Below are 56,082 nucleotides of genomic sequence, written 5' to 3'. Positions count from 1 at the left end.
TGCTCCGCGAGCCGTCGTCCCGGCGCGGGGACGGCCACGGTTACGCCGTCGACTGGTGGCCCGCGACGCTGCCGTCGCACCGCGAGGTCGTCGCCGTCAACTACCTGCCCCACCTGCTCTACCAGTGGAACCGCGCGGGGGTGTATCCAGCGCACCTCGTGGCCCTGACCCAGGCGAACGGCCCCGTCGGGGAGGCGACCGCGCTCGTCCTGGCCTACTTCCTGGCCGCCGAGCGCCAGGAGGCGGTGCGGTCGCTGCTGTTGATGGCCGCCAGGGAAGACCTGGACGGTGAGGCGGTCGGCCGTCAGCTCGGATACCTGGTCCGGCGCACCTGGTTCGAGACCCGTCCGTTGCTGAAGGTTCTCACCGAGGCCGCCCACCAGGGCGCGCACGAGCAGGTCTGGGAGATCCTCAGGGTCATGACGCCGATGCTGCTGCCGGACGAGGGGGAACGGCCGACCGTCGTCCACTCCGAACTGGTGGCCTTCACCGCCGACCTGGCGGTTCGGACCGGCGCCAAGGGCGAGATCCCGGCCGTCACGGCCCACGCGGCGCGAGGTGGCAGAAGCCGCTTCGTCCGCGAGTGCGCCCGGCTCCGCGACCTGCTCGGCTGAGAGCGCCAGGTGAGGTACGGCTGGCGCGGGCTTCTCGGGTGCGCCTGACGGAGAAGGCCGCGGATGGGATCAGGTGGCACCCGGCGGGCACGGGTCCGTGAATCCGCCCGGCTGAGTCCCATGCGCCTGACTGAGAAGGCCCCGGATGGGATACCCGTGCCCACTGAGAGGACACGGCCAGGTGTCGTACGGCGGGCACGGGCTTTCTGCGCGTGTCCGCCGGGGTGGGAGGTCAGGTGATGTACGGCGGGAGGAGGCGGGTGGCGGTGGCGCTTACTTCGGCGACCTCGGCGACGCTCAGTTTCGTCGGTTGGCTGGTGATCCAGCCACGCACCTGGGAGGCACGCAACAGCGGCACGCCCGACGCCTTCGCCACCCGCACCAGTGGCATGTCGGCTCCGTGGACGGCCACCACGGGGATGACGGTGACGGGGCGGCCGAGGCTCCGGGTTAGGGTCTCGGACACCCGGCCCGCCTCGTAGACCACGGACCTGACGATCTGCGCGCCGGAGGCGCCGCCGACCCTGACCGACCTTCCGCGTCTGACCAGGCGCTTTCCCCGGTGCCAGTTCTTGCTGTCCACCACGAACACGCCCGTCGTCCCGATCACCAGGTGGTCGACGTTGGCCCTGCCGCTGGGGAGCGCGCGGTCGTGCAGCACGGTGTATCCGCGCCGCCCGAGCGGGCGCAGCATTCTGGCGGTGCGCCGCTCCCCGATCGCTCCCTTTCTCCAGGTTCGTACGGCCTCATGCTGACGCCAGCGGTAGACCGTGTCGACGACCCCGACCACGATCGCCACCACCAGGGCCGCCAGCCAGCCCCACAGCCAGCCCACCACGATCGCGCTCGCCAGCACGAGCCCCGCCCGCAGTGTCAGCCGCCGGGTCCGCCCCTCGGCGAGTTTCACCCGATACTGCGCGTATGCGGAGGCACCCGCGCCGGCCGTACTGGATGGGCGGAAAAACATGAAACAACCTCCGGGGGAAGAAAAACAACATTGCCCCGGAAATGTATAACGATCATCATCAACAAAAGAAGCCGGTTTTTTGGGTGCCCGTATTCGTATATCCGGAAATATCCGGTAATCAAATTCGGCGGGCGAGGTCGCGGGCCAGGTGGGAGCGGTGCAGGCGGCGGGTTCTCACCAGGCGGGCCAGGTCGGCGCGGGTGTCGTGCATGAGTTGCACGTGGAAGTAGTTCACGTGCTCCAGCACCGCGAACACCCACAGCGCCAGCCCCGGCCACATCCGGGTCCCGGAAGCGCCACCCGCGAGACTCGCCCCGACCACGACGGCTCCGCCCGCCAGCAGGGCGAGGTTGACGCGGGCCAGGACGCGGTACGCGCCCATCCCACGGGGAACCGGCGACCGCGAGGTCAGTTGGGCGAACTTCAGCCACCAGTACGCACCGCCCTCGGCCAGCACGACCAGGACCAGCAGAAGCCCGGTCAGGTTGGCTGGGCTCGGGGGCACTCCCAGCACGCCGACCAGCACCCAGGAGATGAGGGGGATGTTGACCCACTCCAGGATCGCGAGGGTGCGCACCCGCCTCAGCACCGGAACCGTTGGGGAAGCCATAGGACGATTCTCCAGGGCCCGCCCGAAGCCCCGGAGCGCTCCATAATCGGGGCGCTCCGGGGAAAGTGGGCTACGACGTCCGGGAGCCAGAGCGTACGGTTCGCCGCTGGAGGTCCTCGACGAACTTCTCCCACACGGCCACGTTCTCCATGGCCACCTGGCAGACCAGGTTGACGCAGTGCTCGGGGACGACGCCGACCAGCCACTCCGACGACTGGGTGAGCGAGGCGCTGACGCTGAGCAGGCGAAGGAGGTGCCTGCCGCGTTCCGCGGACCTGAGGGAGGGGTCCTTCATCAGGGTGTTCAGGGGCGACCTGCGGCCGTGGGCACGCTCGGGGCCGGGGGCCGAAGGCAGGGGTGACCTGCTCGGGGAGGGCCTGGTCTGCACGCCCGTCCAGTCGTCGGGCGTGACGTCGAACTCCTCGGCCGTCCGCGGGCGCAGTGTCCGGGGAAGGGGGTCCTCTCCACGCCGCAGCCGGTCACGGACGTCCCGTACGGTGCCGGGTGAGATGCCCGCCTGCTGCGCGATCTTCCGCAGGGAGGCGTGTGGCTCCTTGACGATCAGTTCGGCGGCGCGGATCCGGCCCGCGGAGCCGTCCAGCGGACGCGTCCTGCCGTCACGGCCCAGCCGCGCCGTAGGCTGCGCGTCCTGCGGGAGTACGGCGCGGCGGATGTCGGCCACCTTCCGCGCGGACAGCCCGGAGATCTTGGCGATCGCCCTGTCCGACCAGTGCGGGTGTGAGCGGAGGATCCTGGCGGCCGCGGCGACCCGGTCCGCGGTGGAGAGCGGGAGGCCGTGCACGGTGTTCTCCTTGACGGCGACCACGAAGGCGTCGTGCTCGTCACCGTCGAAGAACCGCACGCGGATGTTCTCCTCCCCGCGTGCCATCGCCGCCTGCAGCCGGTGCATCCCGTCGATGACCCGCCTGGTGGCCCGGTGCACGATCACCGGGGGGAGGGTGTCCTCCGTGTCGGAGAGCATACGGATGTGCTGGGCGCTCTCCCCGAGACGCCGTGGGGAGTCCGCGGGAAGGAGCGAGCTGACGGGGACCGTCTCAACCGTGGAAAGTTCGAGGTGGTACCCCTCCCCGTCCTTTGGCCCCCTCGTGTGAGTTCCGACTGACAACGTTGTCTCTCTGGCCCGAACAGTCAATTCTTTTCTCCCTCAGCGAAGGGTGCCCTCTCCCCGTTCCTGAACCAGGTTGTCCAATACGTCGATCATGTGTTCCAACGCCGTGCGCCCCGAAAGAAGGGAACCCCACCGACAGGTGTGACCGAAGTGGCCACCGCCTTTATCGCTTCCCCGTTCCAGAGGACGTCATGACCGAGAAAAGGACGATCCAGCGACGACGTCGCCCCCACGTCGATTCCGGATCGTCCCTGCGTCTCTCATCCCTCGCCCGACCGCCGACGGTCGCGCCCCGGTGCTTCCCCCGCCCCGAAAGCGCGTCCTCAACGTCGAAGTCCACGAAAACCGAACAGGCCGACGCGGCGTTTTCCCTCTTCCCGCCGAATCGACTTCCCCTCGTCCCCCGCCGCCCCGGCTGACAGGCCGGAAAGGACCGTCACGACAGGACGGAACGGAGCACACTCACAACGAATATCGACATGACCGTTACCGCCTCACGCTGGGCCCGCCTCGGCCCGCCGCACATCGCTCTCACTTTCAGCGCCCCTTGACAGCACAGGAAGACCTTCACTCCCCGAAACGCGAAGATCACGCAAACCGGCTGATTCATATTTCCTGGGCAAACATCCCCCAGTTGACATCGGCAAACAATATGTCAGCCGACAAGAGCGCCTGTCAACTATTATTCGATGAGTAATCCTAATCTCACCGGCTTCGGCATCTATGCGGGTTACTTATTCACGCGGCGGAGGGGACACGCCGGGGGCGGTGCCGTACGGAAACGGGGGGATCACGCTCCGGCGGCCAGCGGAAAGAGCGCGGTGGATTGACACCGTCTCAACAATACCGACCGATCACAATAGAAGAGCGAAGGGATCGGGATTTCACGGTGCCGCCCGGCGGGGCGAAGGGCGGACAATACACTCCCGGGAGGGACACCGGGGGCGCAACAGGCCGACCGGCACCTTTCGCCGATGAAAGGCCCGGCCTGTCCGGCTCGGATTCGAGAACGTCTCACATTTCGAGAGGGTGGCGGCGGCCCGTGACGGACACGCCGCCCCCTCTACGACTTCCAGCGGCCGGAAGATCCCGGCCCCCGATGTCCGCCGTCACCTTCCGCGCGCATGGCACACCGGTAATCGGAAATGCCCTGGAAAGGCACCGACCATATGCGGGATGTCGAATGAAAACAGCCTTCCCAACGCACTGTCAACCGGATACGGTCGCGTCGGAACCCGCTCCCCAGGACGGTGAAGGACCGTGGCGCACGGCCACCACCTGGGAGAACGCGGAAGGCATGACTGTGCGACCGCGCCAGATGAGCGGTTGCACACCGGCACCGGAAACAAAAAGAAGGGCCGCCCGGGATGGACGGCCCTTCGGGAAAAGTGTCACAGCGCCCGGCGGGCGTGGGCGCGGACGTCGGCGTCGGGGTCGGACAGTACGGCCCGCAGCACGGCGGCCACCTCCGGCCGACCGCCCCACGGAGCCAAGGCGAGGACGGCGGCCTTGCGCACGTCGAGGTTGGGGTCGGTCACGGCCTCGGCGAGGAGGGGGACGGCGGTCTCTGGGTCGCAGGCGCCCAGGCAGCGGGCCGCGCCAACCCGCACCTGCCAGGCGTCGTCCCCCAGCCCCCGTACGGCCAGGGCCGTCAGCGGGGAACCGGTGGCGCCGGACGATTCGAGGGCGGCGGCCCTGACGAGCGGGTCGGGGTCGTCGGCGAGCGTCTCCAGGGCGGCGGACGGTTTGCCGATGGTGCCCAGACCGGTGGCCACCCGGACGCGGACCTCCCGGGAGGCGTCGCCCGCGGCCTCGGCGACGAGACCGGACTCGTCGAGGGAGACCAGGCCGCGGATGGCCTCGATGCGCACCCGGTGGTCGGGGTCCCCGGTGCCCGCCGCGAAGATCTCCGCGCCGCCCAGGCGCAGGGCGCGCAGCAGGTCAAGCGCGCTCGCCCTGACCACGGCGTCGGCGCTGCCCGCCTGGGTGGTCAGCCCGGCGCCGAGCCCGGGCTCTGCGGGCAGCACCTCGACGAGTTCCCGCAGGCCGTTGGCGGCGGCCCGCCGTACCATGCCGTGGTCGTCTGCCAGGGCGGCGACCAGCGCGTGTCCGGCGCCGTCGGGAACGGTCTCGGTGAGCACCGCGATGGCCGCCCTGCGCACCTTGGGGTCGGGGTCGGCGAGATAGGGGGCGAGCCGTTCGACCGGGGGCTGTTCCTCGGCGAGGCGGTGCAGCTCCAGGATGCGGGGCGAGCGGCCCACGGCGGTCCCGGTGGCGCGGGTCTCCTCGACCGTGCGCACCGGGGCGCTGGTGTGGGCGCCGATGAGCACGGGCTCGGCCTGGACCGGCTGGAACTCCTCGACGGGCACGATGTACGGCTCGACGGGACGCTTGAGAAACTCCATGGCGCCGTCGGGGCGGCGGCGCAGGTTCAGGTGGAACAGCCAGCTCTCGTCGTCGCGTTCCGGCAGGTCGGCGCGGTCGTGGTAGAGGCCCCAGCGGCTCTCGGTGCGCACCAGGGAGGAGCGGGCGGCCATCTCGGCGCAGTCGCGGATGAAGTCCACCTCGACGCAGCGCATCAGTTCGTGCGGGGTGTGCGCGCCCATCGCGGCGATCTCCTGGCGCATCCGCTCGAAGGACTCAAGCGCGATCTCCAGCTTGGCGCCGGTCTTCGGCGGCGCCACGTAGTCGTTGACGAAGCGGCGCAGCTTGTACTCCACCTGGGGCTGCGGCGGCCCTTCGGGGTTGCGCAGCGGCCGGTAGACCAGTTCGTGGGCGGCGGTGACCTGGTCCTCGGGGAGCGTCTCGGGGACGCGGTGGTTGGCGGCGGCATGCGCCCCGGCGAGGTCGCCGAAGACGAAGGCGCCGATCATGTAGTTGTGCGGGACGCACGCCAGGTCCCCCGCGGCGTACAGGCCGGGGACGGTGGTGGCGCCGTTCTCGTCCACCCAGACGCCGGAGGCGGAGTGGCCGCCGCACAGCCCGATCTCGGAGATGTGCATCTCCACGTCGTGGGTCCGGTAGTCGTGACCCCGCCCGGCGTGGAAGGTGCCCCGGGTCGGCCGCTCCGTGGAGTGCAGGATGGTCTCAAGGGCCGAGACGGTCTCGTCCGGCAGGTGGGTGAGCTTGAGATAGATCGGCCCCCGGGCGGAGTCGATCTCGGCGGCGACCTCGGCCATCATCTGGCCCGACCAGTAGTCGGAGTCGACGAACCGTTCGCCCTCGCTGTTGACCTGGTAGCCACCGAACGGGTTCGCCACGTACGCGCAGGCGGGGCCGTTGTAGTCCTTGATCAACGGGTTGATCTGGAAACACTCGATGCCACTCAGTTCGGCCCCCGCGTGGTAGGCCATGGCGTAGCCGTCCCCCGCGTTGGCCGGGTTCTCGTAGGTGCCGTAGAGGTAGCCGCTGGCGGGCAGGCCGAGCCGTCCGCAGGCGCCGGTGGCCAGGATGACCGCCCCGGCCCGCACCACGACGAAGGCGCCGCTGCGGGTGTCGAACCCGGCGATACCGACCGCCCTGCCACCCTCGGTCAGGACGCGCACCGGCATGACGCGGTTCTCGATCCTGACCTTCTCCCTGATGTCGCGGCGGCGGAGCACCCGGTAGAGGACCTTCTTGACGTCCTTGCCCTCGGGCATGGGCAGCACGTAACTGCCCGAGCGGTGCACCCTGCGGACGGCGTACTCGCCGTACTCGTCCTTCTCGAACTTCACGCCGTAGCGTTCGAGCCTGCGGACCATGTCGTGGCCACGGGTCGCGGTCTGGTGGATGGTCCGCTGGTTGACGATGCCGTCGTTGGCCCTGGTGATCTCGGCGACGTAGTCCTCTGGGGTGGCCTTGCCGGGGATGACGGCGTTGTTGACCCCGTCCATGCCCATGGCCAGGGCGCCGCTGTGCCGTACGTGGGCCTTCTCCAGCAGCAGCACGCGGGCGCCGCGCTCGGCGGCGGTGATCGCGGCCATCGTGCCCGCGGTCCCGCCACCTACGACGAGCACCTCGCACTCCAGGTCGAGGCGGTCCTCGACGGGGGGAATGTCCACTACAGCTCCTTCAGGATGCGTTCGCGCAGGGCCTCCCTGGGCCCGCCCCGCGTCTCCAGGACGGTCTTGACGCCGGTACGGCCCAGCACGGCGACGCGGTCGGCCAGCAGCAGCGCCTCGTCCACGTCGTGGGTGACGAAGACGACGGTCGCCGAGGTGTCGCGCAGCACGTCCAGCAGCAGGCGTTGCATGTCGGCCCTGGTCTGGGCGTCCAGGGCGCCGAAGGGCTCGTCCATCAGCACGGCCCGGGGCGCGCCGACCAGGGCGCGGGCGAGTTGCACCCGCTGGCGCATGCCGCCGGACAGCTCCCTGGGCAGCCGCTCGGCGGCCTCGGTCAGGCCGACCCGTTCGATCCACTCGGTGGCGGCCAGCGCGCGCTCGCGCCGGGAGACCTTCCTGATGGCCAGCGGGAGTTCGACGTTACGCCGTACGGTGCGCCACGGCAGCAGGCCGTCGTCCTGGAAGACCATGGCGCGCTCGGCGCCCGGGCCGGTGACCGGTTCCTCCCCGGCCAGGACGCGTCCCTCGCGGGCGGCCAGCAGTCCCGCCAGGGCGCGCAGCAGCGTGGACTTGCCGGAACCGGAGGCCCCGACGACCACCATGACCTCGCCGGGCGCGACGTCGAGGGCGACATCCCGCAGCACTGTCGTGTTCCCGTACCCGAACCCGGCCCCGTCGAGCCGGAACGACAGTCCGGTACGGCCCGCCTCCACACGCTGTCCGGTGAGCGTCATGCGCCACTCCCCTCTCCTCGCGGCAGCCAGCGGGTGACGCGTCTGCCGACCAGTTCGACAACGGAGGAGGTCAGCCACCCGAGGGCGCCGATGGTGACCATCCCGACGATCACCCCGGGGTAGTCGACGATCGTGTAGGCGTGCCAGGTCCGGTAGCCGACCCCGAACTCGCCGGAGATCATCTCCGCGGAGATCACACAGATCCACGCGACGCCCATGCCGACCGACAGGCCGCCGAAGACGCCGGGCAGGGTGCCGGGGAGCACGACGTTCCACAGCACGTGGCGACGGCTCCCGCCGAGTGTCCTGACCGCGTCCTCCCACAGCGTGGGCAGTGCCCGTACGGCGTGCCGGGTGCTGACCATGACGGGGAAGAAGGCGGCGGTGAAGGTGATGAACACGATGCCCTGCTCGTCGGTGGGGAACAGCAGGATCGCGATGGGCACCAGGGCGATGGCGGGGATGGGCCGTACGGCCTCAAGGAGCGGCAGCAGCACGTCGCCCGCGCTACGGGAGCGGGCGATCAGGACGCCGACGGTGATCCCGGCGACCGCGGCGAGCGCGAAGCCGGTGAGGATGCGGATGAGACTCTGCAGCAGGTCGAGGTAGTACAGCCGGGTCGTGAGCTGGGTGGCGAAGCGGGCGGCGACCTCGCCGGGGCCCGGCAGCCGGTCGAACCGCAACCACAGGTGGGCGTCGGTCGCGGTGAGCACCTGCCACAACCCGGCCGCCGCCACCAGACACCCCACCCTGGTCACCCACCGCAGAACCGAACGGCCCTCAACCCGCCGATGCCGTACGGCGAGGCCGCCACTCACCGAGCGGCCTTGGGAGCGCCGATGCCGTACGGCGGAGCCCCCCGTCACAGGGCGGCCTTGAGGGCGGCGTCGTAGGTGACGATCTCGGTCTTCGGGTGGGCCTCGCGGTAGGCCCTGGCGCCGTCCTCGGTGGTGAAGGGCAGGAACTCGGCGTTCTTCTTCCCCTCCGGGTCCCTGAGCCAGACGGACCGGTCGGCGAACCAGCGGGTCCCGGTGGCCGTGTCGGGAACGTAGGCGGCGCGGACCTTCGCCGAGCCCGCCCCGGCGATCTGCCGCAGCAGGCAGGTGGGGGTCGCGGCGGGCCTGGTGGTCTCCTGGCCGGACAGCCACAGCTCGGAGGCGGTCGCCGGGTCGTCGACGGGGACGTCGCAGACGGGGTCGGTGCCGGTGATCTTCGCGGGGTTGGCGGTCGAGGCGAGGTCGGTCTCGTAGGCCGGGCCGTACGCCCTGCGGAGATAGGTGTCGTTGACGAACGTCGTGAGGTCCACGCCGGAGAAGCCGTCGCCGATGCGCCTGAGATAGGGCACGTCGTGCTCGTGGGCGGCCTTGAGCTGCGGCTTGAGGGTGGCGTCGAAGGTCGAGATGCCGCCGGGGCCGTTGTAGAGGTAGACGACCTCGGCGGGCAGCCCGGTCTGGTCGGCCACGGTCAGCGCGGCCTGGAGCGGGTGTTCGTGCAGGTAGGTGGTGGCGTCGAGCTGCGCCTTGAGGAAGGCGTCGACAACCTCGGGGTGCTCCTTGGCGTAGGCCTGGCGCAGCACGACGCCGTGGAAGGTCGGCACGTCGAGGGCGGCGCCGTCGTAGAGCAGGCGTGCCTTGTCCTGGAAGACGAGCAGGCCCGGCCAGGCCACGAACTGGGCGTAGCCCTGGACGCCGCCCGACTCAAGCGCCGAGGCGCCGACCGGGGGTTGCTGGTTGACGGTCTCGACGCCGGTCGTCGGGTCGATGCCCGCCTTCTCCAGCGCCTGGACCAGGGTGCCGTGCCCGGCGGAGCCGACGCTGGCGGAGATCTTCTTCCCCTTCAGGTCGGCCAGCGTCCTGGCGGGCGAGTCCTTGGCGACGACGACCATGTTGAGCGCGCCGCGCAGGTTGTAGCCGGTGACGGAGACCAGTTCGGTGCGGGCCGAAGGGGTCTGCTGGGTGCGGGAGGCGTTGATCAGCAGGGGGTAGTCACCCATCGAGCCAATGTCTATCTTCCCGGCCACCATCTTCGCGGTGATGGGGGCGCCGGTGTCGTGGTCCTGCCACTCGACGGTGTAGCGGTCGCCGAGCCGCTTCTCCAGGTAGCCGAGCGAGCGCAGCAGCGTCCCGGCGGTCACGGTGTTGATCGTCTTCGACTGGTATCCGACGACGAGGCGGATCTTCCCGCCCTCGGAGCCGTCGGGGACACCGGCACCGGCACCGGCGACCGAGCAGCCGGTGAGCAGGAGCGACAGGGCGGCCAGCGCCGCCGTACGGAGGGATCTCATCTCCGGGGCACGTCCTTCAGCGGAGCAGGTAGGGGATGTTGATGGTGACCGCGTCCACGGGACAGCGGGCGGCGCAGGGGCCGCAGTACCAGCACTCGTCGACGTACATGTAGGCCTTGCCGGTCTCGTCGCTGATGGCGAGGGAGTCCAGTGGGCAGGCCTCGACGCAGAGCGTGCAGCCGTCGATGCACAGGGCCTCGTCGATGGTCACCGGGACCTCGACGCGCTGGTTGATCAGGGGCATGTGTCCTCCTCCCGGCCGCGGTGCAGGTGGCCGCGCATGGTCAGGCGGTCCCCGCGGAAGCGGACGTACTCCAGGTCGACGGGGCGTCCGTCCGACAGGTGGGTGAGCCGCTCGATCATGAGCAGGGCGGCTCCGCGCGGGGCGTCGAGCACGGCGGCGGTGTGGGCGTCGGCGTTGACGGCCTCCATGGTCAGCTCCGCCGTACCAAGAGGCTGGCCGGTGATGTGTTCGAGCAGCACGAAGATGTCGTTGCCTTCGAGGTCGGCGTCGAACAGCGGTTCGCCGACGTCGCGGACGAGATAGGTCAGGTCGAGGGAGAGCGGCAGGCCGTTGAGGCTGCGCAGCCGTTCGAGGAAGACGACCTGCTCCCCCGCCGCGAGGCCGAGCCTGCGCGCGACCGCGGCGGGCGGCGCGATGAGGCTCATCGTGCGGACCTCGTTGGTGACCCGGCCGTGTTCGTGGAGGGTCTCGGCGAGGCCGAGCAGGCGGTGCAGGTCGTGGGGATACTTCTCCGCGGCGACCGTGGTGCCGACGCCGGGGCAGCGTTCGACGAGCCCCTCGCCGCGCAGCAGGTCCAGGGCCTCACGGATGGCGTTGCGCGAGGTCCCGAACTCGCGGGCGAGGGCGGCTTCGAGCGGGAGCCGCCCCACGCCGTACCCGCCGTGCACGATCTCCCGCCGCAGCAGGTCGGCCACCTGCCTCGCGCGGTCGGCCCTGCTCCGGGACGCTGCCGCTCTTCCGCGGCGGTCGGACTGTCTCACGGAAAAAGCCTATTAAACGAGTAGGGAAAATGGCATAACGGTCAGATTGCGCCACCCAGGACACCTCCCGACCTGGACTTTCACCGCAAACCGAGCAAGATCTGCCACGCCCGGGGAAGGACTCTCCCGAGGAGGGGAGGCGGAATGTGCCGTCTGTTCGGGATGACCGGTGCGCCGCGACGCACCCGGGCCACGTTCTGGCTGCTCGACGCTCCGGACAGCCTCAGCGTCCAGGGGCACCGCGACCCCGACGGGACCGGGCTCGGCTACTTCGAGGAGGACGGCACGCCGCGGGTGCACAAGGCGCCCATCGCCGCCTACGCCGACCGGCACTTCGCCGAGGAGGCCAGGGACGTGCGGTCAACCACCTTCGTGGCCCACATCAGGTTCGCCTCGACCGGGGGCCTCGACGTCCGCAACACCCACCCCTTCGAGCAGGACGGACGGCTGTTCGCGCACAACGGCGTCGTCGAGGGCCTCGACCTGCTCGACAAGCATTTGGGGGACGCGCTCTCCCTGGTCAAGGGCGAGACCGACTCGGAACGGGTGTTCGCCCTGGTCACCAAGGAGATCAGGGCGAACGGCGGGGACGTGGCCGAGGGGCTTGGCCGGGCCGTACGGTGGGTCGCGGAGAACCTGCCGCTGTACGCGCTCAACATCGTCCTCGCCACCCCCGACGAGCTGTGGGCGCTGCGCTACCCCGACACCCACGAGCTCTACGTGCTCGAACGCACCCCCGGCGGCCACCTCGACCACCGGGGAACGGGCGGGCACATGCGGGTGCGCTCCGACGACCTGTCCACGGTGCCCGCGCTGGTCGTGGCCAGCGAGCGGATGGACGACGACCCCGGCTGGCGGCTACTCGAACCAGGCGAACTCGTGCACAACGGCCCCGACCTGGGCCTCGTCCGCACGATGCTCCTGCCCGACCCGCCCGCGCACCCGCTCACCCTTGCGGACCTGCGCCCCGACGCCGCCGCCTCCCAACGCGCCGGGGTCCGCTGACCCCTACTTCTTCTTCTGTACGGCGGGCAGCAGATAGTCCCTGACGAAGGTCACCTCGTCCACCTCCTGGCCGTCGGCGCTCGGCGAGGTGTCCTGGGTGGTGGCGAAGACGACGTCGAGGGACGGGATGACGTAGAGGAACTGCCCGCCGAAGCCCCAGCCGAAGAAGATGTCCACGCCCCGGATCTTCTGCTTCCACCAGCCCGAGGAGTACGAGTAGGTCCTGTCGGCCTTGAGGACCGTGGTCGCGGCCTGCTGGACGGTCACTTTGGGGACGACCTGCCTGCCGTTCCAGCGTCCGCCGTTGAGGTAGAGCTGGCCGAACTTCGCCATCTCGCGAGGCGTGAGATAGAGGTTGTAGCCACCGGAGTAGATCCCCTGCGGGTCCCTGCCCCAGTGCTCGGGGGTGATGCCGATCTTGCTGAAAAGCCGGGTCTCGGCGTAGCGGCAGGTGTTCATGCCGGTGGCCCGCTGCAGGATGGCCGACAGCAGGTGGGTGTTGTCGCTGCCGTAATTGAAGGTCGTCCCCGGCCGGTGTGCCAGGGGCCGGGCGAGGATGGCCCGGACCCAGTCCGGCTGCTTCTCGATCAGCTTCTCCGACTTGTCCTCCTTCCAGGCGATCCCGGAGGACATGGTGAGGAGGTGCCTGACGGTGATGTTCTTCTTGTCGGCGCCGGGGCCGGTGAAGTAGGTGGCGGGGAGATACTTGCTGATCGGGTCGTTCAGGCTGCCGATGCGCCTCTCGCTGACGGCGATGCCGACGAGGGCCTGGATGACGCCCTTCGACGAGGAGTGGATGTTCCGCGCCCTGTTCACGGCGCCGCCGTGGAAGTAGGACTCGGTGACCAGTTTGCCGTGGCGCATCACGATGACGCTGGTGAGCGAGGAGGTACGCGCTAAATAGGCGACCCCGGCCTTGATCCGCTTCCCGTCCAGGCCCTCGGCTTTCGGGGTGGACACCTTCCAGTCGGCGGAGTCGTTCCGCCGGTCGACGTAGACCGGGTTGTCCTCGTAGAACCCGGCGCCCTTCCGCTGGTAGATCTTTCCGCAGTCCGGCTGGGGGACGTCGGCCAGCGCCGGACCCGCTCCCGACAGACCGCAGGCGGCCACGACGGTGGCCGCACCGGTCAGCAGGGCGATCTTCCGGCTCGTTCCTCGACGCATCGCATGCCTTTCTCGGTTCCTACCGGGATGGTCCCGGCGATCCGGAAACGGACGCGGCGACCTCCTGGTTCACGGCGCGGTTCGCGGCGTGGGCGGCCCGTCGCGGGATCCGCCGAAGCATGATCTCCACGAGCAGCAGGTTCGGCACCCAGCTCAGGAAGGAGTTGGCCAGGTAGGAGCGGTCGAAGGCGGTGACCTCGTCCACGCCGAACGCGACCTGGAGCGGGACGAGGACGAGCGGCCACGTCCTGAGCATCACCGCGGCGTACGTCAGCGCGAACGCCCGCGTCGCCCAGCGGCGGTGCGTGGCGACGTCACCGCGCCTGATCGCCCGGTAGGCCGCAACGGCGAAGGTCGTCCACAGTACGGCCAGCGTCCCGAAGCCGACCGTGCCCACCGGACCCGCCATGTTGGCCGGGGCCATCACCAGCCCCGCCACCCCGGCCACGATCATGGAGACGATCGCGACCCGCCCGCAGACCCGGTGGAACCCGGGAAAGCGGGTGCGCAGCCGTACGACGAACTGGGTGGGTGAGATCAGCAGCGCCAGGGCACCGAAGCAGATGTGCACGTACAGGGCCGCCTGCGCCCAGCCCGGCTGGTCGACGTAGTTGGCCGCGATCCCGACCTCGGTCCGCGCGAGCTGCCGCAGCGTCTCCGTCAGGTACGGCAGCGGCGCGTACACCGCGATTCCCACCGCGGTGAGGACGACCCACCACAGCCCGACTGTCCTTCTCATGAACGCCCCCATCGTCGATCGGCCGTCCGTAAGGGCCGTCCAAGGTTGTCCACAACGTAGGGTCGCCCGGGTACGGCGGTCGCCCCCCTGCCTGGGGAGGGAGCCTCCCTCATCCGAGGGAGACCGGTTGACCTGCTTGCCCTGGTTCGGTGAAGGATGGGGGTATGCGTACTCCTCCAGGCGGCTTTCGCCGTACCCGGCCCACCAGGGCCGACCGCTGGCTGGCGGGTGCGCTGGCCGTCGGGTCCGTTGTCGCGAGCGTGCTGGCCGCCGCCGGACCGCCCTACCGGGAGCCCGACCTTCCCGGGCTCGCCCTGATCACGGTCGCCGCGCTGACCCTGCTGTGGCGGCAGGTCTTCCCGTTGCCGGTGGTCGGCGTCGTCTCGGCGCTGCTGGTGGTCAACGAGGCGGCGGGATACGCGGTGACCGTGGTGCAGTGGCCCGCCTGGATCGCCCTGTTCACCTGCTTCTCCGTGTACCGCGACTGGCCGCGCAGGCTGGTGGCCGCCGTGGCCGCCGGGCTCGCGGTCGTCGGATACCTGGTGCTGGACCGTGGCCAGGTGAGCCTGCTCGAACTGTCGGGGATCACCATGTGCTTCCTGATCGCGACCATCGGGGGCGACGCCGCGCTGAGCCGCCGCGCCTACGCCGCCGCGGCCGAGGCCCGTGCCAGGCCCGTGCCGTGAGCGAGGCCAGGGAGCGGGTCGCGCTCGCCGAACAGGTCCTGCTCCAGGAGCGTGCCCGGCTGGCCGGGGAGCTGCACGACGCGCTCGGCCACGCGGTCAACGTGATGGTCATGCAGGCCGGGGTGGGTAGGCGGGTCTTCGCGGAGAACCCCGCCTTCGGCCACGAGGCGCTCGGGCACATCGAGACGCTCGGCAGGGGCGCGCTCGACGAACTGGACCGCCTGCTGCGCGTCCTCGACCCGGTCCGCGACGGCACGGACCGGGCGGACGTCGATCCCACGACGGCCGACCTCGCCCAGCTCGCCGGGTGGGTCCGTGCCGCGGGGCGGGAGCTCGACCTCGACATCGGCGAGGTGGACCTGCCCGCCAGCGGGGCGCGGGCCGTCTACCGGATCACCCAGGAGGCCGTGACCAACGCGCTGCGGCACACCGCCGAGGGACGCATCAGGATCGACCTGACGCAGACCGGGGACAGGGTGCTGCTTGAGGTGACCAACGAGGGCGACGGCTTCCCCGAGCCGGTGCCGGGACGCGGCCTGGTCAACATGAGGGAACGGGCCCGGCTCGAAGGCGGCGACCTTGAGGCGGGTCCCGTCGCGGGCGGCTTCGGCGTCAGGGCGGTCCTGCCGGTGGCCCGGTCATGATCAGGGTGTTCCTCGCCGACGACGACGCGCTGGTCAGGGGTGGCCTGCGGGCCCTGCTCGGCGCCGAGCGGGACATCGTCGTGGTGGGTGAGGCGGCCAACGGGACGCAGGCCGTACACGGAGTCAGGAAGAGCAGGCCGGACGTCGTGCTGATGGACGTGCGGATGCCCGGCCACGACGGCGTCCGCGCCACCCGGGAGATCACCTCCTGGCCGCAGCCCAGGCCCCGGGTGCTGGTGCTCACCACCTTCGACCTCGACGAGATCGTGGACGACGCCATCGCGGCGGGGGCGGACGGTTTCCTGCTCAAACGGGCGACCCCGGAGCAGGTGGTCGAGGGCATCCGCACGGTCGCGGGTGGGGACGCGCTCGTGGCGCCCTCGGTGACCCGCAGGCTGCTGGAGACGCTGGCCGCCCGGCGCGGCGCGGGCGGCGGGGACGCCACCCGCGCGGCCCGGCTGACCGAACGGGAGGCCGACGTGCTGCGCGCCCTCGCCGAGGGCCTGTCGAACGTCGAGATCGCCCGCTCGATGCACGTCTCCCCGGAGACCGTGAAGACCCACATCAAACACATCCTGGGCAAACTCCAGGTCCGCGACCGCACCCAGGCTGTCGTCTGGGCCTACCGCACCGGCTTCACCGACAGAAAATGAACCTCACGATCCGCGAGCCGGCCGGAACGCGGCACCGGCCAAGGGTCAGAGCGTTCGAAGGCCGCCGGGCCGTACCGGGCGCACCTCGTCGGTCGGCTTCAGACGAGCGATCGAGATACGGGCGATCCTGTCGTCCTCGAACGTGAAGGTGATGGCCGCGATCGGGTGACCCCCGGGGGCTATGACCGCGGCGACGGCGCCGTTGACGAGCATCGGGATGCTCGCGTGGACCCGATCGGCGAAGTGACGGGTCTCCTCCGCCACCGCGTGGTTCCCGACGACCTCGACGGCGCCGCCCTCGGGGAGCAGGGCCGGGTCGGCGGCCCGGACGACCTCGGGCGCCATCAGGGTGATGAGCGTGTCGATGTGCCCTCCACGAGCGGCGGAGAGGAAGGCGTCAACGATCCGCCAGTGGCCCGATGTCCGCGGGGCCTCTTCTGCGGACGCCGGATCTGTCCCTTCGAGGCGTTGCCGCGCACGACTGGCCAGCTTCTTCGCGTTCGTCGGTGTGGTGTCCAGTACGTCGGCGATCTCGCGGAACGGCACGCCGAAGAGGTCATGCAGCACGTAGGCGACCCGCTGGGTGGGAGTGAGCTTGTCGAGCAGCACCATGAGCGCGCGGGAGACCTTGTCGCGGCGCAGGAACTCCTCGTCCACGGCGATCCGATCGCCGGGAAGCATCTCGGCGAAGAGCGGCGTCTCTCCGCGTCGTTCACGTGCTCGCAACTGGTCAAGGCACAGACGTGCGGTCACCGTGGTGAACCACGCCGCAGGCGTCCGAATCCGTGTGTGGTCCGCCGCCTGGAGGCGAACCCAGGCGGTCTGCACGGCGTCCTCGGCGTCCTCGGCGGACCCGAGGATCCGGTGGGCGAGGGAGAGAAGCCGCGCGCGTTCCGCCTCGAACTCTTCGATCAGTTCCACGGGGCGGTCACCTTTCGGACGTGCCGGGCGTCATGAAGGGCGGCCGACCAGGCCAACAAACCGACCCCGCACGGAGGAGACCCACCATGAGCGTGGAAACCGCCCGGTCTCACCTCGACCCCCAGCGGTTCGAAAAGGTGGCGCCCACGGACGTCGAACGTACCGCAGCCCACGTCGGCGACGGCTCAGGGCTCCGGTACGCGTCATGAACGACTTCGTCCTGACAGCGCTGGTGACCGTCACCGTGGCGTGCGTCGCGGCCAACGCCCTCATCGTCGCCGCGGACCTGTTCCGGGCCGGATTCGTCCTCGCGAACTCGGCCGAGGTCGGGTTGCGCCCCGAGCTTCTGCCCTGTCTCGCGGCGCTCAAGGGCGCCGGAGCACTTGGCCTGGTCGTCGGGCTGGCCGGTATCACGCCCCTCGGGCTCGCGGCCGCGATCGGGCTGGTCCTGTTCTACCTGGTCGCGGTCGGGGCACACCTACGGGCATCGGTCCTGCACAACATCGCGTTCCCGCTGCTCTTCCTGGCACTCGCGGCAGGCGCGACAGCTCACTTCGCACTCGCCGCCGCGTAACGGCTCGGAGAGGCGGCGACGCACCGGCTTCGCGACCGGCGGTGATCCCTCACGGGGTACGGCACGCGACCCGGCCTCGTGAAGCCCTCTGAAACGGCACGGCCCGTTCCCACCCGCCCCGAGCCGGGTGGGAACGGGGGCACGTGCCTCCGGGACCGGTACGCGACCGGTCCCGAGTTCAGTGGACCCGGGTGCTCAGAGGTTGGCGCCGGCCGAGAACAGGATGGGCCTGACCTCGACGGCAAGACCGTCGATCTTCGCGTCCGGGATCAGCGCGGCGACCTCGTAGGCGCGGTCCTTGCTCTCGCACTCGACGATGTAGTAGCCGCCGATGCCCAGCTCGCTCACCGTGACCGGGCCGTCCTTGACGGTGGTGGTCCCGTCGGCGACGCTGACCACCGCGCTGTTGGACGGGTCGCCGAGGGCGTGCGTCGAGACGAACTCCCCGGTCTCCTTGATCTTCTCCTGGAACGCCCCGTGACCGCTCATGATCTCGTTGAGTTCGGCCTCGGACAGCTTCTCCATGACCGCGGGGCTGGTGTGCATGATCAGCATGAACTTCGACATATGACTCGCTCCTCCGAATCGAGTTTTCGTGCCTTCCATGGAGAGGTCGGAGCCGGGGCCGGGGTTTTGACATCCTCCGGCCGACGAGTTCGACGACCTCTCCGCGGGGCTCAGCTGTGGTACTCGCCGCCGTTGACGTCGAGGCAGTGTCCGGTGATCGCCCGCGCCAGGTCGGAGGCCAGGAAGATCACGGCGTCGGCGACCTCGTCGGGGTCCTGGAGCCTGCGGCGGTCGATGCTGCTCGTCATCTCGTCGTAGACCGTCTGCGCGGGGACGCCACGGGCGGCGGCGATCTCCTCGACGAACGCCTTCACCGTGTCGATCAGAATCGGCCCCGGGGCGACGGTGTTGACGCGCACCCCCTGCGGACCGAGTTCGGTGGAGAGCATCTGGGCGAGCGCGAGCAGCCCGGCCTTGGCCATCTTGTAGGAGCCGCAACGCTCGATCGAGTGCCGCAGGACCGAGGAGTTGATCATGACGATGGAGCCCCTGCTCTCCACCAGCGTCGGCGCGAGCAGCCGGGCCAGGCGCAACGCCGCGTAGACGTTGATCTCGAACCCCTCGCGGACCTCGTCGAGGCCGACCTCGACCATCGTCAGGTGCTGCGGCGCCGCGAAGGCGTTGTGGATGAGCGTGTCCACCCGCCCGTAGGTCTCGACCGCCGCCCGCACCAGGCTCGCGGTCTCCTCCTCGTCGGTCAGATCGGTCGGTACGGCCAGCGCCCGGCGGCCGAGCTGCTTGACCTCGTCGGCCACCTCCTCAAGCCGGGACGCGGTGCGCGCGGCCAGCACGAGATCGGCCCCGGCACGGGCACACCGTACGGCCAGCTCCCGCCCGAGCCCCGGGCCGACCCCGGCGACCAGGACCACCTTCCCCGGCAACAGTTCAGGGACGTTCACGGTTCCACCTCCGGTCAAGGACCCGGGACAGGGGTCCTTCCTCGACGTTTTCCCGGCCAGAAGACCGGGATTTCCCGACCTAAAGGACCGAGCCTCTCCGGCCCGAAGGCCGGGTTTCCCCACCCGGACAACCTGGCTTTCCCGGCCCTAAGGCCAGATTTCCCCGACCCGGAATCCGGCGTTTCCCAAACCCGCAGGCCGGGCTTTCCCAGCCCGGAATCCGGCCTTTCTCCAGCCCGAAGACCAGCCTTTCTCCGCCCCGGCACCCGGACGGCACCAAAGCGGAAACCCGCCTTTCCCGTTGCCATACAACGGTTCAGACGCCCGCGCCCGCAGAGGAGACGATCGGCCGTACCTCGACGCCCAGTCCCCCGCCCCCGGCGCCCGCGATCATCGCGGCGATGGCGTGCGCGCGTTCCCTGCTCTCGCACTCGACGACGTAGCAGCCGACGAGATGCTCCTCACGCCCGGCCAGGGGGCAGCCGGTGATCCAGACCAGCCCGTCACGGACCTGGACGACGGCGCCGTGCGAGAAGTCCCCAAGCACGACCCTGCCGAGGACCTCCCCACTCGCGCTGATCGCCTCGACGAACCGGTGCCGCGCCTCGTCACGGACCCGTTCCGGCACGCCGTCCCAGACGCCGGGGTTCTCGTAGATCGCCAGCAGGTACTTCACGTCTTCGCTCCAAGCCTTGCCGTGTCCGGTTCGCACCGGTCCCGTAGACATGTCGGAGCGGACATGCCGTTCTTGTCATCCGAAGCCTGCCGACTTCCGGCATCGAGGCATCCGGCCCCCGCCGACCCACCAAACCCGGCAAATCTCTCGAAGAACCTCGAAGGAGGACGTCGAGAAAGCCGAACCGGCTCCGATCTGTCCATGAGAGGTGCCTCCCGGCACCGACATCCGACTGAGCGAGGAGTGGAAGCTCCCATGCATGACGAGACGACGAAGGAGGCACCACCCAGGGCCGGGCGCAGGGAGTGGATCGGGCTCGCGGTGCTGGCCCTGCCCACCCTGCTGGTCGCGCTGGACATCGGCGTCCTGTTCCTCGCGGTGCCCCACCTCAGCGCCGACCTGGGAACCAGCAGCGTCGAGCAGCTCTGGATCGCCGACGTCTACGGCTTCTTCCTGGCCGGGTTCCTGATCACCATGGGCACCCTCGGCGACCGCGTCGGCCGCAGGAGACTGCTGCTCGTCGGCGGGGCCGCCTTCGGCCTGGCCTCGGTGCTCGCCGCCTACTCGGGCAGCCCCGGCATGCTCATCGTCGCCCGCGCCGTGCTCGGCGTCGCGGGCGCGACCCTCATGCCCTCGACCCTGGCCCTGATCAGCAACATGTTCGCCGACGCCAGGCAGCGCGGCCTGGCCATCTCGCTCTGGGCGGCCTGCCAGTTCGGCGGCGCGGCGCTCGGCCCCGTCGTCGGCGGCATCCTGCTCGAACGCTTCTGGTGGGGGTCGGTCTTCCTGCTCGGCGTCCCGGTCATGGCGTTGCTGCTGGTGCTGGCCCCGCCGCTGCTGCCGGAGTACCGCAACCCGCAGGCCGGGCGCCTCGACCTGGTCAGCGTCGCCCTGTCGCTGGCGACCGTGCTGCCCCTCGTCTACGGCGTCAAGGAGCTGGCCGTCGGTGACGGCACCGCGCCCGCCGTACCGCTCGCCGCACTGGCCGTCGGCCTGCTCCTCGGGTTCCTTTTCGTACGGCGCCAGCTCCGCCTTGAGCATCCCCTGCTCGACCTGAGGCTGTTCGCCGAGCGCTCCTTCGGCGTCGTCCTGGTGACGATGCTGCTGGGCGGCGCGACGATCGCCGGGACGGGACTGCTGGTCAGCCAGTATCTCCAGTCGGTGCTCGGCCTGTCTCCCGCGATGGCGGCCCTGTGGTACGCGCCCATGGGGCTGGCGCTGGCCGTGGGCGCCATGCTCTCCCCCGCCCTGGTCCGCTGGATGAGGCCGGGGACGGCCATCGCGGGCGGCCTGGCGCTGTCCGCCGTGGGTTTCGCGCTCGTCGCCCTGACCGACGCCGGGGGCGCGGGCGGGCTGGCCCTCGCCGTACTCGGCATCGCCGTACTCGCGCTCGGCGACGGCCCGCTGGTCTCGCTGGGGACGGGCCTGGTCGTCGGCTCGGTGCCTCCGGAGCGGGCGGGTTCGGCCGCCTCAATCTCCGAGACCAGCCTGCACTTCGGCGGGACGCTGGGCATGGCCCTCATGGGCACGATCGGCGCCGCCGTCTACCGCTCGCACCTCGCGGGCGCGCTGCCCCCCGGGCTCGACAAACAGGCGGGAGAGACCCTCGCCGGGGCCGTCTCCGTCGCCTCGGAGCTGCCCGCGGAACCCGCCGCCCGGCTGCTGACCGTCGCCAGGGAGGCCTTCACCTCGGGGCTCAACACCGTCGGCGTCATCGGCGTCGTCGTCTTCGTCGGTCTCGCGGCCCTGACGGCGGCCACCCTGCGCCGCCCGGCCCCCGCGAAAACCCCGGTACCCGCCAAGAACTGACCGCCCCCGGCGCCGTGGAAAACGATCTGAATTTCCACGGCGCCGGGTGAACACAACTCCGCAATTTCAGAGAAACCCCGCCCCGGTCCCGATGGGACCATCGAGGCGCGACATTCCCATGCCGCGTTTGAGCGCCGAGAAAACGCACGGCACGGTTTTTTCGGCGTGCGATCGTGAGCGGCCTCGGAAGGATTCACGCCTCCGGCCGAAAGGCCGTCCGTGTCCCCCGCCGCCAAGATCTGTCAGAGAGGGAACCGACTGTGACGCAATCACCGGAGAAGGCATTCGACGTCCACGACGCGCCGGACGAGATGACCGAGCTGGACCGGAGACTGACCGAACGGGCGAGGCGGATCTCGCCGAAACCGCGGTGGTGGCGAAGGCCGTGGATGATCCCGCTGGTCATCCTGGTCGGGGTGTTCCTGACCTACATCTGGGGCCCCTACATCAGGCTGGACCCGAGCACGGCGACCGTGAACCTGGTCAGGACCATCCCCTGGCACTACGCGCTGGTGGTCACCCACATCGTGACCGCCAGCGTCGCGATGGCGACGGCCTGCCTGCAGGTGTGGCCGATGATCCGCAGACGCTACCCGGCCGTGCACCGGATCAGCGGACGCCTGTTCGTCTTCGCGGGCGCGGTCCCCACCTCGATCGTCGCCATCGTCCTGATGCGCATCCGCAACGACCGCGACGGCGGCGTCCAGCCGGGCAGCTCGGGTCTGTACATCACCGCCGCGTTGTGGCTGGTCATCACGCTCGTCGGCTACCGGATGGGCCGCAAGCACCGGTGGGCGGAGCACCGCCGCTGGATGACCTACAGCTTCGCCCTGTCGCTGACGAACATCTACAGCAGGCCCATCGCGATCTACGTGTCGGGCATCCCCGGCGCCAACATGAACCTGTGCTTCGAGCTGATCGGCTGGCTGCCCTTCATCGTGCACCTCGGCATCGCCCAGTGGTGGCTCGACCGGACCTCCGGCCTGCCGTGGGGAGGCCGTCGCAGGACCAGGCGCGCCGTACCGTCACGGAGCTGAGCCACCCCCGCAGGACCCCGGACCGGTCACGCCACGGGTGACCGGCCGGGGTCCGTCTTCGTTACTTCTGCTGCATGATCTGGACGTAGTTGCCGTCGGGGTCGATCAGCGTGCCGATCCACCCGTGGTCGTTCTCGCTCAGCTCGGACAGCCACGTCACCCCCAGCTCGTTGAGCCGCTCGGCGGTCTCGGTGGCGTTCTCGACGTTGAAGTTGAGAATGTGCCTGCCGGCCTCGGAGTTCTTCTCCGCGACGTCGTCACGCTGGTCGCAGAACAGGGCGACGTCGCCGAAGAACAGCGCGGGCCCCTCGGTCCTGGGGTTGAAGACCTTGACGTACCATTCGCGAAGCCGCTCGGCGTCAGCCGTACCCAGCAGAATGCCGGCGAAGCTCTGTGCGGACATGTTCCCTCCTCAGTGCGGCCCCCTGCGGGCCCCTCTGTCCTTGGGTCGGAGCCGAGGGCCGATCCTTGACATCCGGCGCCGCACGGATCATCGGGAAAGCCGGGCCTCGGGGACGCATCCCGTGACCCGGCTCAAAACGAAGCCCTCAGAACCCGGCCTCTGAGACCGCCTCGAACACCTCAAGGGCCCTGTCGAGCAGTTCCTCGCCGCCCTTCGCCGAGGGCGCCAGGTCGAGCAGGATCTCGGTGGCCCCGGCCTCCGCCAGCGCCGCCACGTCCTCGACCACCTGCCCGATCGACCCCTGGAACGGCCTGCGCCCCTCGGGGGCGGGTTTGTCCGACAGCACGACGGCGGCCCTGGGGATGAGTTCGAGCGCGGCGGCGTCCCTGCCGTGCTCGGCGGCCCGCTGCCTGATCCTGGCCCACAGCTCGGCCACCACGGGCGCGGGCAGCCCCGAGGGCAGCCATCCGTCCGCCTTGCGCGCGGCCCGCTCGACGGCCCTGACGGAACGGCCGCCCAGCATCACCGGAATCCGCGAGACCGGCTTCGGGCTGACCAGGGCGCCCTCGACGCTGAGCCGTGAGTCCCGGTGGGAGACCGGGTTCTGGCCCCAGAAGGCGCGGCAGGCGTCGATGGTCTCGTCGAGCGTACGGCCCCGCGCGCCGAAGTCGGCCTCCATCCCCCGGTACTCGTCGGAGGACCAGCCGCTGCCGAACCCGGCGACGACCCGGCCCCCGCTGGCCCGGTCGAGCGTCGCCAGCGCCCGCGCCAGGTGCAGCGAGCGGTACAGCGGCGCCACCAGAATGCTGGTGCCGAGCCGTACGGTGTCGGTGACCGCGGCGGCGAGGGTGAGCACGGTCAGCGCGTCCGCGCACTCCCGGTAGTGGTCGATCCACGGCAGGCCGGGCACGCCGTGCATGCCCTCGGCGGGTTCGAGCGGGTAGAGCACCCGCTCGTAGACCCAGAGGCTGGAGTAACCGGCCCCCTCGGCTCCCCGCGCGATCCTCGCGACGTCGAAGCGGAGATCGAAGCCGCTGCTCTGCGGCAGTCCCAAGCCGAACCTCACGGTGTTCCCTTCCGGTCGTCGGGGGTCAGTGCACGCGGTAGCTGCCGGGGTCCCGGCCCGGTCCGCGGTGCGCGTTGTAGTCCTCGACGAGCCGCTGTCCCTCCGCGTTGGCCTGGGCGAAGCGGGCCACCGGGTCGGCCCCGGACAGCAGCACGTCGTGCATGGCGTAGGTCATCACGTCCTGGAGCCTGGGCAGCTCCCCCACCAGCGCGCCCAGCGCCGCGGGCGAGTCGTCGGAGCCTTCGAGCTGGTCGATGGCGACCCGCCGGTGCGGGTACTCCTCGAACCAGCCCTGCTCCTGGAGCAGCTCGACCGCAGAGTAGGTGATCGGCATGTAGTTGGTCCGCCGGTGCCTGTCGATCGCGTTGGCCGGGTTGTTGAGGTACTGCAGGAAGGCCAGCGCGCCGTCCCTGGTCGCCTCGTCGAGCCCGTCCGCCAGGAAGATCCCGTCGCCCCCGAGCACGTTTCCCACATAGGGCACGTCGTCGTTGTACGGCAGGCGGCTCGCCCTGACGACGAACCCCCGGTCCTTTCCGACCTGCACCAGCCGGTGCGCGTCCACCGAGGAGGTGAACATGAAGGCCACCTGCTGCTCGGCGAAGACCCCGAAGCTGCCGACCCAGTCCATCCGGGTGCCGGTGTAGTGGTAGTAGCCGTCCTTGTGCAGGCGCTGCCACCAGGTGACGAAGGCCAGCATCTCGTCGGAGTCGAGGTGGACGGTGTCGGGGACGCCCGCCCTGCCGTTCTCCCGGTTGACGAGGTGCCCGCCCTGCGCGGCGACCGCCTGCATGAACATCCAGCCATGGTTGCACCAGGTGATCGCGTGCGCGGGCGGGTTGGGCAGCTTGGCCACGGCCCGGCAGGCGGCGTCGATCCCGGCCCAGGTCCGCGGCACCTCGGTGATGCCCGCGGCTTCGAGCAGGGTCATGTTGGCGTACAGCAGGGTCGTCGAGGACAGCGGGGAGAGGCCGGTCCGCCCGTCGGGGGCGGTGAAGTAGTGGCGGGCGTGCGAGAGCACGTCGTGGTCCACGACCGGTTCGCCGAGGATCTCCGTACGGCCCCCGATGGCGTCGGCGACCGAGGTGTACAGCGGTGAGCCGTCGTTCTTGACCATGTCGAAGGCGACGCCGCTCGACGTCGAGTAGTACTGGCCGAGGGCCGGGACGACACCCCGCTCGACCGCACGGGCGATCTCCAGGGGCATCTGGACGTAGTCGTGTTCGTGCAGCCTGACCTCGTAGTCGGGGTGCGCCTCGTTGAAGCCTTTGATCGCGTCCCTGGTGCTGTCCAGGAAGCGCGGGGTCTTGTAGTAGTGCAGCCACGCGTCGATGACGATCCTCATCCGGCGTGCTCCCTCATCTCTGGGCGGTCTTCGGGGACGGTCTCTGGGCGGAGGATTCCGCGTGCGGCCCCGTGGCAGAGGTTTTCCCGGAACGGCCAGAATCGCGGGGAAAACAAACTCGAAGCCAATGATGCGGGCCGGTCGAAAAAAAGGCATCTTCCTGGTTGCGGCGTTTGTTTTCCGTGCGCGCGGTGGGCGTGGTGCGCAATCAGGGAGATGCGTCGTGGCGAAGTCGGCTGTCAGGGTCAACGTGCACCGAAACCTGCCGCAGTTTTCCCGAGGAGGACCGATGGAAATCACCGAGGCGCCGTCGAGGGAGGAGCTCGTCCGCCGGGCGTCCGAACTGGTGCCCCTGCTCCAGAAGAACGCCCTGTGGGCCGAGGAGAACAGGCGCCTGCCCGAGGAGTCGATCGAGGCCCTGACGGAGGCGGGCATCCTGAAGATGCGCGTCCCCACCCGGTACGGCGGCCACGAGTCCGACATGGGCACCGTGGTCGAGGTGCTCGCCGAGCTGGCCAGGGGCGACGGCTCGCACTCCTGGACCGTCGCGGTCTGGGCGATCAGCACCTGGATGGTCGGACTGTTCCCCGACGAGGTCCAGGACGAGGTCTTCTCCACCCCCGACGTCCGCGTCAGCGGCATCCTGAGCCCGACGGCGGTCGCCGTGCCCGTTGACGGCGGCGTGGTGCTCAACGGCAAGTGGTCGTTCAACACCGGGTCCCAGCAGAGCCACTGGAACACCAACGCCGCGGTCCTGGCCACCGGGGACGGCGGCTATGAGCCGATCATGGTCGCGATCCCGCTGCCCGACCTGCGGGTCATCGACGACTGGTACACCTCGGGGCTGCGCGGCTCGGGCAGCGTCACCACCGTCGCCCAGGACCTGTTCATCCCCCAGCAGCGGGTGCTGTCGATGGGGCCGGTGCTCCAGGGACGGATCTCGTCGAAGCTGAACGCCAACTCCCCGATCTTCCGCGCGCCGTTCATGCCGACCGCCTGCACCACGGTCGGCGCGACAGCGCTCGGCCTGGCCAAGGCCGCCAGGGACGCCTTCTTCGAGCGGCTGCCCGGTAGGAAGATCAGCTACACCGCCTACGACAGCCAGAAGGACGCCCCGCTCACCCACCTGCAGGTCGCCGAGGCCGTCACGAAGATCGACGAGGCCGAGTTCCACGCCTTCCGCGCGGCGAGCCTGGTCGACACCAAGGGACCCACCGGCGAGCCGTGGACGCTTGAGGAGCGCGCCCGCATCCGGCTCGACCTGGGGGCGGTGTGCCAGCGGGCCAAGGAGGCCGTGGACATCCTCAACACCGCCAGCGGCGGCTCGTCGATCTACAGCTCGGTCCCGATCCAGCGCATCGAGCGTGACGTGCAGACCCTCAACCTGCACGCCATCATGCACCCCAACACCAACCTGGAGCTGTACGGCCGCATCCTGTGCGGCCTCGAACCCAACACGGTCTACCTCTGACCCCGGCCGCGAAGAAGGCCCCCACGTCCTTCGTGGGGGCCTCTTTCCGTCCTACCGCCGGGCGGGAGTGGTCCGCTCAAGCCACAGGTAGGCGGCGACGAGGCTGACCACCCAGCCCATCCACGAGGAGATGTCGAAGAAGACCGCCACGTCGATGCCGTTGCCCGGGATGGCGAACTGGGTGATGACCCGGCCCCACGAGGTGCCCATGGCCAGCGCGAAGCTGTAGACCATCCAGCGCCGGTGGTCCATGTAACGACGCTGACGCGCCGCCCGCAGCCCGGCCAGCGAGGTCGCGATCCACAGCACGGCCATCGTGGCGAGACCGAGTTTGCCCATCGGTGCCGTCGAGTACGGCAGCAGCACCAGCGACAGCAGTGAGGCGGGCAGCGCCCCGGCGAAGACGTAGACCCGCCCCGAGAGCCGGTGCAGGCCGGGGCGGTGGCGCCGTACCCACGGAAGCAACTGGATGAAGACCGTCACCAGCGCGATGTTGCCCGTGACGACGTGCGCCACGACCACCGGGTAGTGCAGGGCGAAGCTCGGGTCGATCTGGGTGCGCGACAGGGTCGGGTTGAGGCTCAGGTAGCGCGGCAGCGCGTAGATCAGGTTGAACACGACGAGCGCGCCGAGCCCGTAGAGCCACGGGCTGCGCCACCACGGCCAGGGGGCACGTGTGCTGAGGGCCGCCTCCCTGTCCTCAAGGCCGCCGACCAGGGTCCCTTCGGATTTCTTCGTCACTGCTTTTCCACCTTTTTCCTAGGCGGCCCCGCCCAGGGCCGAAAACGTCGTCCGGGGGAGAGAAAGATCGCGGCTGAAGGCGCCAATGGGAGTTTCACGTCCGCGCGGCGGAATACGCATCTCCCGTATTGCCATGTTCGTCGGCACAACCTGGGAATCGACGGCACGAAGCAATTCAGAAGATGTCCGAGCCGTCTTCCCGGTGCGACCATGCAGTGGCGGAGAGGGCGTGAAGGAAATCAATTTTGGTTGTCCCTTCCGCGTGCCCGGCCGTACGGCGGCCACGGAGTCGAACCTGTTCAGAACTGTGAGGTGAACCCCTGATGGCCGGTGGAGAGGGAACCCGCGCGGTGGTGCTCGGCGGGAGCATGGCGGGGCTGCTGGCCGCGCGGGTGCTCTCGGAGCGGTTCACCGAGGTGCTGCTCGTCGATCGCGACCGGCTGACCGGGGTGACGACCTACCGGCCGGGGGTTCCGCACGGGCGGCACGCGCACGGCCTGGTCGCCCGTGGCCACCAGATCCTTGAGGAGCACTTCCCCGGCCTCACCCAGAACCTGGTCTCTGTCGGCGTACGGCCCGGCGACTTCAACGGCGACATCCGCTGGCTGTTCAACGGCCGGCGGATCGCCCCGTCCCACTCGGGCCTCGGGTGCGTCCCGGCGACCAGGCCGGTGCTGGAGAACCAGGTGCGGCTGCGGGTGCAGGCCATCCCCAACGTGCGCTTCGTCGAGGGCCACGACGTGCTGGGCCTTGAGACGAGCGCCAACCGGACCCGTGTGACCGGGGCGCGGGTGCAGCGGCACGACGGAAGCGCGCCGCCAGAGACCCTCCACGCCGACCTGGTGCTCGACACCACGGGCCGGGGCTCACGCACCCCGCTGTGGCTTGAGGAGCTGGGCTACGGGCGCCCCGAGGAGGAGCGCATCAAGATAGACCTGGCCTACACGACCAGGCACTACCGGCTGCGCACCGACCCGTTCGGCGGCGACCTGGCGATCATCCCCGCCGCCACCCCGAAGACGCCGCGCGGGGCGTTCTTCTTCCCCATCTCGGGGGGTGAGGGCCTGGTCGAGCTGTCGCTCACCGGCATCCTCGGCGACCATCCCCCGACCGACCCCGACGGCTTCCTCGACTTCGCCAGGTCCCTGCCCATCCCGGACATTTACCAGTCGATCAAGGACGCCGAGCCGCTCGACGACCCGGTGACGTTCAAGTATCCGGCCAGCGTGCGGCGCCACTACGAGCGGCTTACCGACTTCCCCGGGGGCCTGCTCGTCATGGGCGACGCGGTGTGCACGTTCAACCCGGTCTACGCCCAGGGCATGACGGTCTCCGCGCTCGGGTCCCTCGTGCTGCGGCGCCACCTCGACCAGGGGGGCGAGCCGGACGCGAAGGCGTTCTTCAAGGACCTCTCCCGGGAGATCGACTCCCCGTGGGAGCTGGCGGCCGGGTCGGACCTCGGCTACCCCGGGGTCCAGGGCAAACGGTCGGCGAAGGTGAGGTTCGTCAACGCCTACGTGGCCAGGCTCCAGGACGCCGCGGTCAACGACCCCGCCCTCGCCAACGCCTTCATCAGGGTCGCCGGGCTCATCGACTCTCCCGCCTCCCTCATGCTGCCCCGGCACGTCGTCCGGGTGCTGCGTGCGTCACGGCGGTCCTCGGCCCCCGCCACCCCCGCCGACCTCCAGGAGTCACGGCGCTAGCCGTACCGACCGAAAGGCCCTTCGATGCGTCCCTTCCGAGTCGAGTTCCCCCAGGCGGACATCGACGACCTGAACCGGAGACTGGCCGGGACCCGCTGGCCCGGCGAACCGCCGAGCCCCGGGTGGGAACGCGGCGTCCCCCCGGACTACCTCAGGGAACTGGCCGAGTACTGGCGCACCGGCTTCGACTGGCGGGCGGCGCAGGAGCGGCTGAACCGCCACCCCCAGTTCGTCACCGAGATCGACGGCGTCGACGTGCACTTCCTGCACGCCCGCTCCCCGGAGCGCGACGCCGTACCGCTGGTCATCACGCACGGCTGGCCCGGCTCCTACGCCGAGTTCCTCGACGTGGTGGGGCCGCTGACCGACCCGGCGAGCCACGGCGGCGACCCGGCCGACGCCTTCCACGTCGTGGTCCCGTCCATCCCCGGGTACGGCTTCTCCGGTCACCCGGGCGAGCCGGGATGGTCGACGCGCAGGGTGGCGCGGGCGTGGGCGGAGCTGATGCGGCGCCTCGGCTACGACCGCTACCTCACGCAGGGCGGCGACTGGGGCATGCCGATCTCGCTGGAGGTCGGGCTGGCCGACCCGGACCACGTGCTGGGCGTCCACGTGAACATGTTCGCCGCGTTCCCGCCGCAGGACCCGGCCGACTGGGGCGAGCTGGGCGAGACCGACCTGGCGCGCCTCGACTTCGCGGCGCGGTTCGAGCAGGACGGGGCGGGCTGGCGGTTCATCCAGTCCACCAGGCCGCAGACGCTGGCCTACGCGCTGACCGACTCCCCCGTGGGCCAGCTCGCCTGGATCGTGGAGAAGTACAAGGAGTGGACCGACTCGGCGAAGACGCCGGAGGACGCCGTCGAACGCGACCACCTGCTGACCATCGCCTCGATCTACTGGCTCACCGCCTCCGCGGGGTCGAGCGCGCAGCTCTACTACGAGTCCAACCACCTGACCGCCGACTTCCTGCGGACCTGGGGCGGTCCCTGGCCGTTGAACGCCCCCGTGGGGGTGGCGGTCTTCCCCTCCGACGTGGTGTTGCCGGTCCGCTCGTTCGCCGAGCGGGTGCTGCCGACGCTGTCGCACTGGTCGGAGTTCGACCGGGGCGGCCACTTCGCGGCCATGGAGCAGCCGGGGCTGTTCGTCGAGGACGTGCGGGCCTTCACCCGCCCGCTGCGGTGAGGACGACATGACCACTTCGGAGACCTTCACCACGACCGCGCCGCTCTCCCTCAACCAGGAGTTCGTCTGCGTCTTCGACCAGGGAGACGACGGCGGCCCGTTCGGCCCGCGCTACCACCTCGTCCACGGCTGGCGGGTGCGGGGCGCGATCGACGAGGAGACCCTGCGGGGCGCCCTCGACGACGTCGTCGTCAGGCACGAGGCGCTGCGCACCAGGATCGTCAGGCGGGACGGCTCCCGCCACCAGGAGATCCTGCCGCCCTGCCCGGTCGAACTCGACGTCAGGGACCTGTCGGCGACCGCCAAGGAGCGGCGGGACGAGGTGGTGGACGCCCTGCTCGACGAGGTCGAGGCGTCCACGATCCCCTCGGGCACGGTTCCCCACCTGCGGGCCGTGCTCGGCCGGTTCGACGACCAGGACGCGATCCTGGTGATCATCACGCACCACACGGCGACCGACGGATGGTCCATGCGGCTGATCATCAGGGACGTCGCCCAGTACTACGCGGCGCGGCGCGAGGGCGTCCCCGCCGCGCTGCCCGAGACGCGTCCCTACCGGGAGTACGCGCACTGGCAGCTCGCCTCCGCGCAGGAGGGGGGCGCGGAGGCCGAGCACGACTACTGGCGGGAGAAGCTGCGCGGCGCGGAGATCTTCACCGTGCGCACCGACCGGCCCAGGTCGGCCGAGGCCGGGCAGGAGACGTCGGTGCATCGTTTCCTGATCGGCGCCGAGACGATCTCCAGGGCGACGGCGCTGGCCAGGTCGGTGCGCGGCACCCTCTTCATGGTGCTGCTGTCCGCCTTCTACCTGCTCGAACACCGGGAGACCGGCCGCTCCGACATCACCGTGCCGACCTTCACCCCCGGCCGTGGCCGGGAGCGGGACGGCTTCGGGGACATGGTCGGCTCCTGCTTCAACTTCCTGCCGCTGCGGACGGACGTGGCCGCCTGCCGTACGTTCCGGCAGGTTCTCGAAAGGACCAGGACGACCTGTCTTGAGGGCTACTCGCACGACATCCCGACACTGCGGATCTTCGGGCAGGCGCCCGAGCTGATGCGGCCCGCGATGGAGGCCGACCGGGCGCCGTGGGTCTTCCAGGTCTTCCCGTTCCCGTTCGTGCTCGACGGTGAGGTGATCGGCGACCTGGAGTACACCGAGGTACGGCTGCGCCTGCTCGACCAGGCCGTGGGCTCCGACGTGCCCGACGGCGCGCTGTGGACGCTCAACCTCCACCCGACCGGCGAGATGGTCGGCAGCGTCCAGTACAAGAACGCCCTCTACGACCACGACACCATCACCGGCCTGGTCGCCGAGTACGCCCGCCTGCTCTCCGAGGCCGTCGCCGCCCCCGACGTCCCGCTCCCACGGGACTGACCCCCTCACGAAGGAAGGAGCCGATCAGCGATGACGGCCGTCACGAACGCCCCGGGACAGGGCTTCCCCGCGCCGCCGGAACCCGGCCTCACGCCGAACGAGGTGCTGGACAGGGCCGAGGCGATCGCGCCCACGCTGGTCGGCCTCCAGGCCGAGACCGAGCAGCGCACCCACTACTCCCGGCAGACGCACGAGGAGTTCGCCAGGGCCGGTTTCTACCGGCTTCTGGTGCCCCGCCGCTACGGCGGCTACGAGTTCGGGATCGACACCTTCATGCGCGTGGTGACGACGCTCGCCCGTGGCTGCCCCTCGACGGCCTGGATGTACTGCCTGGGCGCGACCCACGCCATCGCCGCCGCCACGCTCTTCGGGGAGGAGGCCCAGGCCGAGATCTTCCGCGACGGCGACTTCATCTGCCCGGCGACGATCGTACCCAGCGGCTCCGCCGTACCGGCCGCCGACGGGGGGTGGGTGCTCAACGGCACCTGGAACTACTGCTCGGGCGCGCCGTACGCGACCCACTTCATCGGGCACGCCATGGTCCAGGGCGGGGACGGGCCGCCCGCGCCGATGCTGTTCGTCGCCCCCCGCGACCAGTGGCGGCTGCTCGACGACTGGGGGCGCCAGCTCGGTCTCAAGGGCAGCGGGTCGCACAGCGTCACCGTCGAGAACGGCCGCATCCCGGCCTCCTTCGCGCTGCCGGGCACCCACCTGAGCGAGGCCACCGTCGCCGACGGGACGCCCGGCCGTGAGCTGCACGGCAACCCCCAGTACGGCGGCGGCCCGCTCAGCTACATGGTCCTGGAGATCGCCTCCCTGGCCGTGGGCATCGCCCAGGGCGCCCTCGACGTCTACGGCGACCTGATGCGGTCGAGGCGAACGCTGCTGCCGCCCGTCGTCGGCCGCGCCGAGGACCCCGATTACCAGTTCTGGTACGCCGAGGCCGCGGGCATGATCGCCGCCGCCGAGGCCGGGGTGCAGGGCGCGATCCGGCAGTGGCAGGAGCTGTGCGAGCTCGGCCCCGAGGGGTTCACCAGGGAGCAGGACCTGCGGATCACCACGATCTGCCGCCACACGATCCGGCTGTGCTGGACGGCGGTCGAGAGCTACCTGTTCCCCACGGCCGGGTCCAGCTCGGTCCGCCAGGGCGAACGCCTCGAACGCGTGTGGCGGGACATGTCCATGCTGCACAGCCATGCCGGATTCGCGGTCTTCCTGCCGACCGTGGCGAACCGCGAGTTCACCCGCGTCCACTTCACGGCGCCATGACACGCCTTGCCCGTCCCGGCGAGCCGGGCTACGCGGAGGCGACGCGCGTCTTCAACCTGGCCGCTCCCGCCGAACCCGCCGTGGCGACGACGGCGCGCGACGTCGGAGAGATCAGGGCCGCACTCGCCCACGCCGTCGCGGAGGGCCTGCGGGTGCGCACGCACACCACCGGGCACGGCTCGGCCACCGCCCGCCCGATGGGGAACGCGCTGCTGGTCAGGACCGAACTGTCCGGCGGCGTCGAGATCGACTCCATGGCCCGCGTCGCGCGGGTGTCCGCGGGGACGCGCTGGGGTCAGGTCGTCGAGGCCGCCGCGCCGTACGGCCTGGCCGCCCCGCACGGCTCCTCCCCGCTCGTCGGCGTCGTCGGCTACCTGCTGCGCGGCGGGGTGAGCCTCTACGGGCGGCACACCGGGCTGGCCGCCAACTCCGTCAGGGCGGTCGAGCTGGTCACCGCGGACGGCGGACTGCGCAGGGCCGACGCCTCGTCCGATCCCGAGCTGCTGTGGGCGCTGCGCGGCGGCGGGGGCGGCTTCGGCGTCGTCACCGCTGTCGAGTTCGACCTGTTCCTGCTGGACCAGGTGATCACCGGCGCCGCGTACTGGCCCGCCGTACACGCCGAACGGCTGCTGCCGGTGTGGCTGGACTGGACGCGCAAGGCGCCGCGCGAGGTGACCACGACGCTGCGGCTGATGAACCTGCCACCGCTGCCCGAGGTCCCCGAGCCACTGCGCGGGCGGAGTGTGCTGTGCGTCGACGGCGTCGTGCTCGGCGGCCCCGGGGACGCGGCGGTCGCCGACGACCTGCTCGGGCCGCTGCGCGCGCTCGCCCCGCCGATCCTCGACACCTGGGGTACGGCCCCGCCCCGCCAGGTGACGCTGACCCACATGGACCCCACGGAGCCGTTCCCCATCTTCGGCGACCACATGCTGCTCGGCGACCTGCCCGCCGAGGCGTTCCTCAAGGTGGCCGGGGAGGGGTCGCCGCTGACCAACGCCGAACTCCGCCAGCTCGGCGGGGCGCTGGCCGTACCTGACCGGGAGGGTGGGGCGCTCGACCGGCTCGACGCGAGCTTCGCCTACATGGGCGGGGGCGTGCCGTTCGGCGGCCTCACCCCGGAGGACCTCCTCGGCCACTGCGCGCGGGTGCGGGCCGCGCTCGAACCGTGGGACACCGGCCTGACCGCGCCCTCGTTCGTGGAGAGCCTCTCCCAGCCCCAGCGGCACCTGAGCCCGGAGCGGGCCGCCGCCGTCGAGCGGGTCAGGGCCAGGGTCGATCCCTCCGGCCTGTTCCGCGACGACGTCGCCCCCCACACCGATTGGAAAGAGGAATGCTGAACAGACGACGCCTGCTGACGGCCGGGGGCCTCACGCTCGGCGGACTGGTCGGGGGGACGCTGCTGCTGCCCAGGCAGGAGGCCGCCCCCGCCATGGCCGAAGGCCACCGCCGGATGCACATGACTCCCTCGGGGACCTCGCGCTCCCCGGCGCCGTTCCGGGTGCGGATGCCCGTGCCCCGCGTGCTCAGCCCGGTCTCCTCCCACCGCGACGTGGACGTCTACCACCAGGACATCCGGGCCTCCCGGGTGGAGATGCTTCCCGGCGTGCGCACCGAGGTCCTGGGGTACGGCGGCGCCTTCGTGGGACCGACCCTGCGCGTCAGGCAGGGAAGGCGGGTCGTCGTCCGCTACCGCAACGGGCTCGACCGGGCCGTCAACACCCACCTGCACGGCGGCCACGTCGCGGCCGACAGCGACGGCTACCCCATGGACCTCATCGAGCCCGGCAGGACGCGCTACTACGAGTATCCGAACGGCCAGCCGGGGGCGACGCTCTGGTACCACGACCACACCCACCACATGGAGGCCGAACACGTCTACCGGGGCATGCACGGGTTCTACCTGATCGAGGGCGGTGACGAGAAGCGCCTGAGGCTGCCCGCCAGGGACTACGACGTGCCGATCATGCTCACCGACGCCCACTTCGCGGCCGACGGCTCTCTCGTCTACGCCCCCGAGGACACCCCGAACCGCACGACGCTGCTGGCCAACGGACGGCCGCAGCCGTACTTCCCGGTGTCCGCGCGCCGCTACCGGTTCCGGCTGCTCAACGTGTCCAACTTCCGCACCTTCCACCTGAGCCTCGACCACGACATGACGATGGTCCAGATCGCCTCGGACGGCGGCCTGCTGCCCGCCCCGGTGCGGCGGGAGTCCGTGGTGCTCTCCCCCGGCGAACGGGCCGAGGTGGTCGTGGACTTCGGCCCCTGCAAACTCGGTGACCGGGTCGTGCTCAACGACGTCAGCGGCCCCGTCCTGCGCTTCGACGTGGTCGCGAAGGCCGCCGACGACAGCCGGGTACCCGACGTGCTGCGCCCGCTGCCGCCGCTGCCCGCCCTCGGCAGCGGGAAGACAGACCGGGAGATCACCCTCAAGGTGGACATGGTCCGCGGCGCCGCCTACATCAACGACCGGGTCTTCGACCCCAATCGGGTGGACATCCGCGTCAGGCGGAGAAGCACCGAGATCTGGCGCATCACCAACCTCGACACCGACATCGCCCTGGACCACAACCTCCACCTGCACCTGGTGCAGTTCAGGATCCTGGACCGCGACGGCGCCCCTCCGCTGCCCGGCGAGTCGGGGCTGAAGGACACGGTGCTGGTGCCCGCGGGCGCCTCGGTCAGGATCCAGGTCACCTTCGGCGACTTCTTGGGGCGCTACCTCTACCACTGCCACATGCTCGAACACTCGGTCGGCGGAATGATGGCGCAGATGGAGATCGTCCCCTGACCCTGTTCCACGCTTCACTCCGAAAGGACCCCTGCCATGAGCGACCTGCGGGATGTGATCGACGACCTGCGTTCCGAGGCCGAGGAGCTCGACCGGACTGTCGTCGATCTCGACGCCGACGGGTGGGCGGCGCCGACCGCCGTGCCCGGCTGGACGGTCGGGCACCAGATCGCCCACCTCGCCGCCCTCTACCGGCTGATCGGCCTCGCGGCCTCCGACCCGGTGGCGTTCACCGCGCTCACCACGCAGCCCAGGTTCGACCTGGAGGCGAGACTGCGCGCGTCGCTGTCCGGCTACCTGCTCGAACCCCCGGGAGCGCTGTTCCCCCGCTGGCACACCGAGCGCCACAACACCGCCGCCGTGCTCGCCTCACTTCCGCCTGGCCGTACGGTGCCATGGCTGGGCGGTTCCCTTGAGGCGTCGGCGCTCGCGGGCGCCGCGATCACCGAGCTGTTCCGCCACGACCAGGACATCGCGGACGCGCTCGGGCTGAGCAGGAAGCGGACGGACCGCGTCAGGCACGCGATCGAGTTCGGCCTGCTGCCGGAGAGCGCCCGCTACCGCCCCACCGGCTGGACCCCGCCCGGCCCCAACCTCCATGTCTTCCTCACCGCCCCCTCGGGAGCCCTCTGGGAGTACGGCCCCGCCGGCTCACGCGAGCAGGTCGTCGGCGCCGCCGAGGACTTCTGCCTCCTGGTGACCGGCCACGGACACCAGGCCACCGACGTCCTGGCCAGCGGCCCCGAGGCGAGAGCCTGGCTGGCCGAGGCCCAGGCGTCGTGACCCGGATCCGTTTCTCTCCGCGACGCCCCAGGGTGCCTGCGTGTCCACACGGCGACCGCGAAGTACGATCGATCAATGACCGAAATGACCGATACCGCGCCCGGATGGCTCTCTCCCAACGAGCTTGAGGCCGCTCGCGCCCGGATGCCGATCCTCTACGTCGACGCCGTCCCCGTGCGGGTAGACGACACGGGGACGGTCACGCACGTCGGCCTGCTGCTGCGCATCGGAGCCGACGGCACGGTCAGCCGTGCCCTCGTCTCCGGCCGCGTACTCCTCCACGAACGGGTCCGCGACGCGCTCATCCGCCACCTGGAGAAGGATCTCGGCCCGGTGGCGCTGCCGCGCGTGCCCACCTCCCCGCAGCCGTTCACCATCGCCGAGTACTTCCCGACCCCGGGCGTCACGCCCTACCACGACCCCCGGCAGCACGCGGTCTCGCTCGCCTACGTCGTCCCGGTCGCCGGCGACTGCCGCCCCCGCCAGGACGCCCTCGACCTGGTCTGGTTCACCCCCGAGGAGGCGGCCTCCCCCCTGGTCCAACAGGAAATGGAAGGCGGCCACGGCACCCTCCTCAAGCAGGCCCTAGCCCATGTGGGTCGGTTGTCCTGAGGAGTTTTGGCTTGGGCGCGTCGGTGAGCTGGACTGAGGAGCGACGGAGCGCAGCGGAGGAGCGACGAGGGAAAGCACCGACTTCAGGCGCCCAAGCCCCGCGACGCCGCCAGGCGGCGCAAAGCAAACACAGCGGACGAACGACGAGGGAAAGCACCGACCCGCAGCGCCCAAGCCCCCACGACGCCGCTAGGCGTCGTAAAGGCGAGCACGTGATTTGGCTACGGCTGCGGCCAGTTGGTAGCAGACCGTGACGACCCCCAGCACCTCGCGGGGGTTGGCCAGGCTGCCCTCGACCGTGCGGTCGCCGGTGCGTGTCATCCCGGGGATCATCGCGCCCTGTTCGGCCGCCGCCGGACCCGGCATGTCGATCTCCAGGCGTAGTTCCTCGGGCACCTGGACGGTCGGCAGTTCCCCGGCCTTCTCGACGGTCTCGGCGGCGGCGGCCCTGATGTGCTCGCGTGCCACCGTGGGCGAGAGGCTGTCGGCGGCGAAGTAGCCGTGGGCGGTCTTCACCTCGACGGTCCGCGCGCCGGGCAGCCGGTCCCTGATGGTGGCGCAGATGACGTCGTCACCGGTGACGAGTCCGACCGGCACGCCGACCGAGGCGGCCCGCAGCGCGTTGATCTCGGCCTCGGAGACGACGACGCCGTTGAGGCGGACCTCGGTGAAGTGCGAGGAGTAGGTGTGCGCGAGCACGCCCGGCTCCCCCGCCGCCGCGTGGTAGCCGAGGAAGAGCGCGACGTCGTGGTCCTCGCTGATGCCCTCGGCCATGCAGTCGAGCTTGGGTGAGCCGAAGATGAGCCTGGCCCTGGGGTCGAGGTCCTCGTGGATGAGGTTGTCCATGGTGCCGTGGCTGTCGTTGACCAGGACGCTCTCCGCACCCGCGTCGAAGGCGCCCGCGATGGCGGCGTTGGCCTCCGCGGTCATCAGGCGCTGCGCGGCCGGGTAGCCGTGTCCGCCCCGGACCACCTGGTCCATGGTCGCGATCCCGGCGACGCCCTCCATGTCGATCGACACATAGACCCTCATCCGGGACTCCTCACGCTTGGCGGACGACACCGTCCAGCCTCCCCGGGAACGGCAGCTCGGGCTACGTTCCGCCCGCCAAGCCGTACGGCTCGCATTTGGAGATGACTCCGTTGCTCCTTCGCGTGACGGATGTTCCGGATCGTCTTGACGTTCTCCCCAACAGGTGAGATTACTGACAGCGACACTACAGTCGCTTTACGTGAACATAGGGGGTGTGACGCTCTGAACACCAACAAATCGCCGATCTCAGGTACGGCGATGCCCGAAGAGCTGATCGAGGCGGGAGCCCCGAGACCGAGTCACGAGCTGCGAGTCCCCGCCGCCCTGGTCGCGACCGCCGAGCACGGCCTGACCTCCGGCGGCACCCCGCGCAAGCGGGTTCTGGTCATCGGCGGTGGGATGGCCGGTCTCGTCGCCGCCTACGAGCTGATGCGTCAGGGGCACGAGCCCGTCGTCCTCGAAGCCCAGCAGCGGGTCGGCGGGCGGGTGCTCACCCTGCGGGACTTCGCCCCCGGCCTGTACGCCGAGGCCGGAGCGATGCGCATCCCGCGCGTGCACGACCTCACCCTTGCCTACTGCGAGCGGTTCGGGCTCACCCTGCGCCCCTTCGTGATGGGCAACCCCAACACCCTGGCCTACATCCAGGGCGTCAGGACCACCGTCAGGGAGCTGAACGACAACCCCGGCGTCATCGACTTCGAGCTGGCCGAGCACGAGCGCGGCCGGACCTACGAGGACCTGTGGCGCACCGCCACCCAGGAGATCCACGACCTGTACGCCCAGGAGGGTGAGGCCGCGCTCGACCGCATCTGCGCCGAGTACGACCGCTACTCCATCCGAGGGTTCCTGCGCGAGCGCGGCTTCTCCGAGGGCGCCATCGAGCTGTACGGCGTCATGAGCTTCAGGGAGTCCAACCTGAACGCGGCGGTCATCGAGCAGTTCCGCGAGATCGTCGGGCGGGCGTTCGAGGACATGCAGGAGATCGAGGGCGGCACCGACCGGCTGCCGACCGCCTTCTACCGCGAGCTGAGGAACCACATCAGGTTCGGCCACGAGGTCACCGCCATCGAGCAGAACGACAACTCGGTCACCCTGCACGTCAGGACGGCCTCCGGCAGGACGACGCTGACCGGCGACTACGCGATCTGCACGATCCCGTTCTCGGTGCTGCGCGACGTGGAGACCAGGCCCGCCTTCTCCCGCCGCAAGCAGCGCGCCATCCGCGAGCTGAACTACAACGCCTCGACCAAGATCCTCTTCCAGGTGCGGCGGCCGTTCTGGGAGCAGACGGAGGGCATCGTCGGCGGCACCACGGTCACCGACCTGCCGATCCGCCGCATCTGCTACCCCTCGCACGGCGCCCACGACGAGGAGCGCTCGGTCCTGCTCGCCAGCTACACCTGGGGACAGGACGCCCTGCGCTGGGGCGCGATGTCGCCGCAGAAGCGGGTCGAGCAGGCCCTTGAGGACGTCGCCAAGATCCACCCCGAGATCCACGACCACTTCGAGTTCGGCGTCACGCACGCGTGGTACGACGACCCCTACGCGGCGGGGGCCTTCGCCCTGTTCGAGCCGCACCAGCAGACGAGCCTGCACGACGCGATCATCGCCCCCGAGGGTCGCGTGCACTTCGCCGGTGAGCACTGCTCGCTGTGGCACGCCTGGATCGAGGGAGCCCTGGAGTCAGGGCTCAAGGCGGCCCAGGCCATCCACGAGGCGGCCTGACCCCCGGCGCCCGGCGCTCTCCCTCCGGCGCCCGGCGCTCTCCCTCCGGCGCCGGGCGCTCCGCCGTACCAGCCGCTTCCCACCCCGTCACGCGTCTTCCCACAACCCCGAACCGCCTTCCCACACACCGAATCCAGGCATCAGCGCTTCCCACAAGGCCACACGCCTTCCCACAGCGTCCAACCCCACAGCCTTCAAGGCCCACACCACCGGGAACCCACGGCGTCCAAGGCGCGCACGCCGTACCGGATGGTCAGGCGCCGAGGCGTTCGGCGTAGCGGCTCAGTCTGGCCTCCGCCTCCGCCAGGTCGGCGGCGGCCACCGCGCACGCCTCCAGATGTGCACGCACCGTCTCACGCAACCACGGCGGCGCCGCGCCGCCCGCGTCGAGCTCCGCCTCGACCCTGCGCAGGCGTTCCGCGCAGTCGGCGAGCCTGCGGACGTCGGATCGCAACAGCTCGACCCGCGCGGCGATCCTCTCCGGCGCGTCCTGTTTGTCGGGGGAAGATGACATCCGTTCCTCCGCTTCTCCGGTCTCGGCGCGGTCAGACCGTCCGCACCGGGACGCACGCCTCCTGGAGCGTCCGCCGGGTGATCGTGGACAGGCACAGCAGCGGGCGGGCGCCGTCGAGCCCCAGCTCACGCAGCCGCCCCGTCAACGGGTTGGCCGAGCGCCCGACGGCCAGCCGTACCCGGGGGGCGAGATGCACCCGGCCGAGACCGCGGGTCCGCACGCACGAGCGCAGCGTCGCCTCCGCCCGGCGCGCGTAGGCGACCAGGTCGCGGTCCCCCGCGGGCAGCCACGGGCCGAGCGAGCCGGTCAGGGTGAGAACCCGGTCGTCGAGCCCACCGACCGTGACCCGCACCGCCCCTCCGGTCAGGTCGAACTCGACCGGCATGACGTACGGCTCACCGCCCCACAGCCGGGGCGCGACAGCCCGGACGGCGGCGGTGTCCACCACGGAACCGGCAAGGAAGCTGCCGGAGCGCCTCCGGTCGGCGCTGCGCGGCAGGTCGGGCCAGGCCCGCAGCGGACGCGGGTGCCACGGGTCGGGCACGACGACGCCGAGGTGGACCTCGTGGTATTCACCCAGGCTGGTCCGCCGGTTCCACGAGGCGTGCACCGCGACCAGGGCGTGCCTGCCGACCCGTACGGCGGGGCCGAGCCCGGTGCCCGCGAGCAGGGCGGCCGTGGCGTCCGGGTCGGCGGCGAAGTAGGCGGTCAGGGTGCCGCCGTCCTGGCACCTGACCGGCAGCTCGACCGTCCCCTCCGACGTCTCGGCGAGATAGGTGGGCACCGTCAGGAACGGGAACCCCTCGGGGCAGGGCGCCCTGTCGAACAACTGGTAGGCCTGCGAGCGCACGACCCGCCCCCGGTAGCGGGCCAGCTCGTCGTCGATCCGCTCCCGCTCCTCGGGCAGGTCGTCGGCGAGGTTCGCGATGTAGTGCTCCACGCTGTGGCAGCGCGGAAACAGGTGGGTCGGGTCGGAGTAGTCGACGACGTACCAGCCGGGATGCAGGTCGAAGCACGTGTTCCCGCCCTGCCCGTCGAGGCTGGGGATGATGTCGTGCTGGTTGGTGACGCTGGCGACCCAGACGTCCGGGTCGGCGGGCCGTTTGAAGTCGACGGGCGAGCCGACCGCCACGACGTGGGTGACGGTGTGGCGGGAGCAGAACCCGGCGTCCTGCACGAGGTTCATCACGACCGCGCCGCCCGCGCTGTGCCCGATGAGCGCCAGTTCCTCACCGCGCGGCACACCGTAGTCCTCGATGGCCCTGACCAGCGCGCGGCTGTAGGGGCTGCTGTCGAGTACGGCGCTGCTGAAGGCGCCGAGCAGGTCCTGCGGCGACTTGTCGTCCGGCAGGCCGAGCCGCATGCCCGGCGCCTGGACGACGTGGCGCACCACTCCCTCGTCGTCCTCGACGCTCTGGATGAGCACCCGGCCCGTGGTACCGAGCAGGCCGATGTTGCGCAGGAAGCCGAGCAGCGAACCGCGCTGGCTGAGCCGTACGGCCTCGACCGTGGCCAGATCGACGCGGCGGGCGGCTCCCTCGCCGGTGTCGAGGACCGCGAAGGCCCTGTTGCTCATCCCGGTGATCGGGTCGGCGGAGGCGAAGCCCCGGCCCGTCGCGATCAGCCAGGCGGCCTCGTCGTTGAACGGGTTCTCGTCCAGCAGGGCCCGCAGGGCGAGCACCTCGCCGAAGATCGGGGCGAGCGTGCTGAGCGTGCGCACCGCGCCCCGGTCCTTGAGCAGGGCCCGCAGCGCGCGCACCGCCTCGATGTCGTGGTCGGCCGCCGCGGCCGCGACGAGCCTGGTCAGCATGGGGTCGTCGCCGAGTTCCGGGTGCTCGACGGCCGCGGCGGCGATGCGCAGCCGCAGCGAGGTGGCCAGGACGCGGACGGTGAGGCTCTCTCCACCCGCCATCACGCCGAGCTTGGCGGCCAGACCGCCGAGCGGCCCGCCGACGAAGGCGTGTCCGAGCCCCTGGTCGTTGGTGACGGCGTGGATCAACGCGCGTTCGGCCCGGTAGGCGACGGCGGGCGCGCGGGCCACGGCGCCCGGCGCGACGCTCTCGGAGAGCGCCGCGGTCGCGTGGGCCGACACCTCCTGGATCGTGACGCCGATGTCCACGACCTCGCAGGCCGCGGCGCGCAGCAGCGTGGCGCGCTCACGGGCCTGCCCGCTCATCGCCCCACCCCACGGCTCATGCTGACGTAGCGGGGTCGTGGGTCCTCCGGGATGTTGCGGTTGAGCACGTCGGACAGCGTCCTGGTTGCCGCGATGACCCGCAGGCCGAGCGGGGAGAAGGTCGCGGCGTTGAACACCCTCGGGGCCAGCAGCGGGTTGGTGAGCGCCTGGGAGAAGGCGTCGATAGCGATGATCTTCGTCAGCAGCGGCGGGAGGATGGCGTCGGAGGAGGCGGGCTCCTCGGCGAACAGGCCGACGTAGAGGTCCACGTCGTCGGCCCCGCCGTACAGCTCGCGCAGCCCCTCGACGGCCCTGCGGTCGCCGGTGATCTGCTCGAAGTGGCGCACCCTGGGGAAACGGCAGTGCTCGCGGTAGGCGTTGTAGGGGGCGAGGTTCAGGGCGCGTGACTCGGCGACGCTCGCCACGTCCACCTCCCGCAGGCCGGGGTCGGTGTTGAACAGGCCGATCCGTCCGGCGCGCTGCCGGGAGGCGTCCTCGAAGACCCTGCCGAGCCCGGGACCGGGGATCAGCCCGGCGCCGAACAGGGTCTCGGCCAGCGGGAGGTCCGCGTTGCCGACCGAGAGCCTGGAGGGGATGAGCCCGTGCCAGCGGTAGACGAGGTTGAACTCGACAGACGCCCAGTTCTCCCGCTGCCAGGGCGCGTGGGCCAGCCGCGCCGAAAGCCGGGAGTCGAGGGTGAAGCGGAAGTGGTAGGGCGTGATGTGGTTGACGTACTCCTCCACGACCAGCTTGATCAACAGCACGATGAGGATGTTCCTCGCCGTCTGGAACAGCCGTTCGTCGTCCCAGCGCGGGTTGTCCTCGGCCAGCAGTCCGGCCACCCTGTTGTGCTCGCGCAGGAACAGCACAGTGAGCATCGTGAAGCCGACCTGGATGTTGCCCCGGTCGCTGCCGACGGCGAAGAGGGTGTCGCGCCGTACGGTGTCGAGCTCCGCGAAGCGGACAACCCGCAGCGGGGCGAACTCCGGCCTGACCTCGCCGTTCTCGCACAGGTAGGGCGGGAACTCGCCGCCGTCGATGACCTGGCTCTTCAGCCGCCCGCCCTCGAAGGCGCGCAGGGCCGTGGTCGCCGCCGGGGTCAGGCCGTAGAGCTGGTTGAGGTCGATGTGGTGGTTGGAGGTGTTCCTGCGCGGGTCACGCGGCACGTTGCTGTCGCCGCGCAGGAAGCCGTCGGTGAACCACTGGGCGAAATAGGCGAACAACACGGTCGAACGCGGACAGGGGATCATGACGTCGCCCCGGGCGAACAGGTCGGCGGCCCGCTCGGGGGGCGGCCTGCGACTGTCGTCCCCGGCGGCCGGAGGCAGGTGCCTGCCGCTGTAGGTCCGGTCGGTCAGCGAGGTCCACGAGGTGTAGTCGGCCATGGCGCTGAGCGGCTCCGGCCTCGGGGGCATCTCGCGGACCGCGAGGTCGATCAGGGTGGCGTTGAGGCGGCGCCGTACGGGAGGAAGGGCCTGGGCCGCCTTCCACAGGGGACGCCCGCTGGTCAGGGCGAGGAAGCGCAACCGGTTGGAGAGCCCGTCCGTGGCGACACAGCGCGCTCTCATCCGGCCTCCCCCAGGCCCAGCACGAACCTGTCCGGGAAGATGCCGTGCGCGCGGACGATCTCTCCCTCCGGTCCCGGCAGCCGCCGCACCCCCGGTCTCAGCAGCAGTCGTCGTACGGCCTCGCAGATGATCGCCTTCGCGGGGTGGACGCCCAGGCAGGCGTGGTGACCGTGGCCGAAGAACAACCGGTGGTGCGCGGGCCGGTCGGTACGGAACTCTTCGGGCGCCTCGACCACGTCGGGGTCGAACATCGCGGACGCGGGCGCGGCCAGCACGAACGTGCCCGCCGGGATCACCGTACGGCGCGGCGTGCCCGCGGCCAGGACGTGGTCACGCTCACACACCCGGGGCAGCAGCTTGAAGAACGGGTTGAACCGCAGCGCCTCCCAGACATAGGAGTCGAACCGGGCGGGATCAGGCTCGGCCGCCGCCCCGACCGCCTCGCCGTACACCTCGGGACGCAGCATGAGCTGCTCGACCGCCTCGACCATGGCACCGGGACCGCTCTCGACGAACCCCAGGGGCAGCCCGGCCATGTTGATCACTACGCGCTCGTCGTCGAACCCGGTGCCGGGGGGCAGGACGGTGCCGACGAGCCGGGTGAAGACGTCGTCGGGCAGGTCGAGCCCGGCCCGCAGCGCGGCCCTGCGCTCGGCGAGCCTGCCGTGCAGGTGGGACGTCAGCTCGGCGCCCGCGGCGACGGCGGCCGCCTGTATCTCCGGGTCGCCCTGGAAGTTGGCGAAGCCGTCCACGATGACGGCCCTGGTCCAGCGGGACAGGGTCGCCGGGTCGGGTCCTGGCAGGCCGAAGTACTCGGCGCAGACCCCGAGGGCGACGTGCCGGAACAGCCCGTGGACCGCCTCGACCCGGCCCCCAGGCTGGGCGGCGTCGAGCGCCTCGTCCGCCAGCCGTCCGGCCAGGTCGCGCACCCGGGCCACGTCGCCCTGGGCGAGCATGACCCGCATCAGCCCCTTGTCACGCCAGTTCATTGGGGTCGCGTCCCTGGAGAGCATGAAGGGCGCGCCGAGTGCGGCCTCAAGGCGCGGGCCGAAGGAACGGACCGTGAAGACCTCCTCGTGGGAGAGCACCTCGACGACGTCGGCGTGTTTGGTCACCACCGTGAAGGCGGGGGTGACGAGGACCGGCCTGTGCTCGCGCAGTTCGGCGAGGAAGACACGCCAGTCAGTGCGTAACCACCGCAGAACAAGGGCGAGGGCGGCAACCGGGTCGTCGGCCAGGATCTCGTCGTATCTCCTCAGATGGTCACCGGTGGTCGACTGGTCGACAACGCCCATGTTGTGGCCCTTTCTCCCCCGGTCGCCCCTTTCCGGACCTCCGCGGCCCATCGAAAGCCGGAGCGAACACGGGTCATCACATCGGGTGGCCCCAACAATTTAGGAGGGAGGTGAGTGATTCACCGATGGCTACTCTATGGAGTGTTTTGCTGCCACTGAGTGATTGTCATGTCACTTTCGGGCGACTGCCCCGCCGTGGAAATACGGACGTTCAATAAGGGGTCCGAAACCGCCTCCGCCAACCGCGGGAGAAACCGTGTCCCTGTCGCCCGACCCACGGCCCGGCCAGCGGACGGCGGAGACGGTCTCGGTCACCGTCGGCCGCCGATCCGCCTACCTCGTCGTTCTCGTGGTGCTTCCCCTGGTGCTCCTCGCGCTGGCCGTGCCCGCGGCGTGGGGGTGGGGTGTCGGTCCACGTGACCTGGTCATCGCGGCCGTGATGTATTCGGTCAACATCTTCGGCATCGCCGTCGGCTACCACCGGCTGTTCACCCACCGCTCGTTCCGGTGCCGCAGACCGCTGCGCGTCGCGCTGATGCTGGCCGGTGGCATGGCCGTCGAAGGACCCGTCACGCTCTGGGCCGCCGAGCACCGCCGCCACCACAAGTACGCCGACCGCGAGGGCGACCCGCACTCCCCGTGGCGGTACGGCGAGAGCGGCCCGGCGCTGCTGCGCGGCATGGTCCACGCCCACGTCGGCTGGTTCTACACCGCCCGCAGCCGGTCGAGCCGGGCCCACTGGGTGCCCGACCTGCTCGCCGACCCCGACATCCGGCGCTTCGACGCCGCCTACCCCGCCGTCGTGGCCCTGTCGTTCGCGCTGCCCACGGCCGTCGGCGGCCTGTGGTCGATGTCATGGCAGGGAGCGCTGAGCGCGCTGTTCTGGGGCGGTTTGGTCCGCTACGCCGTGGTGCACCACGTCACGTGGTCGGTGAACTCCATCTCCCACACCTTCGGCGACCGCCCGTTCGCGACGAGGGACCGCTCGTCGAACGTCCGCTGGGTGGCGATGCTGACGTTCGGCGAGGGCTGGCACAACTGGCACCACGCCGAACCCACCTGCGCCCGCCACGGCGTCCTCAAGGGCCAACTCGACCCAAGCGCCCGCCTCATCCACTGGTTCGAACAGGCAGGCTGGGCCACCCACGTCCACTGGCCCACTTCCCAACGGTTGACGGCCCACCGCATTCCGCACGGGTCTGACTTTTAGGGTGGGGTACGGCAGCGCGCCCCCGCACTATAGGGATAGACATCACATGTCACACACCCCCATATGCGCAGAGAGCACCCGGTCGCGCTGGTCGCACAAGACCGTATGGAAGGACCATCCCCGCGTGCGCGGGGAGCACGGCGTCGGCGTGCAGCAGGGTCACGTAGTCGTCGGACCATCCCCGCGTGCGCGGGGAACACCCCTACCGGCCCGCGAGTGACTTCGCGGTCTCGGGACCATCCCCGCGTGCGCGGGGAGCACTACGAGTGGAGCGCCGATAACTTTAAGGCGGTGGGACCATCCCCGCACGCGCGGGGAGCACCTTGAGATGGATGATCGTGATCGCCTGTTGGGGGGACCATCCCCGCACGCGCGGGGAGCACTCCGGCTTGACGCCGCTTGGCCGCCGCGCCACGGGACCATCCCCGCACGCGCGGGGAGCACCCTCGCCGACCTGCGGGTTTGTCGGCGGAGGGGGCCGAAATTCATTACTTTCGTTGAGTTGGACATTTCGGGCGCACCGGCTGGATCGCAAAAACGACATCGATCACAGGCTAGCCCCGACGACATCCCCCGGCACACCTCCAGACCAGACCCACCGCCACAGGCCCCCGGAGCACGACAGGCCGCCAGCTATGATGGGGACATGTACTTTTCGTCATGTCTGAGCTGGTGGCGCTCCTCGTAGGAGCGGCACTCTCACGCATGACCGGGCCGTTCGGATGAACGGCCCTTTCGCGTTCCTGGACCAGGGGGCTCGTGTCATCTCGACGGCGCGACCTACCTACCGGGAGATCTCATGAGCACCACCCAGACCATGACCCCTTCCAGCGACGCGCTGGGAACATCCGCCGCACAGGCCCGCAGCGCCGTACTGGAAGAGTTGATCCTCAAAGACCCCGGGCGGTTCCGGATTCTGACGGGCGACCGCCCGACCGGGCGGCTGCACCTGGGGCACTACTTCGGCACGCTGCACAACCGGGTGCGGCTCCAGAACCTCGGCGTGGAACTGTTCGTGATCATCCCGGACTACCAGGTCCTGACCGACCGTGACGTCGCGGACAACCTGACCGAGCACGTCGAGGAGCTGGTGCTGGACTATCTCGCCATCGGCATCGACCCGGCGCGCAGCACGATCTTCACCCACAGCGCCGTCCCCGCTCTCAACCAGCTCATGCTGCCCTTTCTCAGCCTGGTGTCCGTCTCCGAGCTCAACCGCAACCCCACGGTCAAGGATGAGATCGCCCACTCGCGCCAGTCGTCCGTCAACGGCCTGATGTTCACCTATCCCGTCCATCAGGCCGCCGACATCCTCTCCTGCAAGGCGAACCTGGTCCCGGTCGGGCAGGACCAGCTCCCCCACCTGGAGCTCACCCGGACCGTCGCCCGCCGCTTCAACGACCGGTACGGCAACGGCACAACGGTGTTCCCCCAGCCCGAGGCGCTGCTGTCGAAGGCCCCGCTGCTGCTCGGGACGGACGGCACCAAGATGAGCAAGAGCCGGGGCAACGCCATCGCCCTGGCCGCCGACGCCGACGAGACCGCCCGCCTGATCAGGGGTGCCAAGACCGACGCCGAACGGCACATCACCTACGACCCGGCCACGCGTCCCGAGGTGTCCTCCCTCGTCCTGCTGGCGGCCCTGTGTCAGAACCGCCCTCCGCAGGAGGTGGCCGAGGAGATCGGTCCCGCGGGGGCCGCCGCGCTGAAAAGGACGGTGACCGAGGCGGTCAACGAGTATCTGGCGCCGATCAGGGCCCGCAGAGCCGAGTACGCCCAGGACCGCGCCCACCTCCGCCAGACCCTGCGCGAAGGCAACGAACGAACCAGAGCCGTGGCCGACGCCACCCTCGCCGAAGTGCGCACCGCCATGAACAGCCACTACTGACGGGCCGCCGTGTCGTCGAGGCCGAGGGCGGTGACGAGGTCGCGCAGGCATTCCTCGAAGACGGGCTCCAGGTCGGTGTAGGCGAAGTCCAGTTGGTGCAGGACCTCCATGCACAGCAGGCCGTACAGCCTGATCCAGCACGACAGGAAGACGTGGGCGGCTTCGGGGGGCAGTCGTCCGTCGATGGCGGCGGAGTAGGTGGCCAGCTGCTCGCGCAGGGACGCGGGCAGCTCGGCCAGGTCGGGCACCGGGAAGGGCCGTGTCCCCCACAGCTCGACCGTCAGGTCCAGCAGGACCTGCTCGAAGCGCAGGGCGGCCTGGTGACGCGCCGAGTCCGGCCGCCTGTTCGGCGCGGTGACGGGGCTGGCGAAGATCCAGCCGAACTCGGCCGGATGGGCGACGGCCCAGGCGCGCATGGCGCGGCAGACCGCCGGAAGCCGTTCGCCGATCGGCGCGTCGGCGCGGGCGTCGCGCGCCTGCTCCATGGCCGCGACCAGCTCGCGGAAGAAGTCCGCGGTCACCGCCCCGACCAGCTCGTCGTGGCTCGCGTAGTAGTGGTAGAGAGCCGGGCCGCTCATGCCGACCCGCCGGGCGACCGCGTTGATGGTCACCGCGGCCGATCCCTGCTCGACCAGCAGTTCGCGCGCGGCGCTGTGGATCTCCCCAAGGGTGGCCTGGCGCAGCCTCTGCCGCCTGCTGGTGTGTGCGGACATCGTCACCCTTCCTGTCGTCCCCTCTGCCGCCGTTGACATCTTAGGGCATCTATGTTTCCTTAAGACCTCTAAGTAAGTTAGAGCCTATAAGGAGACAGGGGTGAGACCCGTGTGGTGGATCGTTCTCGCGGTTCCGGTGCTGGTCACGGCCGTGTGGTGGGGAATGTCCAGGTCGGCCCATGTGCGGCGACGCGAGGAGTTCTGAGATGGCCCGCACGATGCGCGACCGCCTGTTCGGCAAGTACGTCATGGAGGCGACCGTCACCGTCACCGAGCAGGTCACCCCGGCCATGCGCCGGGTCCGGCTGGAGACCGACCGGCCCGTCGCCTTCCCCTACACCCCCGGACAGCACGTCAGGATCCAGTTGAAGGACCCGCTGTCGGTTTCGGGCATCCTGCGCCCGTCCGAGACGCTGCGCACCTACACGATCTGGGACCTCGCCCCCGACAGGAAGGCGATCGAACTCCGCGTCCACCTCTACCCGGGTGACGGCATCGGCCTCAGATGGGCGCGTACGGCCCGGCCCGGGGACCCGGTGACCTTCTGGTGGCCGCAGGGCGACTTCTTCACCCGCGAGGCGGCCTATCACGTGTTCGTCGGGGAGGAGACCGCCGGCGCCGCCTTCGGGCCGATGATCAGGGCACTGGGAGCCTCGGCCGAGGTGTACGGCGTACTGGAGAGCGAGTCCCCCGAGCACGACCTGCCCCTTCCCGAGGCGCCGACGCTGCGCCGCGTCCACCGCCACGGCACATCCGCCGTCGCCTCCCAGGTACTGCTCGCGGCCGTGGCCGAACTCGACCTGCCGGACAACACCGGAGCCGCCTACGTGGCCGGTGAGGCCAGAACCGTCCAACTGGTACGCGACTTCCTGGTCCGCGAACGCAACTGGCCACGGACCTCGATCAGCACCAAACCGTTCTGGACCCCCGACAAGCGGGGCCTGCACTGACCGTCGAGGAGAGAGGCACGTCCTTCCCAGGTCGGAGGTCGTCGGTGTGGGATCAGGGTTTCCGTAGGGGACAACTCCGATGCCGTGCCGCCCTCTCGTGTCGGATCTTGATACGGCGGAGGCCGAGAGCCGGGCTCCGTGAATCGGAGGGGCAACGTGAGGGGAAGACGCACCAGCGCGGCCGTCGTGGCGTGCTTGACCGTGTCGTCGCTGGCAACGCCTGCCATGACCGCCACTGCGGCGGCGGACGCGAGCCCGAGCGGCCGGCCAAGTTTGCAGGCGATGCTGGACAAGGTCGTCGCAGGCGGTGCGGTCGCCGCGATCGCCGAGGTTCGCGCCGGGGACAGGACCTGGCGAGCCGCCAGCGGCAGGGTGAGGATGAACAATGCCCAGCCTGCCCCGGTGGACGGGCGCTTCCGGGCCGGGAGCGTGACCAAGTCGTTCACGGCGACCGTGGTGCTCCAACTTGTGGAAGAGGGAAAGCTGCACCTGTCTGACAGTGTGGAGCAGTGGCTGCCGGAGCTCGTGGACAAGGGCGCCGACATCACGATCAGGCACCTCCTCCAGCACACCAGCGGCCTTCCCGAGTACTCGACGGACATGATGGACGAGGTGGGCATCCCCAAGGAGCGCTACCGCACCTGGTCGGCACGCGAACTTGTGAAAAAAGCAGAGAAGCTCCCGCACGACTTCCCACCCGGGTCCGAGTACCGGTACTCCAACACTAACTACATCGTGCTCGGCATGCTGATCGAGCGGGTCACCGGCAGGCCGTACGCGACAGAGGTCAGGGAGCGGATCCTGCGACCGCTCGGCCTGCGGCACACCCGCGTGCCGGGAGCCTCGCCGGAGGTGTACGGCCCGCACGCTCACGCGTATGTGCCGGTCACCAGGGGTGGCAGGGTCGTCCCCGTTGACGTCACACGGTTCAATCCCACGATGGCCGGTGCGGCGGGCGAGATCATCTCCACCACCGGGGACATCAACCGGTTCTACCGCGCCCTGTTCCAGGGCAAGCTGCTCCGCCCTGGTCTGCTGAAGGAGATGAAGGATCCCGGCACGGCCGGGGGGTATGGGCTGGGGCTGGAGCTGGCGCCTCTTCCCTGCGGCACCGCGTTCGGCCACGGCGGCGGCGCCCCGGGCTACCTCACGGTGGCGTTCAACTCAGCCGACGGTTCGCGACAGGTCACATTGTCGATCACCCCGTTCTCCGGCGACCCTCACCAGGCGGCCGTGTCCCTGCTGACCTCCGCGCTGTGCCCTTAACGGGTGCCTCGTCCGGTGGGGGGTCGGGCATCCGGCTTTGGTGGGGGGCATAACCCGGAATCTGTTTCTGGGTGCTCTGAAGACGGGGTTCGGTGTCGGGAGTGAGGGGGGTAATGCCCTCATGGGAGTGGGCAAACGGTATGGCCGTCGAAGTGGGTGTTTGGGGGGAGTGAGAACGCTCCGCACAGGTGGAAGGGGGGCGTGGTCGGTGAGGCGGTGAGGGTTGGGGCGACCGCTGTGACCAGCGTGAACGGTAGTTCATGATCCCCGGGAGTCGATCACGCGCCATCGGGCGCGTGCCGTACGGGACAAATGGTCGTGACCGTGCGCGAACCATACAACGGGGATATGCAAAAGCGATGGCTCCTCATACCCCCGGGGCCCAGGGCAGTGTGGGGACGCTCGCTCCCCCCTCTCCCGAGGAGTCACATGAAACCAGACCGCGCGGTCTCCGCCATCGCGTCCTTCGCGGTGGTCTTCCTGGGCGTCATCCTGTACGGCGCGGCCTCTGCCCTGGCCGCTCCCGTCGGGGGCTCACGTCCGGCGCGCATCACCAACCCGGGTGTCGTATGGCCGTTATGGTCGGCCTCACGCGGCTACAACGCCGGGGACCTGGTCACCTACGACGGCACCACCTACAAGTGTGTCCAGGCCCATTCGTCGGCGGACGGCGGTGATCCACCGTCCGCCTCCGCGCTGTGGCGGCTCATCACCTGACGGCGCTCCGCCCGACCTCAGCACGGGCGGCTCGTGGATGAGTGTCACAGCCAGGGGGTGAGGGTGGACGGCCGGACTCCCGACCCGGTCAGCGCCTTCGCTCCTCCTCCGCCCGTCAGCCAACGGGCCAGTTCCGCGGGTTAGCCGTAGACGCTCACCGGGGTGCCCTCCCCGGTGAGCGTCCAGGTGCTCCGCTGCCAGGACCCCGCTATACGCCGTGCTCGCGGACGCGCTGGACGTCGGCCGCGGCCCGGATCACGGTGTCGCGGTAGTTGGCCTCGGCGTCTGGGCCCAGCCACGGCAGGTGGCCGAGGATCTCCAGCATCACCGGTCCGTGGATTCGTCCCCACAGGTCGAGGCCGAGCCCGAGCGCGGCGGGCGGCATCCCGGGGGAGAGCAGTTCGGCGGCGGTGACGAGCGCCGGGATCGGCCGGTCGTCCTCGCCAGGCCGACGGACCCCGCCCAGCTCGGCCGCGCTCCAGTCGCCGAAGACCACCTCGACCAACGTGGCGCCGAGCCTGCGGGCGGCTTCGGTGGTCGGCCCTTCCTCGGGCGCCCGGTAGCCGGGGACAGGCGTTCCGTAGATCAGCAGGAAGCGGGCCCGGTGCTCGACCGCCCATCGGCGGTAGGCCAGGGCGACCCGTACCAGCCGCTCGGACGCGGGCAGCTCCCGCTGCTCCCGTGCGGCCGTCTGGACCGCGTCCGCCAGCGCGTTGTGCGCGTCGGCGACCAGGGCGGTGATCAGGTCCTCCCTGCTCGGGAAGTAGTTGTAGAGCGACTGGACGGTCAGGCCCACCTCGCGCGCGACCCCGCGCAGCGTCATCTGGCCCGAGTCGGCGGCGAGCTGGTCGATGGCGACGGACTTGATCTCCTCGATCGTCGCCGCCCGTTTCCTCTCGCGCAGAGAACCTCGCCGGACTGGGGCTTCGCTCACCGTCGATCACCTTTCGAACAGGCCCGGGCCGATGCCCCGCGCTGCCCGAAGTCTAACAACATCTGGATTGACTAACAGTGTTAGTCAAAACTAGCGTTGTTCGAGCATCTAGGCGCATCTTCAGGAGGTAGCGACAATGAACGCCGTAGCCGGCTCGCCCGGCGCCACAGGTCCGGGGCGGATCATGGGTGCCGCGGTGCTTCTGGCGGTCGAAGGGCTGCTGATCTTCGTTCCGGCGGTCGTGCTGGGCCAGGCCGTGAACTGGCCGCAGGGCCTCGACGATCCCGCCGCCGTCACCCTGCCGTTGGTGGCCGAGAACGAGACGGCGCTGCGCCTGGGATATCTGGCCTATCTGGCCTACTCCCTGCTGTTCCTCCCGGTGATCGCCGCCCTGGTCACCGTCCTCACCGGCCCCGAGGGACGGCTGCGGCCGGTCGCCCGGATCGCGGTGATCCTGGCGGCCGTCTCCGCGCTCGCCCGGGGAGTGGGGATCCTGCGCTGGCTCACCGTGATGCCGGCGCTGGCGGAGAGCTGGGCCGGGGCCGATCCGGCGCTGCGGCAGGTCCTGTCCGTCCAGTTCCAGGCGGTGAACGACTATGGCGGCGGAATCGGCGAGCTGCTCGGCGTCTCCGCGCTCGGCTCCGCCGCGGTGGCCTGCGCCGTGATCGCGACCCGTGAGCTCGCGCCCACCTGGCTGACCTGGTTCGGAGCGGCCGTCGCCCTGGCATCGGCGCTCCCGCTGGCCGAACTGGCCGGGGTGGACGCCGGGGCGCTGACCAGCGTCGGCGTCGCCGCCGTCCAACTGTGGTTCCTCGCCGCGGCCGCCGTCCTGGCCACACGTGCCCGCAGGCGTCACCGCTGACCGACGCATCCTGGTCATCCGGTACGGCTCGGCCGCGTTCACGAGTCCGTACGGGCGCCGCCTGGGTCCCGCTCCGGAGAGCGGGACTCGGGCGTGGTCAGCCGAAGATCCCTGGGCCGGGGGTCAGGATGTTGTCGGGGTCGTACTTCGCCTTGCGTCGTACCAGGTCAGGCCACCGCTCGCCGTACTGGGCGCGCCAGTCGGCTCTGGTGAAGTCCTGGGAGCCGATGGGGTAGCGGGTGCCGCCGATCGCCCGTGCCTTGGCGTGCAGGCGGCGGTTGCGCTCCAGCATCTCGGCGGCGAAGGCCGGGTCGGGGCCGGGTGCGGGCGAGGAGGTGAGGATGTCGAACAGGTAGACGTACTTGCTGTTGCCCGGCGGGATCCGGAAGAACGGCCTGGTCAGCTTGTCGCGTCGCTGCGGGAACAGAAAGCCGATGCCGGTCGGGGGGCCGTAGTCGCGGGCGGTGAGCGTCGGCATGACCTCCGAGACGTAGGCCTGGGCCGACTCCCCCGGGAGCATCACGTCGAACCACGGCTTGAGCAGGTCGTCCCAGACGCACTGCCGCTGCCACAGCTCGATGACCGGGTCGTAGCGCTTCACCCACTCCAGGTAGGTGCTGTTCTCGATCTCCGCGGAGGCCGGGAAGACGCTCAGGTCACGCAGCAGGTGCTGGTCACTGGGCGGGTTGTCGGCGTTGTGGAAGACGACCGCGTTGAGCTGGTAGGTGATGTTCCTGCCGTCGGGTACGGACATCAGCAGGTAGGCGCCGTCGAACTCGCCCCGGTCCAGCAGGATGTGCAGATCGTTCCAAACCCGCGCGGTCTCGGTGACCTGGTAGCGGATCATGTAGTTGCGGGCCAGCGCGCGGGCGGGCACCAGGTCGAGCGTGGCGCGGGTGATCACGCCGCACTGGCCGAGACCGCCGAGCATCACCTCGAACAGGTCCCGTTCGTGGTTCAGCGAGCACCGGTGCAGACGGCCGTCGCCGGTGACGACCTCCAGTTCACGGACGTGGTCGATCTGCACGCCCAGGTTGTTCTGCGCGGGGACGCCGCCGACCGAGAGCGTTCCACCGACAGAAAGACCGACGTAGGTGGTGAACAGCGGGGGTGTGAGGCCACGGGCCTCGGCGGTGTGGGCCGCCTCCCGCCACAGTGCGCCGGAGCCCACGGTGATGGAGTCGGCGCCGATCGAGTGGATGGCGGACAGTGAACGGTTCTCGATGACGAGACCGTCGGTGAGGCCCTGACCGTGGGTCGAGTGCCCCTGGCCGCGGGTGGAGACCTGGATGCGGTGCTCGCGGCAGAATTCGACCATCTTCTGGATGTCGCGGACGGATCCGGGTCGAAGCACCGCGCGGGGTAGGCGCTTCACGATCCTGCCGAGGTCACGGCCGTCGGCCTGCCGGGTGGCGAGATCGGTGAGCAGGACGCCGTCCAGGTGAGGGATGCGCTGGAGTCCACCGGAGCCGGGTCCGGTCGCCCATGCCCGCTCCACAGGATCGAAGCCGACAATGAGGGCGCCCGCACCGAGCGTGCCGAGGAATCGTCGTCGTGTAACCACGCCTGAGACGCTAGTGATCACGACATAGCGTAACAACGCGCCTTTCGTGGCATTGCATATCGCGCGTCCACGTGCAGAGGGTGTCTGAAAAGCTGGCGTTCGCGTAACTGTCCGGCGGTCTACCGGTGTGCGTTGCTGGCCCCATGCCCGACCCCCGACGCTCCTATCCA

52 protein-coding genes and 1 CRISPR repeat array (1 of these 53 only partly in view) are annotated in these 56,082 nt (G+C 70.3%); of the genes, 25 read left to right on the top strand and 27 right to left on the bottom strand.

Annotated elements, in window-relative coordinates:
* A protein-coding gene (locus tag FHS44_RS29560) for a DUF7824 domain-containing protein (protein ID WP_184720588.1) crosses the window boundary here: on the top strand, window positions 1–614 show its 3' portion. The gene continues 2,068 nt to the left of window position 1, outside the view; only the last 614 of its 2,682 coding nucleotides appear in the window; its start codon lies beyond the left edge, outside the window; it ends in the stop codon at window positions 612–614.
* Between the two features lie 232 nt (window positions 615–846).
* Here the strand turns inward: FHS44_RS29560 and FHS44_RS41960 are convergent, their stop codons facing one another.
* The 9 genes from FHS44_RS41960 to FHS44_RS42460 form a co-directional block, all read right to left on the bottom strand.
* A complete protein-coding gene (locus FHS44_RS41960; protein ID WP_184720586.1) occupies window positions 847–1,521 on the bottom strand; it encodes a nuclease-related domain-containing protein in 675 nt (224 codons plus the stop codon).
* A 178-nt stretch (window positions 1,522–1,699) separates the two neighbouring features.
* Complete coding sequence (locus FHS44_RS29550; RefSeq protein ID WP_184720584.1) at window positions 1,700–2,191, bottom strand: hypothetical protein; 492 nt, start codon at window positions 2,189–2,191, stop codon at window positions 1,700–1,702.
* A 70-nt stretch (window positions 2,192–2,261) separates the two neighbouring features.
* A complete protein-coding gene (locus FHS44_RS29545; RefSeq protein WP_446697307.1) occupies window positions 2,262–3,173 on the bottom strand; it encodes a ParB/RepB/Spo0J family partition protein in 912 nt (303 codons plus the stop codon).
* 1,538 nt (window positions 3,174–4,711) lie between these two features.
* Entirely contained in the window at window positions 4,712–7,363 is a 2,652-nt protein-coding gene (locus tag FHS44_RS29540) for a fumarate reductase/succinate dehydrogenase flavoprotein subunit (RefSeq protein ID WP_184720580.1), read from the bottom strand.
* Window positions 7,363–8,097 (bottom strand): ABC transporter ATP-binding protein, encoded by a 735-nt coding sequence (locus FHS44_RS29535; protein WP_184720578.1) that lies wholly within the window; start codon window positions 8,095–8,097, stop codon window positions 7,363–7,365. The genes FHS44_RS29540 and FHS44_RS29535 overlap by 1 nt, the downstream gene beginning before the upstream one ends.
* Complete coding sequence (locus FHS44_RS29530; RefSeq protein WP_312863857.1) at window positions 8,094–8,963, bottom strand: ABC transporter permease; 870 nt, start codon at window positions 8,961–8,963, stop codon at window positions 8,094–8,096. Before FHS44_RS29530 ends, FHS44_RS29535 begins: the two co-directional genes overlap by 4 nt.
* Window positions 8,960–10,381 carry an ABC transporter substrate-binding protein gene (locus FHS44_RS29525; RefSeq protein WP_184720576.1) on the bottom strand — a complete coding sequence of 474 codons (1,422 nt, stop codon included), beginning with the start codon at window positions 10,379–10,381 and terminating at the stop codon, window positions 8,960–8,962. Before FHS44_RS29525 ends, FHS44_RS29530 begins: the two co-directional genes overlap by 4 nt.
* A gap of 16 nt (window positions 10,382–10,397) precedes the next feature.
* Complete coding sequence (locus FHS44_RS29520; protein WP_184720574.1) at window positions 10,398–10,625, bottom strand: 4Fe-4S dicluster domain-containing protein; 228 nt, start codon at window positions 10,623–10,625, stop codon at window positions 10,398–10,400.
* Entirely contained in the window at window positions 10,616–11,386 is a 771-nt protein-coding gene (locus FHS44_RS42460) for a GntR family transcriptional regulator (protein ID WP_184720572.1), read from the bottom strand. The genes FHS44_RS29520 and FHS44_RS42460 overlap by 10 nt, the downstream gene beginning before the upstream one ends.
* Before the next feature lie 144 nt (window positions 11,387–11,530).
* Between FHS44_RS42460 and FHS44_RS29510 the strand changes: the two genes are divergently transcribed.
* Window positions 11,531–12,391, top strand: coding sequence for a class II glutamine amidotransferase (locus FHS44_RS29510; RefSeq protein WP_184720569.1), 861 nt, complete (start codon window positions 11,531–11,533; stop codon window positions 12,389–12,391).
* Between the two features lie 3 nt (window positions 12,392–12,394).
* Here the strand turns inward: FHS44_RS29510 and FHS44_RS29505 are convergent, their stop codons facing one another.
* Window positions 12,395–13,555: a serine hydrolase domain-containing protein gene (locus FHS44_RS29505; RefSeq protein ID WP_184720567.1), complete on the bottom strand. Its 1,161-nt coding sequence runs from the start codon at window positions 13,553–13,555 to the stop codon at window positions 12,395–12,397.
* Window positions 13,556–13,574: 19 nt separating this feature from the next.
* A complete protein-coding gene (locus FHS44_RS29500) occupies window positions 13,575–14,294 on the bottom strand; it encodes a DUF2306 domain-containing protein (protein ID WP_184720565.1) in 720 nt (239 codons plus the stop codon).
* 164 nt (window positions 14,295–14,458) lie between these two features.
* On the opposite strand from FHS44_RS29500, the gene FHS44_RS29495 reads away from it, so the two are divergent.
* The 3 genes from FHS44_RS29495 to FHS44_RS29485 are packed head-to-tail and all read left to right on the top strand — an operon-like array spanning window position 14,459 to window position 16,277.
* The gene (locus tag FHS44_RS29495) at window positions 14,459–14,980 is read left to right on the top strand and encodes a hypothetical protein (protein WP_184720563.1); all 522 of its coding nucleotides are present in this window, start codon (window positions 14,459–14,461) and stop codon (window positions 14,978–14,980) included.
* Window positions 14,977–15,624 carry a sensor histidine kinase gene (locus FHS44_RS29490; protein ID WP_184720561.1) on the top strand — a complete coding sequence of 216 codons (648 nt, stop codon included), beginning with the start codon at window positions 14,977–14,979 and terminating at the stop codon, window positions 15,622–15,624. Before FHS44_RS29495 ends, FHS44_RS29490 begins: the two co-directional genes overlap by 4 nt.
* The gene (locus FHS44_RS29485; protein WP_184720559.1) at window positions 15,621–16,277 is read left to right on the top strand and encodes a response regulator; all 657 of its coding nucleotides are present in this window, start codon (window positions 15,621–15,623) and stop codon (window positions 16,275–16,277) included. The genes FHS44_RS29490 and FHS44_RS29485 overlap by 4 nt, the downstream gene beginning before the upstream one ends.
* A gap of 45 nt (window positions 16,278–16,322) precedes the next feature.
* Here FHS44_RS29485 and FHS44_RS29480 read toward each other — a convergent pair whose 3' ends face one another.
* Entirely contained in the window at window positions 16,323–17,198 is an 876-nt protein-coding gene (locus FHS44_RS29480; RefSeq protein WP_184720557.1) for a sigma-70 family RNA polymerase sigma factor, read from the bottom strand.
* A 205-nt stretch (window positions 17,199–17,403) separates the two neighbouring features.
* Between FHS44_RS29480 and FHS44_RS29475 the strand changes: the two genes are divergently transcribed.
* Window positions 17,404–17,772, top strand: a complete 369-nt coding sequence (locus tag FHS44_RS29475; RefSeq protein WP_184720555.1) for a DoxX family protein — start codon at window positions 17,404–17,406, stop codon at window positions 17,770–17,772.
* 195 nt (window positions 17,773–17,967) lie between these two features.
* Here FHS44_RS29475 and FHS44_RS29470 read toward each other — a convergent pair whose 3' ends face one another.
* The 3 genes from FHS44_RS29470 to FHS44_RS29460 form a co-directional block, all read right to left on the bottom strand.
* On the bottom strand, window positions 17,968–18,339 hold the full coding sequence (locus tag FHS44_RS29470; RefSeq protein ID WP_184720554.1) for a YciI family protein: 372 nt from the start codon (window positions 18,337–18,339) through the stop codon (window positions 17,968–17,970).
* 110 nt (window positions 18,340–18,449) lie between these two features.
* The gene (locus FHS44_RS29465) at window positions 18,450–19,238 is read right to left on the bottom strand and encodes an SDR family oxidoreductase (RefSeq protein ID WP_312863856.1); all 789 of its coding nucleotides are present in this window, start codon (window positions 19,236–19,238) and stop codon (window positions 18,450–18,452) included.
* Between the two features lie 316 nt (window positions 19,239–19,554).
* The gene (locus FHS44_RS29460; protein WP_184720553.1) at window positions 19,555–19,914 is read right to left on the bottom strand and encodes a YciI family protein; all 360 of its coding nucleotides are present in this window, start codon (window positions 19,912–19,914) and stop codon (window positions 19,555–19,557) included.
* Between the two features lie 201 nt (window positions 19,915–20,115).
* On the opposite strand from FHS44_RS29460, the gene FHS44_RS29455 reads away from it, so the two are divergent.
* Together FHS44_RS29455 and FHS44_RS41195 are read left to right on the top strand one after the other, a co-directional pair.
* Window positions 20,116–21,723, top strand: a complete 1,608-nt coding sequence (locus FHS44_RS29455) for an MFS transporter (RefSeq protein WP_376771619.1) — start codon at window positions 20,116–20,118, stop codon at window positions 21,721–21,723.
* 260 nt (window positions 21,724–21,983) lie between these two features.
* On the top strand, window positions 21,984–22,760 hold the full coding sequence (locus FHS44_RS41195) for a DUF2306 domain-containing protein (protein WP_184720551.1): 777 nt from the start codon (window positions 21,984–21,986) through the stop codon (window positions 22,758–22,760).
* 61 nt (window positions 22,761–22,821) lie between these two features.
* On the opposite strand, the gene FHS44_RS29445 is transcribed toward FHS44_RS41195, so the two are convergent.
* The 3 genes from FHS44_RS29445 to FHS44_RS29435 form a co-directional block, all read right to left on the bottom strand.
* A complete protein-coding gene (locus FHS44_RS29445) occupies window positions 22,822–23,163 on the bottom strand; it encodes a VOC family protein (protein ID WP_184720550.1) in 342 nt (113 codons plus the stop codon).
* 145 nt (window positions 23,164–23,308) lie between these two features.
* Window positions 23,309–24,229, bottom strand: coding sequence for a TIGR03619 family F420-dependent LLM class oxidoreductase (locus tag FHS44_RS29440; protein ID WP_184720548.1), 921 nt, complete (start codon window positions 24,227–24,229; stop codon window positions 23,309–23,311).
* Window positions 24,230–24,254: 25 nt separating this feature from the next.
* Window positions 24,255–25,571 (bottom strand): extracellular solute-binding protein, encoded by a 1,317-nt coding sequence (locus FHS44_RS29435; RefSeq protein ID WP_184720546.1) that lies wholly within the window; start codon window positions 25,569–25,571, stop codon window positions 24,255–24,257.
* Window positions 25,572–25,860: 289 nt separating this feature from the next.
* On the opposite strand from FHS44_RS29435, the gene FHS44_RS29430 reads away from it, so the two are divergent.
* Window positions 25,861–27,042 (top strand): acyl-CoA dehydrogenase family protein, encoded by a 1,182-nt coding sequence (locus tag FHS44_RS29430; protein ID WP_184720544.1) that lies wholly within the window; start codon window positions 25,861–25,863, stop codon window positions 27,040–27,042.
* Window positions 27,043–27,093: 51 nt separating this feature from the next.
* Here FHS44_RS29430 and FHS44_RS41190 read toward each other — a convergent pair whose 3' ends face one another.
* Complete coding sequence (locus tag FHS44_RS41190; RefSeq protein ID WP_221461465.1) at window positions 27,094–27,783, bottom strand: DUF2306 domain-containing protein; 690 nt, start codon at window positions 27,781–27,783, stop codon at window positions 27,094–27,096.
* Window positions 27,784–28,106: 323 nt separating this feature from the next.
* On the opposite strand from FHS44_RS41190, the gene FHS44_RS29420 reads away from it, so the two are divergent.
* The 8 genes from FHS44_RS29420 (at window position 28,107) to FHS44_RS29385 (ending at window position 37,498) form a co-directional block, all read left to right on the top strand.
* The gene (locus FHS44_RS29420) at window positions 28,107–29,486 is read left to right on the top strand and encodes an FAD-dependent oxidoreductase (protein WP_184720542.1); all 1,380 of its coding nucleotides are present in this window, start codon (window positions 28,107–28,109) and stop codon (window positions 29,484–29,486) included.
* 24 nt (window positions 29,487–29,510) lie between these two features.
* Window positions 29,511–30,668, top strand: coding sequence for an epoxide hydrolase family protein (locus FHS44_RS29415; RefSeq protein WP_184720540.1), 1,158 nt, complete (start codon window positions 29,511–29,513; stop codon window positions 30,666–30,668).
* Between the two features lie 7 nt (window positions 30,669–30,675).
* The gene (locus FHS44_RS29410) at window positions 30,676–32,043 is read left to right on the top strand and encodes a condensation domain-containing protein (protein ID WP_184720538.1); all 1,368 of its coding nucleotides are present in this window, start codon (window positions 30,676–30,678) and stop codon (window positions 32,041–32,043) included.
* A 30-nt stretch (window positions 32,044–32,073) separates the two neighbouring features.
* Window positions 32,074–33,312: an acyl-CoA dehydrogenase family protein gene (locus FHS44_RS29405; protein WP_184720536.1), complete on the top strand. Its 1,239-nt coding sequence runs from the start codon at window positions 32,074–32,076 to the stop codon at window positions 33,310–33,312.
* On the top strand, window positions 33,309–34,649 hold the full coding sequence (locus FHS44_RS29400) for an FAD-binding oxidoreductase (protein ID WP_184720534.1): 1,341 nt from the start codon (window positions 33,309–33,311) through the stop codon (window positions 34,647–34,649). The genes FHS44_RS29405 and FHS44_RS29400 overlap by 4 nt, the downstream gene beginning before the upstream one ends.
* A complete protein-coding gene (locus tag FHS44_RS29395; protein WP_184720532.1) occupies window positions 34,643–36,103 on the top strand; it encodes a multicopper oxidase family protein in 1,461 nt (486 codons plus the stop codon). The genes FHS44_RS29400 and FHS44_RS29395 overlap by 7 nt, the downstream gene beginning before the upstream one ends.
* Window positions 36,104–36,139: 36 nt before the next feature.
* Window positions 36,140–36,886 (top strand): maleylpyruvate isomerase family mycothiol-dependent enzyme, encoded by a 747-nt coding sequence (locus tag FHS44_RS29390; protein ID WP_184720530.1) that lies wholly within the window; start codon window positions 36,140–36,142, stop codon window positions 36,884–36,886.
* Between the two features lie 75 nt (window positions 36,887–36,961).
* Window positions 36,962–37,498, top strand: a complete 537-nt coding sequence (locus FHS44_RS29385; protein ID WP_221461464.1) for an NUDIX hydrolase family protein — start codon at window positions 36,962–36,964, stop codon at window positions 37,496–37,498.
* Window positions 37,499–37,687: 189 nt separating this feature from the next.
* Here FHS44_RS29385 and FHS44_RS29380 read toward each other — a convergent pair whose 3' ends face one another.
* Window positions 37,688–38,530, bottom strand: coding sequence for a M55 family metallopeptidase (locus FHS44_RS29380; protein ID WP_184720528.1), 843 nt, complete (start codon window positions 38,528–38,530; stop codon window positions 37,688–37,690).
* Window positions 38,531–38,788: 258 nt separating this feature from the next.
* Between FHS44_RS29380 and FHS44_RS29375 the strand changes: the two genes are divergently transcribed.
* Window positions 38,789–40,255 (top strand): flavin monoamine oxidase family protein, encoded by a 1,467-nt coding sequence (locus FHS44_RS29375; protein ID WP_184720526.1) that lies wholly within the window; start codon window positions 38,789–38,791, stop codon window positions 40,253–40,255.
* Window positions 40,256–40,508: 253 nt separating this feature from the next.
* Here FHS44_RS29375 and FHS44_RS29370 read toward each other — a convergent pair whose 3' ends face one another.
* From FHS44_RS29370 to FHS44_RS29355, 4 genes are read right to left on the bottom strand one after another with little or no spacing between them, the layout of a single operon-like run.
* Window positions 40,509–40,769 (bottom strand): hypothetical protein, encoded by a 261-nt coding sequence (locus FHS44_RS29370; RefSeq protein WP_184720524.1) that lies wholly within the window; start codon window positions 40,767–40,769, stop codon window positions 40,509–40,511.
* A gap of 31 nt (window positions 40,770–40,800) precedes the next feature.
* Entirely contained in the window at window positions 40,801–42,945 is a 2,145-nt protein-coding gene (locus FHS44_RS29365; RefSeq protein ID WP_184720522.1) for a hypothetical protein, read from the bottom strand.
* Window positions 42,942–44,513 carry a peroxidase family protein gene (locus FHS44_RS29360; RefSeq protein WP_184720520.1) on the bottom strand — a complete coding sequence of 524 codons (1,572 nt, stop codon included), beginning with the start codon at window positions 44,511–44,513 and terminating at the stop codon, window positions 42,942–42,944. The genes FHS44_RS29365 and FHS44_RS29360 overlap by 4 nt, the downstream gene beginning before the upstream one ends.
* A complete protein-coding gene (locus FHS44_RS29355; protein ID WP_184720518.1) occupies window positions 44,510–45,808 on the bottom strand; it encodes a cytochrome P450 in 1,299 nt (432 codons plus the stop codon). Before FHS44_RS29355 ends, FHS44_RS29360 begins: the two co-directional genes overlap by 4 nt.
* Window positions 45,809–46,070: 262 nt before the next feature.
* Here FHS44_RS29355 and FHS44_RS29350 point away from each other — a divergent pair, with 262 nt between their 5' ends.
* Window positions 46,071–47,018: an acyl-CoA desaturase gene (locus tag FHS44_RS29350; protein WP_184721015.1), complete on the top strand. Its 948-nt coding sequence runs from the start codon at window positions 46,071–46,073 to the stop codon at window positions 47,016–47,018.
* 111 nt (window positions 47,019–47,129) lie between these two features.
* Window positions 47,130–47,458: direct repeats of the CRISPR family, unit length 24 nt; unit sequence GGACCATCCCCGCGTGCGCGGGGA.
* 359 nt (window positions 47,459–47,817) lie between these two features.
* Window positions 47,818–48,906: a tryptophan--tRNA ligase gene (gene trpS / locus FHS44_RS29345; RefSeq protein ID WP_246436247.1), complete on the top strand. Its 1,089-nt coding sequence runs from the start codon at window positions 47,818–47,820 to the stop codon at window positions 48,904–48,906.
* On the opposite strand, the gene FHS44_RS29340 is transcribed toward trpS, so the two are convergent.
* On the bottom strand, window positions 48,900–49,619 hold the full coding sequence (locus tag FHS44_RS29340) for a TetR/AcrR family transcriptional regulator (RefSeq protein ID WP_184720517.1): 720 nt from the start codon (window positions 49,617–49,619) through the stop codon (window positions 48,900–48,902). The genes trpS and FHS44_RS29340 overlap by 7 nt on opposite strands.
* Window positions 49,620–49,825: 206 nt before the next feature.
* Here FHS44_RS29340 and FHS44_RS29335 point away from each other — a divergent pair, with 206 nt between their 5' ends.
* The 4 genes from FHS44_RS29335 (at window position 49,826) to FHS44_RS29325 (ending at window position 52,552) form a co-directional block, all read left to right on the top strand.
* Window positions 49,826–50,569 carry a siderophore-interacting protein gene (locus tag FHS44_RS29335; protein WP_184720514.1) on the top strand — a complete coding sequence of 248 codons (744 nt, stop codon included), beginning with the start codon at window positions 49,826–49,828 and terminating at the stop codon, window positions 50,567–50,569.
* A gap of 235 nt (window positions 50,570–50,804) precedes the next feature.
* Window positions 50,805–50,945: a zinc finger domain-containing protein gene (locus FHS44_RS42765; protein ID WP_376771622.1), complete on the top strand. Its 141-nt coding sequence runs from the start codon at window positions 50,805–50,807 to the stop codon at window positions 50,943–50,945.
* Window positions 50,891–51,835: a serine hydrolase domain-containing protein gene (locus FHS44_RS29330; RefSeq protein WP_376771621.1), complete on the top strand. Its 945-nt coding sequence runs from the start codon at window positions 50,891–50,893 to the stop codon at window positions 51,833–51,835. Before FHS44_RS42765 ends, FHS44_RS29330 begins: the two co-directional genes overlap by 55 nt.
* Window positions 51,836–52,264: 429 nt before the next feature.
* Window positions 52,265–52,552, top strand: a complete 288-nt coding sequence (locus tag FHS44_RS29325; protein ID WP_184720510.1) for a carbohydrate-binding protein — start codon at window positions 52,265–52,267, stop codon at window positions 52,550–52,552.
* A gap of 208 nt (window positions 52,553–52,760) precedes the next feature.
* Here the strand turns inward: FHS44_RS29325 and FHS44_RS29320 are convergent, their stop codons facing one another.
* Complete coding sequence (locus FHS44_RS29320; protein ID WP_184720508.1) at window positions 52,761–53,486, bottom strand: TetR/AcrR family transcriptional regulator; 726 nt, start codon at window positions 53,484–53,486, stop codon at window positions 52,761–52,763.
* 136 nt (window positions 53,487–53,622) lie between these two features.
* On the opposite strand from FHS44_RS29320, the gene FHS44_RS29315 reads away from it, so the two are divergent.
* Window positions 53,623–54,348 (top strand): DUF4386 domain-containing protein, encoded by a 726-nt coding sequence (locus FHS44_RS29315; protein WP_184720506.1) that lies wholly within the window; start codon window positions 53,623–53,625, stop codon window positions 54,346–54,348.
* A 97-nt stretch (window positions 54,349–54,445) separates the two neighbouring features.
* Here the strand turns inward: FHS44_RS29315 and FHS44_RS29310 are convergent, their stop codons facing one another.
* On the bottom strand, window positions 54,446–55,912 hold the full coding sequence (locus FHS44_RS29310) for an FAD-binding protein (protein ID WP_184720504.1): 1,467 nt from the start codon (window positions 55,910–55,912) through the stop codon (window positions 54,446–54,448).
* Window positions 55,913–56,082: the final 170 nt, after the last annotated feature.

The organism is Streptosporangium saharense, from assembly GCF_014203715.1.
GTDB lineage: Bacteria > Actinomycetota > Actinomycetes > Streptosporangiales > Streptosporangiaceae > Streptosporangium > Streptosporangium saharense.
The sequence above is the reverse complement of the archived record's forward strand: the minus strand, read 5'-3'. Positions and strand labels throughout refer to the sequence as shown.

Bases quoted from the DNA above. Each gene is read 5' to 3' on its own strand.
- FHS44_RS29485 (WP_184720559.1), top strand. From the start codon at position 15,621: ATGATCAGGGTGTTCCTCGCCGACGACGACGCGCTGGTCAGGGGTGGC.
- FHS44_RS29360 (WP_184720520.1), bottom strand. From the start codon at position 44,513: ATGAGAGCGCGCTGTGTCGCCACGGACGGGCTCTCCAACCGGTTGCGC.
- FHS44_RS29380 (WP_184720528.1), bottom strand. From the start codon at position 38,530: ATGAGGGTCTATGTGTCGATCGACATGGAGGGCGTCGCCGGGATCGCG.
- FHS44_RS29400 (WP_184720534.1), top strand. From the start codon at position 33,309: ATGACACGCCTTGCCCGTCCCGGCGAGCCGGGCTACGCGGAGGCGACG.
- FHS44_RS29495 (WP_184720563.1), top strand. From the start codon at position 14,459: ATGCGTACTCCTCCAGGCGGCTTTCGCCGTACCCGGCCCACCAGGGCC.
- FHS44_RS29335 (WP_184720514.1), top strand. From the start codon at position 49,826: ATGGCCCGCACGATGCGCGACCGCCTGTTCGGCAAGTACGTCATGGAG.
- FHS44_RS29535 (WP_184720578.1), bottom strand. From the start codon at position 8,097: ATGACGCTCACCGGACAGCGTGTGGAGGCGGGCCGTACCGGACTGTCG.
- FHS44_RS29430 (WP_184720544.1), top strand. From the start codon at position 25,861: ATGGAAATCACCGAGGCGCCGTCGAGGGAGGAGCTCGTCCGCCGGGCG.
- FHS44_RS29455 (WP_376771619.1), top strand. From the start codon at position 20,116: ATGAGAGGTGCCTCCCGGCACCGACATCCGACTGAGCGAGGAGTGGAA.
- FHS44_RS29470 (WP_184720554.1), bottom strand. From the start codon at position 18,339: ATGTCGAAGTTCATGCTGATCATGCACACCAGCCCCGCGGTCATGGAG.
- FHS44_RS29315 (WP_184720506.1), top strand. From the start codon at position 53,623: ATGAACGCCGTAGCCGGCTCGCCCGGCGCCACAGGTCCGGGGCGGATC.
- trpS (WP_246436247.1), top strand. From the start codon at position 47,818: ATGAGCACCACCCAGACCATGACCCCTTCCAGCGACGCGCTGGGAACA.
- FHS44_RS29405 (WP_184720536.1), top strand. From the start codon at position 32,074: ATGACGGCCGTCACGAACGCCCCGGGACAGGGCTTCCCCGCGCCGCCG.
- FHS44_RS29370 (WP_184720524.1), bottom strand. From the start codon at position 40,769: ATGTCATCTTCCCCCGACAAACAGGACGCGCCGGAGAGGATCGCCGCG.
- FHS44_RS29420 (WP_184720542.1), top strand. From the start codon at position 28,107: ATGGCCGGTGGAGAGGGAACCCGCGCGGTGGTGCTCGGCGGGAGCATG.
- FHS44_RS29550 (WP_184720584.1), bottom strand. From the start codon at position 2,191: ATGGCTTCCCCAACGGTTCCGGTGCTGAGGCGGGTGCGCACCCTCGCG.
- FHS44_RS29510 (WP_184720569.1), top strand. From the start codon at position 11,531: ATGTGCCGTCTGTTCGGGATGACCGGTGCGCCGCGACGCACCCGGGCC.
- FHS44_RS29385 (WP_221461464.1), top strand. From the start codon at position 36,962: ATGACCGAAATGACCGATACCGCGCCCGGATGGCTCTCTCCCAACGAG.
- FHS44_RS29435 (WP_184720546.1), bottom strand. From the start codon at position 25,571: ATGAGGATCGTCATCGACGCGTGGCTGCACTACTACAAGACCCCGCGC.
- FHS44_RS29445 (WP_184720550.1), bottom strand. From the start codon at position 23,163: ATGTCCGCACAGAGCTTCGCCGGCATTCTGCTGGGTACGGCTGACGCC.
- FHS44_RS29415 (WP_184720540.1), top strand. From the start codon at position 29,511: ATGCGTCCCTTCCGAGTCGAGTTCCCCCAGGCGGACATCGACGACCTG.
- FHS44_RS29475 (WP_184720555.1), top strand. From the start codon at position 17,404: ATGAACGACTTCGTCCTGACAGCGCTGGTGACCGTCACCGTGGCGTGC.
- FHS44_RS29520 (WP_184720574.1), bottom strand. From the start codon at position 10,625: ATGCCCCTGATCAACCAGCGCGTCGAGGTCCCGGTGACCATCGACGAG.
- FHS44_RS29505 (WP_184720567.1), bottom strand. From the start codon at position 13,555: ATGCGTCGAGGAACGAGCCGGAAGATCGCCCTGCTGACCGGTGCGGCC.
- FHS44_RS29390 (WP_184720530.1), top strand. From the start codon at position 36,140: ATGAGCGACCTGCGGGATGTGATCGACGACCTGCGTTCCGAGGCCGAG.
- FHS44_RS29525 (WP_184720576.1), bottom strand. From the start codon at position 10,381: ATGAGATCCCTCCGTACGGCGGCGCTGGCCGCCCTGTCGCTCCTGCTC.
- FHS44_RS29410 (WP_184720538.1), top strand. From the start codon at position 30,676: ATGACCACTTCGGAGACCTTCACCACGACCGCGCCGCTCTCCCTCAAC.
- FHS44_RS29340 (WP_184720517.1), bottom strand. From the start codon at position 49,619: ATGTCCGCACACACCAGCAGGCGGCAGAGGCTGCGCCAGGCCACCCTT.
- FHS44_RS29545 (WP_446697307.1), bottom strand. From the start codon at position 3,173: ATGCTCTCCGACACGGAGGACACCCTCCCCCCGGTGATCGTGCACCGG.
- FHS44_RS29355 (WP_184720518.1), bottom strand. From the start codon at position 45,808: ATGGGCGTTGTCGACCAGTCGACCACCGGTGACCATCTGAGGAGATAC.
- FHS44_RS29395 (WP_184720532.1), top strand. From the start codon at position 34,643: ATGCTGAACAGACGACGCCTGCTGACGGCCGGGGGCCTCACGCTCGGC.
- FHS44_RS29325 (WP_184720510.1), top strand. From the start codon at position 52,265: ATGAAACCAGACCGCGCGGTCTCCGCCATCGCGTCCTTCGCGGTGGTC.
- FHS44_RS29365 (WP_184720522.1), bottom strand. From the start codon at position 42,945: ATGAGCGGGCAGGCCCGTGAGCGCGCCACGCTGCTGCGCGCCGCGGCC.
- FHS44_RS29375 (WP_184720526.1), top strand. From the start codon at position 38,789: ATGCCCGAAGAGCTGATCGAGGCGGGAGCCCCGAGACCGAGTCACGAG.
- FHS44_RS29500 (WP_184720565.1), bottom strand. From the start codon at position 14,294: ATGAGAAGGACAGTCGGGCTGTGGTGGGTCGTCCTCACCGCGGTGGGA.